Origin of the sequence: Pseudomonas onubensis, from assembly GCF_965653655.1 — a bacterium.
In the GTDB taxonomy this organism is placed as follows: domain Bacteria; phylum Pseudomonadota; class Gammaproteobacteria; order Pseudomonadales; family Pseudomonadaceae; genus Aquipseudomonas.
On record NZ_CBFHAZ010000049.1, the window covers coordinates 1 to 43,745 of the forward strand.

Sequence of the window (43,745 nt, forward strand, 5' to 3'; positions counted from 1 at the left end):
TGTGGGAGCGGGCTTGCTCGCGAATGCGGTGTGTCAGTCAATTCATCTGTAACTGAGCTACCGCATTCGCGAGCAAGCCCGCTCCCACATTTGATATTTGTTGTCTCTTAGTTGGGTTACTTGCCGCCGGTAATCTGCTTCACCAGTTCAGCATGTCCCTTCACATCATCCGCCCGCGAAATCGCCTGGATCACCAGCAGATGGTTGCCCGAACCGCCGAGGAATGTGGAGTTCAGGGTCTTGCCACCGCCTTGGGTAGCCGTGCTGTCCACCTGGCGCAGGCCGAGGCCTTTGAAGGTCAGCTTCTTCTCGTTTTGCTTCTTGAAGTCGGGCAGGGCCGCGCTCTGGTCCTTGACGAAGTCCGCCACGGCACCATCGAGAAACTGCGGGTCATTGTCCTTGATGGTTGCCCCATCGTTGCGCACGGTTTCGGCGACGATCACGACACTTTTTGTGGTCGAGTTCGCGTACAGCGTGCCTTGGGTGTCGGCGGTGCCATCCTCGACCTTGCCAGTCGGCAACGTGTCAGCGACGTAAGCCTTGGGCAGGTTGAAGGTGAACTTGCCGCCCAAGGTCGAGATGGTCTGTGTAGCGGCGGGCTTGCTCGCGGCGAACACGCTACCGGCGCTAAGCGCAAGGGCCAGCAGGACGGCGGTCTTGGTGAAAGTGGCCATGAAGCGCTCCAGGGATGAACGAAGTTGCGGCGTATTCTGTCAGAAATTTCGCTATATCGTTCACCCATAGGCTCACACCTTGTCGGACTCCTCCTCGATCCGGTCCATCTCAAACAGCCGCGCCAGTTCCGTGCGGGCTTCCTGGGCCGATTGCAATACTTTGGCCGCGTCGTCATACACCGCGTGTTGAGCGGCGAGTAACTGGTGGTCGTGGTTTTTGAAGCGATCGATGCGCGCATCGGCCTGGGCCTGGCTCAAGCCGAGGCCGACCAGGGTGCGACGGCTCATTTCCAGGCTGGAGTAGAAGGTCTCGCGCACCGGCGAGGCGTCCAGGTCGACCAGGCGGTGAACGTGCTGGCGGTTACGTGCGCGGGCGATGATTTTCATGTGCGGGTAGAGGCTGCGCACCAGGGCCGCGGTCTTGATATTTATTTCCGGGTCGTCCATGGCGATCACGAAAAACTCGGCCTGGTCGACCTTGGCCGCATGCAGGATTTCCGGGCGCTGCGGGTCGCCGTAGAACACCGGCATGCCGCCGAAGCTGCGGGTCAGCTCGATGGTTTCCACCGAGGTGTCGAGGGCAATGAACGAGATGTTTTGCGCGCGCAGGATCCGCGCGACGATCTGGCCCATACGGCCCATGCCGGCGATCACCACGCGGGGCGCATCGCTTTCGATGGTGCGGTATTCCTCCGGCACCTCCACGGTCTTGGCCTTGTGTTTGAACAGCTTGGGGCACACCAGCAACAGCAGCGGCGTCACCGCCATCGACAAGGTGATGGTCAGCACCAGCACATCGTAAAGGTGCGGTTCGAACAGGCCCTGGTCGCGGCCGATCTTGAACACCACAAAGGCGAACTCACCGCCTGCCGCCAGTACCACACCGAGGCGCAAAGCGCTTTCGCGGTTGAGGTCACCCACCAGCCGGCCCACGGCGTACAGCAGCGGCAGTTTCAGGCCGATCAGCAGCAGGGTCAGCCCGATCACCATCAGCGGCGTGCTGAGCAGCAGGCTGAGGTTGGCGCCCATGCCCACGCTGATAAAAAACAGGCCCAGCAGCAGGCCCTTGAATGGCTCGATCTGGGATTCCAGTTCGTGGCGGTACTCCGAGTCGGCCAGCAGCAGCCCGGCGAGGAACGCACCGAGGGCCATGGACACACCCACCAGTTCCATCAACCAGGCGGTGCCGATCACCACCAGCAGCGCGGTGGCGGTGGACACTTCGCGCAGGCCGGTCTTGGCAACGATGCGAAACACCGGGCGCAGCAGGTAACGCCCGCCGATGATCACCACGGCGATGCTGCCCAGAATCTGCAGCACGTGCTGCACGCCCTGGGCTTCGGTGGTCGGGTGATCGCTGCCGGCCAGCAGCGGCACCATGGCGATCAGCGGGATCGCCGCGATGTCCTGGAACAGCAGGATGGCAAACGCCAGGCGCCCGTGGGGCTGGTTGAGTTCCTTGCGTTCGGCCAGGCTTTGCAGGCCAAACGCCGTGGAGGACAGCGCCAGGCCCAGGCCCAGCACGATCGCGCTGTTCCATGGCTGACCAAACAGCCACAACGCCATCACGCCCATCACCACACCGGTGAGCACCACCTGAGCCAGGCCGACGCCGAACACCGCCTTGCGCATCACCCATAAACGTTTGGGCGACAGCTCCAGGCCGATGATAAACAGCAGCAACACCACACCCAGTTCAGAAAACTGCGCCACGCTCTGCGGGTTGCCAACCAGGCCCAACACCGACGGGCCGATGATCACACCGGCAAACAAATAGCCCAGCACGGCGCCCAATTGCAGGCGCTTGGCCAAAGGCACGGTCAGCACAGCGGCGAGCAGGAACACCACGGCTGCTTGTAACAGGTTGCCTTCATGGGGCATTGAGATCTCCCAGATCTTTAGAGCGAATCGACAGGGCGCTATTAGCGCTTTTTTTACATTTGGAAACTTGTATTTATGTCGCGAAAGTCAATGGATGCTGGCTGTAATCCCATTCTGACAGGGAGTTTACGAAAGTATTAATACCATTTAATTCAATGACTTTTCTGTAGGTCTACTACCGTTTCGACAAATTGGATCAGTTGTCACCACGGTCAGGTATCTCGAATTCGATGCGTGTGGGTCAATCAGGTTGAGCTTCTACGCATACATGGATGAAAGGCTTGGACCACAAGGAGTTGAGCGTGGATAAAAGACTTGCTACTGCCGTTGTACCTCGTATTTCTCCTCTTTTCCTGGCTATCCGCCTTGGTGTCGCGGGGATGTTGATTGGCTTGTCGAGCCAGCCGGCGATGGCGGCCTGTACGCCCGCCAGCCCCACGGCGGGTGCCACGGTGACGTGCACGGGGGTGCCGTCGTTACCGCTGTTTCTGAATACCTTTTCCAGTGCGGTGAATAACCTGACGGTCAACGTCAACCCGGGCGCGCAGCTCAATGCAACGCTGGGCGGCATTGCGTTGAACCTGATCGGTAACAACACGACACTGAACAATTCCGGCACCATCGACCCGGCGCTGCTCGGGCTTGTTTCCGTGCTCAGTGGCGGTGTGGTGGTGGGCAATACCGCGGCCAGTACGATGAATATCACCAACACGGCCACCGGTATCATCCGCGGTACTGGCGCGTTGCTTGGGCTCAACCTGGCTTCGCTGAGTGGTGCGGCGCTGAACGTCACCAATGGCGTCGGGGGCACCACCAACCTCACCAACGCCGGCACCCTGGGGTCCAGTTCGTTGCTGGGGCTTTCGTTGTTTGCCTCTGACACGCCAGTGGTCGCCGTGCAGGGTGGCGGCCAGGTCAACATGACCAACAGCGGTACGCTCACCGGGCGGGTTGCCTTCGAGACGTCAGCTGCGGGTAACACGTTCGTCAACACCGGGACGATTTCCGGCGGCGTGTCGATGGGTGCCAACAGCACTAACACCTTTACTGCGGTGACCGGGTCGAGCGTGTCCTCGGGCGGCGGTATTGGCCTGAGCCTTGGCGGTCTGATAGGTGTGAACCTGACGTTTGCCCCCACCGGCCAGGTGGATGGCGGCGCAAACGGCAGCAACACCCTGATCCTGCAAAACCCCGGCGCCACCGGTAGCAGCGGCACCGGCACGGCGTCCAGCGCCACCTATGTCAACTTCAACAACCTGACCATCAACGGTGGCACCTGGACGCTGCAGGGGCCGTTGGTCAGCGGCAGCACAACGCTCAATGGCGGCATTTCGCAGTTCGATAACAGTGCGACGTTCGGTACCGGGGCAATCACCGCCAATGGCGGGATTATCGAAGCCACGGCCAACAACCTGACGCTGGCTAACTTGCTCACGCTGGGCTCCGGCGGGCTGACGGTGCAGGGCGCCACTACCGGGCTGACCCTGGGCGGCGTGCTCTCGGGCACCGGCGGCTTGACCAAGGCGGGCACCGGTCAACTGATCCTCAATACCGCCAACACCTTCACCGGCCCCACCACGCTGTCCGGCGGTTCGGTTCAGTTGGGCAATGACCTGGCGCTGAGCAGCGGCGCTGTTAACGTCACGGCGGCAACGACCTTGCAGGCGCCCGGTACTGTCAACCTTGCCAACGCGCTCACCCTTACCGGCAACCTGATCACCGATGTGGCCGGTACGCTGAACCTGAACGGCGCCATTACCGGCAACGGTGGGCTTACCCAGAGCGGCGCGGGCAGCCTGACGCTCAATGGCGTCAATACCGGCTTCAGCGGCGCCACCAACCTGGGCACCGGTACCCTGGTGCTGGGCAATAACAATGCCTTGGGCAGCGGCAACCTGAATGTGACGGGCACTGCCAGCCTGAACACCAGCGGCGCCTCGTTACTGAGCAACAACGTGGTCTTGACCGGCGATCTCAGCCTGGTCAACGCCAACCCACTGACCTTGGGCGGTGTGATGTCCGGCGTTGGCGGCCTGACCAAAACCGGCGCGGGCCTGCTGACCCTGGCCGGCAACAACACACGCACCGGCATTACGTCGCTGAATGCCGGCGGCTTGCTGCTCAGCTCCAACACTGCTCTGGGTACGGGCGCGCTGAACACGGCTGCGGGTACTTCGCTGGACACCACGACGGCGGTCACGCTCGCCAACGCGGTCAACCTGACCGGCGCCCTGACCTTGGGCGGCAGCCAGGCACTCGGCCTGGGCGGGGTGATTTCCGGCACGGGCAGTTTGAATAAAAACGGCACCGCCGGTTTGACGCTCAGCGGTGCCAACACCTTTACCGGTGACACCAACCTCAATGCCGGCACCCTCACGCTCGGCAATAACACGGCTCTGGGGATTGGCGGCAGCTTGAACACCGCTGACAACACCACCCTGGATTCCAGCGCAGTCTTGATCGTCAACCACGCGCTGAACCTGACCGGCAACCTGAATATTGCCGGTAGCAATAACCTTGGTCTCACTGGCGTCGTCGGCGGCACCGGCGGCCTCACCAAGAACGGCGCCGCGACGTTGAACCTCAACGGCGCGAACACCTTCCAGGGCGGTACCACGCTCAGTGCCGGCACCTTGAGCGTTGGCAACAGCGGCGCGCTGGGGACTGGTGCATTGACTGTGACCGGCGCTGCAGCGCTGGACAACGGCGGTGGGGTCAACCTGGCCAATGCTATCGACCTGGGCGCCAACCTGGCCCTGGTCGGCACCAACCCACTGACATTGAGCGGCGTGATCAGCGGCACTTCGGCGCTGATAAAAAACGGCGTGGCCAACGTGGTGCTCGGTGCTGCCAACACCTATCAAGGCGGCACGCTGTTGAACGCCGGCGGCCTCACGCTGGGCAACGCTGCGGCACTGGGCACTGGCGCACTGACCGTGGCGGGCGCGGGCAGCCTGGACAGTACTGCGGCGCTGAGCCTTAACAACGCAATTACCCTGAATGCCAACCTGACCGCGGGCGGCGCGAATGCGCTGACCCTCGGTGGGGTCATCAGCGGTGCAGCCGGCCTGATTAAAAACGGTGCGGCCGACCTTGTGCTTAACGGTGCCAATACCTACACCGGCCCCACTGCGCTGAATATCGGGGCGCTGGTGGTCGGGTCTGACACGGCAATCGGCACCGGCGCGTTGAACGCGGCGGCAGGCACCACCTTGCAAAGCGGTGCAGTGGTGAGCCTGGGCAACAACGTCAATCTGGGCGGCAACCTGACCATCGCCGGTGTGAACCCACTGACCCTGGGCGGCACGGTGGCCGGCGTCGGCGGCCTGATCAAAAACGGCACGGGCGACCTGGTACTCAACCACGCGAACACCTACCTGGGCAACACGGCGTTGAATACCGGCAAGCTGGTGGTGGGGGCGAGCGGCGCGCTGGGTGCCGGGGCCTTGAATGCGGCAGGCGGGACCACGCTGGATGCCAACGCGGCTGCCACGTTGAACAACGCAGTCAACCTGGCCGGCAACCTGGGCATCGGCGGCACCGCCGACCTGACGCTGGCCGGTACGATCAATGGCGCTGGCAGCCTGACCAAAAACGGCGCCGCCAACCTGTTACTCAACGGCCCCAACAATTTCCTCGGCGGCACCACGCTCAATGCTGGCACCCTCACGGCTGGCTCCAACTCAGCCCTGGGTCTGGGTAACTTGACCGTTGGCGGCGCGTCGACGCTGGACAGCAGCGGGGCATTCAACCTGGGCAACAACGTTGTGCTCAACGCCGGGTTGACGGCAGGCGGTACCAATAACCTGACCCTGGCGGGTGTGCTCAGTGGGACTGGGCCGCTGACCAAAAATGGCCTGGCCAACCTGACCCTCAACGGCAACAACACCTTCAGCGGCGGCACCACCCTCAATGCCGGGTCCTTGACCCTGGGCAGCACCAATGGCCTGGGCAGCGGTGCCTTGACCGTCGGCGGCGCGGCGACCCTGGACAACAGCGCGTCCTTTGGCCTCGGCAATGCCATTGCGCTAAACGCTGACCTCACAGTCGCCGGCAACAACGACCTGAGCATGAACGGCGTGGTCAGTGGCGCCGGCACCCTGATCAAAAATGGCTTGTCCGACCTGACCCTGGCCGGCAATAACACCTTCACCGGCGCCGTGGACGTGGTCTCCGGCAGCCTGACACTGCTCAACGCCAATGCCTTGGGCAGCACTTCCGGGGTTAACGTAAGTGCAGGTGCCGGGGTCAACCTGGCCGCCGACGTCAGCCTGGCCGGCTTGAGCGGCAGCGGCAGCGTGCAACTGAGTGGCGCCAACACCTTGACCGTCGGCGGGGTCAACACCACCAGTACGTTTGATGGTGACTTGAGTGGTACGGGCGGGCTGATCAAGGTCGGCACCGGCACCCTCAACCTTACCGGCATCAATGGCGTCACCGGCAACACGGCGATCAATGCAGGCACCTTGAACCTCAGTGGTTCCCTGGCCAGTGCCCAGGTCGACGTCAACAACGGCGGCACGCTGACCGGTACCGGTTCGTTATTGGGTGCGTTGAATGTCAACAACGGCGGCCATCTGGCCTTGAGCAGCGGCAATACCTTGTCGGCCGGCGCGCTGAATATGGTCGCCGGTGGCAACCTGGATGTTGCCCTCGGTGCGCCATCCCTCACGTCCTTGCTCAATGTGGGCGGTAACGTGGCGCTCGCCGGCAACCTGAACGTGACCGATGCCGGTGGTTTTGGCGCGGGTACCTATCGCCTGATCAACTACACCGGCGGCCTGACCGGTGGGCTGACGGTAGCCGGTGTTCCCGTGGGTTATGGCCTGGGCGATCTGCTGGTCCAAACCTCGGTCGGCAACCAGGTCAACCTGGTGGTGTCGGCGCCCAATATTCGCTTCTGGGACGGCAGCCAAGCTGTCGCCAACGGTGTGGTGGATGGCGGCACCGGCATCTGGACTGCGGGCGGTACCAACTGGACGTCGGCCGATGGCCTGACCAACTCACCTTGGGCCAGCGGTTTTGCGGTATTCACCGGCGCTGCCGGCACCGTCACCGTGCAAGGCCCGCAAGCCTTTACCGGTCTTCAGTTTGCGACCGATGGCTACAACCTGGTCAGCGGTGTGGGCGGGCAATTGACCGCGATCAATGGTGGCTCCGGCAATGTATCGATGCGTGTTGATCCCGGCGCAACTGCGACCATTGGCGTCAATATCGATGGCGCCGGCACCCTCAACAAGCTCGACACCGGTACCCTGGTGCTTAACGGCACCAACACCTACACCGGCGGCACCTTGCTTAATGGCGGTACGCTCATCGTCGGTAGCAATACCGCACTGGGCGGCGGCCTGTTGACCACAGCGGCCGGGACGACACTGGACAGTAATGCCGCGGTTACGTTGGGCAACGCGGTGCTCTTGAACGGCGACACCACCGTCGCGGGCAGCAACGCACTGACTCTTAATGGCGGGATCAGCGGCGCTGGCGGCCTGGTCAAAAACGGCGCGGCCACTTTGACCCTGGGCGCAAATAACACCTTCCTGGGGCCGGTGGCCCTGAACGCAGGTGGGCTGATCCTGGCCGCCAACAATGCCTTGGGCGCTGGCGTGTTGAATGCCGCAGGCGGCACCACACTGGATGCCAGCACGGCGGTCACTGCCAATAACGCGATCAATCTGGCAGGCAACCTGGGTATCGGCGGCACGGCTGACCTGACCTTGGGCGGTGCAATCAATGGTGCTGGCAGCCTCACAAAAAATGGTGCAGCCAACCTGATCCTCAATGGCGCCAATACCTACCTTGGCGGCATGACGCTGAACGCGGGCACCTTGACCCTGGGTAACAACCTCGCGCTGGGCCTGGGCAACCTGACCGTCGGCGGCGCGTCGACGCTGGATAACAGCAGCGCGCTGAGCATCGGCAATGGTGCTGTGCTGAATGCGGCCTTGACGGTGGCAGGCAACAATGACCTCACCCTCGGCGGCTTGCTCACCGGCACCGGCGCGCTGGTCAAGGACGGCGCGGCCAACCTGACCCTCAATGGCGTCAATGCCTACAGCGGCGGCACCACCCTCAATGCGGGTACCTTGACCCTGGGCACGGCGACAGCGCTCGGGACGGGCGCCCTGACGGTGGGCGGTGCGGCCAACCTTAGCAATGGCACGCCACTGGTGCTGGCCAATGCGGTCAACCTCAACGCCAACCTGACGGTGGGCAGCCTGAATAACAACCTGACGCTGGCCGGTGTGGTGGGAGGGAGCGCCAATCTGATCAAAACCGGCACTGGCGACCTGGCCCTGACCGGTAACAATACCTTCTCCGGCCTGTTCGATGTGCAAGCCGGCAGCCTGACCACCGTGGGCAATGGCGCGCTGGGCGCAGGCGCCGGGGTCAACCTGGGCAGCGGTACGCAATTGAACCTCGGCGGCTCGGCCAGCCTGGGTGAACTCACCGGCAACGGCGTGGCCGTAGTCGGCACCGGCAGCACCTTGAGTGTCGGCAGCAATAACCTCGACAGCACGTTCGGCGGCGTACTCGCCGGGTTGGGCGGTCTCAACAAAATCGGCAGTGGCGCCTTGACCCTCGGCGGCCTCAGCGTGTTGACCGGTGACACCCAGGTCAACGTCGGCAGCCTGCTGGTCAACGGCTCGCTGGCCAGTGTGAACGTGGGCGTCGCCAGCGGTGCCACCCTCGGCGGCACCGGCAGTGTGCTGGGCAGTGTGAACATTGCCGACGGCGGCCACCTGGCGGTCAACTCGGGCAATACCCTGACGCTTGGCTCGCTGGTACTCAATGCCAACTCCAACCTCGATGCCGGGCTCGGCGCGCCGTCTACCGGCGGCACGGCCTTGATTCATGTGGGCGGTAACCTGACCCTGGACGGCACGCTGAATGTCAGCGATATCGGTGGCTTCGGCCCCGGTATCTACCGGTTGATCGACTACACCGGCGGCCTGACCAATAACGGCCTGCAGCTGGGCAGCTTGCCGGTGAATATCCCGGCCACCGACCTGGACCTGCAAACAGCAATCGGCAACCAGATCAACCTGCTGGTCAACGGCAACACCACCGTGCAGTTCTGGGACGGTAGCCAAACCACCGGTAATGGCAGCATCGAGGGCGGCAGCGGTGCCTGGACAAGCGGCGCCACCAACTGGACCGGCGTTAACGGTTCGTTCAACGCCGCCTGGGCGCCAAACAGCTTTGCGGTCTTCCAAGGCGCTGCTGGTACTGTCAGCGTGGACGGCGCCCAAGCGATTACCGGCCTGCAATTCGTCACCGACGGCTACAACGTGGTCGGCGGCACGGCGGGGGCCTTGACCTTGTTCAACGGCACGGGTGGCAACACCGCCGTGCGCGTTGACCCGAATGCCACCGCCACCCTGGACGTCACCCTCAATGGCGGCGGCACCCTGGCCAAGCTGGATGCGGGCACCTTGGTACTCAACGGCGCCAACACCTACACCGGCGGCACCGCTCTCAATGGCGGTACGTTGGTGGTCGGCAATAACAGCGCATTGGGCAGCGGTGCGTTGACCTCGTCCAATGGCACCACGTTGGACAGCAATGCCGCTGTCAGCCTGGCCAATGCTGTGAACGTCAACGGCACGCTGACGGTCGGCGGCAGCAACGCGTTGACCCTGGCCGGCACTGTGGCCGGCACCGGCAGCCTGATCAAAAATGGTATCGCCAGCCTGACCTTGAGCGGCAACAACACCTATGCAGGGCCGACTGCGTTGAATGCTGGCGGGCTGATCCTGGCTTCCAACACGGCGCTGGGTACCGGCGCGTTGAATGCGGCGGCCGGCACCACGCTGGATACCAGCAGTGCAGTCACCGTGGCCAATGCCGTGAACCTGGCGGGCAACCTGGGCATTCTCGGCAGCGCCGACCTGACCCTCAATGGGCTGGTCAGCGGCGCCGGTGGCCTGACTAAAAGCGGGGCGGGCAACCTGACACTCAACGGCAACAATGCCTATCTCGGCGGTACGCAACTGAACGCGGGTGGTTTGGTACTGGGCAATGGTTCGGCACTTGGCACCGGCAATCTTGCTGTCAACGGCGCAGCGACGCTGGATACCAGTGCCGCAGTGGCGCTGGCCAATAACACCACGCTCAATGCTGCGCTGACCGTGGTTGGCAGCAACGACCTGGCGCTTGGCGGTGTGGTCGATGGCACCGGAGCGCTGATCAAGAACGGCACTGCCAACCTGACCCTCAACGGCGCCAATACCTTCAGCGGCGGCACGTCACTCGCGGCCGGTACGCTGACGGTCGGCAATGCCACGGGCTTGGGTACGGGCGCCTTGACCGTCACTGGCGCAAGTACGTTGGACAACAGCGTGCCGCTGGTACTGGCGAACGCCTTCAACCTGAATGCCGACCTCAGTGTGGCCGGTAACAACAACCTGGCCTTGGCCGGCGTGCTGGCGGGCAGTGCGGCGCTGATCAAAAATGGCGCGGCGGACTTGCTGCTCAGTGGTAACAACACCTTCTCCGGCCCACTCAATGTGCTCGGCGGCAGTGTGACCACAGTGGGTAACGGCGCGCTGGGCAACACCTCCGGCGTCAACGTCGGTAGCGGTGCCAGCCTCAATCTGGGCGGCAACGCCAGCGTCAATACCTTGGCCGGCAACGGTGCTGTTCAAGTCGCGGGTGGCAGTACGCTGGCGGTGGGTGGCAGCAACCTCGACAACACTTTCGCAGGCACGCTCAACGGTGCCGGAAACCTGGATAAAAACGGCAGCGGTGTGCTCAACCTGAGCGGCGCCAATGGCATCAGCGGCGCGGCCAACGTCAATGGCGGCGCCTTGAATGTCAGCGGCTCACTGGCCAGCGGCACGGTGGCGGTCAATACCGGCGCGACGCTGACCGGCACTGGTTCGCTGGCGGGCGCGGTGACGGTGGCCGATGGCGGGCATATCGGCCTGACTTCCGGCAGCACGCTGTCGGTGGGCTCGCTGGTGCTGGGCAATAACGCCAACCTGGACGTCGGCCTCGGTGTACCGGTGGTGGGCGGTGGCAGCGGGTTGCTGAATGTCGGCGGCGATCTGACCTTGGGCGGCAAGCTCAATGTCACTGATATCGGTGGCTTTGGCAGTGGCGTCTACAACATCATCAACTACAGCGGGGCACTCACCAATAATGGCCTGGCTCTTGGCAGTTTGCCGGGCAGCGTGATTCCGGGCGATGTGCAAGTGCAGACGGCCATCAACAACAAGGTCAACCTGCTGGTGACTGCGCCCAACACCACCGTGCAGTTCTGGGACGGCGCCAACCTGATCGGCAACGGCGCCATCGACGGCGGCACCGCCACCTGGGGCACGGGCACCACCAACTGGACCAACGTTGACGGCACCCTGAACCAGAACTGGAACAACAGCTTTGCAGTGTTCCAGGGCGTAGCGGGCAACGTGACGGTTGACGGTACGCAATACATCACCGGCATGCAGTTCGTCACCGATGGCTACAACCTGGCTTCCGGTACGGCAGGCGTGCTTAACCTGGTCAACGGCGGCACCGGCAACACGGCGATTCGCGTCGATCCGAACACCACCGCAACCTTGGGCGTCACCCTCGGCGGCGCCGGCACCCTGGCCAAACTCGACACGGGCACCTTGGTGCTTAACGGCACCAACACCTACACCGGCGGCACTGCGCTGAATGGCGGCACGCTGGTAGTTGGCAATAGCAGCGCGCTGGGCAGTGGCGCACTGACGGCGGCCGACGGCACCACCCTGGACAGCAACGCCGCCGTTACACTCGGCAACGCTGCGGTACTTAACGGCGCACTGGCCATCGGCGGCAGCAATGCGCTGACGCTTAACGGTGGTATCAGCGGCAATGGCAGCCTGCTGAAAAAAGGCGCGGCGACCCTGACGCTCAACGGCGCCAACACCTACAGCGGTGGCACCGGCCTGAATGCCGGCCAACTGAGCCTGGGCAATAACGCCGCACTGGGCAGCGGCGCGCTCACCGTCGGCGGCGCTGCGGCGCTGGATGGCGGCACCGACCTGCAACTGGCCAACGCCATCAGCCTGGGCGGCCCGCTGACCCTGGCCGGCAGCCATGACCTGGCCCTCAACGGCGTGGTCAGCGGCACCGGTAGCCTGGTGAAAAACGGCAACGGCGCGCTGCTGTTGACCGGCGCCAACAGCTACAGCGGCGGCACCACGCTCAACGGCGGCACCACCACTGGCAACACCAACAGCTTGCAAGGCGCGATTGCCAACAATGCGGCCCTGACCTTCGAGCAAGGCACCGATGGCACCTACACCGGCAACCTTACCGGCGCAGGCGTGCTGAATAAAACCGGCACCGGCGCGTTGCTGTTGAGCGGCAATAACACCTTCACCGGCAACACCAACGTCAACGCCGGCAGCTTGCTGGTCAACGGCAGCTTGAACAGCGCAGCGGTGCAGGTAGCCAGCGGCGCAACCCTTGGCGGCAGCGGCAGCCTGGGCGGCGCGGTGACGATGGCCGATGGCTCGACCCTCAAGGCCGGGGTGGCAACGCCGCTGTCGGTGGGTTCGCTGGCGTTGTCGTCGGGTACTGCCCTGGACTTCGCCCTCGGCGCACCTGGCGCGTCCACCACGGCGGTGAATGTGGCGGGCAACCTGACCCTCGACGGCACCCTTAATGTGACCGATGCCGGTGGCTTTGGCCTCGGCGTTTATCAACTGTTCCGCTACGGCGGCACCTTGACCGACAACGGCCTGACCCTCGGCTCGCTGCCGGTCGGCCTGGGCAACCTGAGCCTGCAAACGGCGCTGGCCAACCAACTGAACCTGCTGGTGCAAACCACGCCGGGGCAAATCCAGTTCTGGAACGGCGGCACCACCAACCCGGACGGCACCATCACCGGCGGCAGCGGCACCTGGGGCCCAGGCACCAACTGGACCGATCCAACCGGTACCCAGGGCCAGGCGTCAAACAATCAGTTCGCCGTATTCGGCGGGCAGGGCGGTACGGTCACCGTGGTCGGTAATCAAGGCTTTACTGGCCTGCAATTCCTTGACCCTGGTTACACGCTGACAGCAGGCGCTGGTGGCACGTTGTCGCCAACCGGTACCGCAGTGGTGCGTGTCAATTCGGGCGTCACTACCGAAGTGGCTGCGCCAATCGTGGGGGCCGGGGCGATCAACAAACTCGATGCAGGCACCTTGCTGTTGACCGGCGCCAACACCTACGCAGGTGGCACGACCGTCAGTGGCGGTACGCTGGCCGGTAACACGCTGAGCTTGCAGGGTCGCATCCTCAACAATGCGCGGCTGCTGTTTGTCCAACCCACTAACGGCGCCTTCAATGGCGTATTGAGCGGAACCGGCAGCATTACCAAACAAGGCGCAGGCGCGCTGTTGCTGACCGGCAACCAGCCATTCAGCGGCACGGTGGCAGTGGACCAGGGCGTATTGCAAGTCGGCAACGCGGCCAATCCAGGCACGGTGTTCGGTGGGCAGGTGACTGTCGCCAACGGTGCAGGCCTGACCGGTAACGGCAGCGTCGGCGCGTTGGTCAACAACGGCAATGTGACACCTGATGGCGGCAAGCTGACGGTGGCCGGTAACTTCACCAACGCCAGCACCGGTGCGCTGAACCTGCTCATCACCCCGTCGTCAACCGGCTCCCTGGCCGTCGGTGGTACGGCGAACCTGGGCGGTACGCTAAATGTGGTCAACCTGGCGCCGTACGCCGGCCCGACCACCTACACATTGCTGACCGCCAGCGCGGTAAACGGCACCTTCAGCACCACCAACCTGGAGAACCTGGCATTCCTCAATACCGCGTTGAACTACAGCCCAACTCAGGTGGCGCTGGCGGTTAGCCGCAACAACGTCAGCTACGCCAGCGTGGCCGCTACCGGTAACCAACGTGGCGTGGCCGCCGCGTTGGACAGCGGTGCTGCGGTGGGTGGCGCAACGGTGCAGAACGCGCTGCTCAACTCCGATGCCGCCGGGGCGCGCGCCGCCTTCGACAGCCTGTCTGGGGAAATTCACGCCAGCACCGCCAGCGCCATGCTCGAAGATTCGCGTTACGTGCGTGACGCCGTCAACGAGCGCCTGCGCCAGCCCGGCTGCTACCGCGAAGACGACCCACGCAACAGCCTCGCGCCAAGCGAAAACCGCCTGAGCAGCGCCGGTTGCCACGGCGAGATGGTCGGCTGGATGCGCGTACTGGGCACCTGGGGCCACATGGGCGGCGACAGCAACACCGCCAAGCTGGACCGCAACCTCGGCGGCTTCCTGCTCGGCACTGACAAGCAAGTGGATGACGCCTGGCGCGTCGGTGTGGCCGCCGGCTACACCCGCAGCGACCTGGACGCCAAGCGCCGCAGCTCCAGCGCCGACGTCGACAGCTACCACTTGATGGCCTACACCGCGTACCAGCAGGAAGCCTTCGCCGCGCGCATGGGCGTGGCGTACAGCTGGCACGACATCGAAAGCAAACGCGACGTGGCCGTAGGCGGCGTAGGCCAACGCCTCAAAGCCGACTACAAAGCGCGCAGCGCACAAGTGTTCGGTGAAGTGGGCTACACCATTGAAACCGGCAAGGTGGTGGTAGAACCGTTCGCCGGCCTGGCTTACGTCAACTACGACAGCGACACCCTCAAGGAAAAAGGCGGCTCGGCGGCCCTGCGCGGCGATGCCGATCAGGACGTGACCTTCTCGACCCTGGGCGTGCGTATCGGCCAGACCATCACCCTGGGCAACGGCTCGAAAATCACCCCACGGGGCAGCATCGGCTGGCGTCATGCCTTTGGCGACACCAAGCCGGATGCCGACCTGAGCTTTGTCAACGGCGGCGCATCGTTCAGCACCCAAGGTGTGCCGATCGCCAAGGACAGCGCGGTGGTGGAAGCGGGCCTGGACTACCAGATCAGTCAGAATGGCAAGTTGGGCCTGGGCTATTCCGGCCAACTGTCGCGCAACGATAAAGACCATGCGATGACGATCAGCTTCTCCCTCGGTTTCTGATCAAAGCCGAGTACTTTTAACCGCCCGAAAGGGCGGTTTTTTTTGGGAAATATTTCTTAACGCTATTCGATTTTTTGCGCAGGTGGCGGGGTTGTTGCCCTGCGTCTGGTCAGAAGGATGTACAAACAATTTCGCCTGGAACCCGGCTGGCAATACTGCCTTGTCCGAATCTAAAGTATGCCCTTGAGTTTATATTCCTTAGGTGGCATATTCGCATGGACTGGGACGTTGAATACACGGATGAATTCGCACAATGGTGGGATGAGCTGGGCGCAAAGGAGCAAGTCTCTGTGTCTGCCAGCGTTGATCTGCTGGGGCTTTTCGGGCCTGGGCTGGGCTTCCCCCACACCAGTGATATCAAGGGTTCCCGGCATGGCAACCTGCGGGAACTGCGGGTCAAGCATGCCGGCCGGCCCTATCGAGTGTTGTATGCATTTGATCCCAGGCGCTGCGCTGTCCTGCTGATCGGCGGCGATAAAGCCGCCGATTCCAGGTGGTACGAGGTGCATGTGCCCTTGGCCGAAAATGTGTACGACATCCATTTACAAACATTGCGTAGAGAGGCCCGTCACCATGGCTAAAAAATTCGCTGAACTTCAAGCGCGCATGACCCCGCAGTCGCGTGCCGAGGCCGAGCATCTGTTCCGCCAGCACCTCCAGGAGATGCCCCTGCATGAGCTGCGCAAAGCCCAACAGTTGAGCCAGGAAAGCCTGGCCAAGGCGTTGAATATCAACCAAGCGGCGGTTTCCAAGATGGAGCGGCGCACCGACATGTACATCAGCACGTTGCGTGACTACATCCGGGCGATGGGTGGTGAGTTGGAAATCATTGCGACGTTCCCGGATGGCCAGGTCAAGATCGACAACTTCGCTCACTAAGTCACAGTGGACCACCCAGATGAATCAGCTCCTGGCCATGCGCGCCTTCGTCCGTGTTGTCGATACCGGTTCATTCAGCCGCGCATCCGACCAGTTGGCGCTGCCACGCTCCACCGTCAGCAAACTCATCACTGACCTGGAAAAACACCTGGGCACCCAACTGGTGCACCGTACCACCCGCGCCCTGGCGCCCACGCTTGAAGGGCTGGAGTATTACCGCCATGCGCGACGGCTGGTGGCTGAGCTGGATGAAGTGGACAGCGCCGCACGCGGGCAGATCCTCAAGCCCGGCGGGCACCTGCGCGTGGACGCACCGGCCTCGTTTGCCAATTGCCTGTTGATTCCGGCGCTGGTGGACTTTCATCGTGAGTACCCTGATATCACCATCGCCTTGGGCATCAGCGACCGTGCGGTGAATATCGTCGGGGAGGGCGCCGATTGCGTGATTCGTGCCGGCAAGCTGGAAGACATGGCGATGATCGGACGCAAGGTGGCCGACCTTGAATACCTGACCTGTGCGGCACCCAGTTACGTGGCGCGCCGGGGCTTGCCAGGTTCGCCCGAAGACCTTGTAAACAACCACCTCAGGGTCGGCTATTTTTTTGCCGGGTCGGGCAAGCCGGAGCCGCTGATTTTTGAGCAGGGCCAGCAACGTATCGAGGTCAACGACTGCGCCTTTTCGACTAACGAAGGCAACGGCCTCAAGGAAATGCTGCTCGCGGGCCTGGGTGTGGGGCAGCACTTCAAGTCGATCGTGCAGTACTACCTCGACACCGGCCAGTTGGTCGAGGTGCTGCCGGGTTGGTTACGCCCGGCCACGCCTTTGCATATCCTCTACCCACCTAACCGCCATCAGAGTGCGCGGCTAAAGGTGTTTACCGAGTGGGTGATCCGCACGTTCGGGATCAGGGAATAATCGCGGTGACGCGTATCTCCACACGCATGGTTGGCAGCCCCAGGGCTTCGACGCCAACTTGCGTCCAGATCGGCGCATGGTTGGGCATATAGCGCCGGTATTGCTGCACCATTGCTTCGTTGACCTCAGGTGCAAACCCACCCACATGGTAGGAGTTGATGTGAATCACATGCTCCCAACCCGCGCCGGCGGTGGCCAGGGTGCGGTCCAGGTTGTGAAAGGCCTGGGCGATTTCTTCGCTGAGGTCGGCGGGGATCTGGAACTCATCGTCCCAGCCGCCCTGGCCTGATGTTTCTACGCGGTTGCCGATTTTCACTGCTTGGGAATAGTGCAGGCGTTCGCGCATTGTGTCGCCATAGCCGGGGGTGACGAAAAATTCGGGCATGCTCATGGTATTTCCTCGGTTGAGTACAAGACCCGACGAAGGCTAATAGATCGAATACACGAACAAAATCCCAAATTTTTGCCATGACTATCTACCGGTATGCACAATCGGTTTGCGATAAAGCCCGACTGCCAAACCGCTGATAATCACTGTGATAAAGACCAGGTTCGCGCTGCCAACGTGCTCGCCCAGTATCAACATCGAACTGGCAATGCCGAACACCGGAATCAACAGCGACAGCGGCGCTACCGTGGACACTGGGTATGCCTTGAGCAAGGTATTCCAGCCCCAGTAGGCAAAGTGCGTGGCCAGGTAAACCTGAAACAGCAGTGACCATACGGCCGTGCGGTCGAGGTTGACGGGCAGGCTTGCAAACGCCGCATCGCCGTGTACCCACCAGGCCATCAGGAACAGCGGGATTGGCGGAAACAGGCTGGCCCACACCATGAAGGAAAAGATTTCCTTAACCCCGGACGTCTTGATGATGACGTTACCGATGCTCCACGCCAGTGCGCTGAACACAATCATCAGCACGCCGAGCACGGCGTGTTCGCCTTGCTGGTTGGCGATGATTCCGGCTAATCCAATCAAGGCCAAAAAAGCCCCGGCCCACTGTGCGCCGCGAATTTTCTCCTTGAACAACACACAGCCCCAACCCAGGGTGAAAAACACGCTGAGCTGGATAAGCAAAGAGGCAATCCCCGGGCTCACCCCAAGCTGGATGCCGTAGTTGATCACACCCCACATGCCCAGGCCGAAGATCACGCCATAGGCCGCCACATAACCGAATGGCACGGCGGGGCGCTTGATGTAGAACACCCACGGCAAGGCGGCGAGGGCAAAGCGCAGGCCGGTGAGTACAAACGGGTCGATGGCCCGCAGGCCCAGTTTGGTAATGGGGAAATTCAGCCCCCAGGCCAGCGTGACCAAGAGGGCAAGTACCAGGTGTTTCTTATGCATGGACGTTCCTTTGAACCCGTTGCTTCAAAGGCGTGAATGCTAGGGCTCAGGCGAATGGCCCGCTTGCTATGTCAGGTCATACTTTGACAAGATCGGGCCATGATTCCGACCTTTGACGACAACGACCCCGAAGCACTCGTAACCCTGCGTGAATACCCGTCCGGCAGCGTGTTTGCCCGGCATACGCACCCGCGTGGCCAGTTTGCCTATGCCTCCACCGGCGCGTTAAGAATGTTCACCGACCTGGGCAATTGGGTGGTGCCGCCGCAGCGGGCCGTCTGGGTGCCCGGTGGCATTGCCCATGAAATGCACATGCGCGGCGATGTGGTGATGCTCAATACTTACCTTGATGCACAAGCGGCCGAGCGCGCAGGGTTGCAGGGCCACTGCCAGGTGTTCGAGGTGTCGCCACTGCTCAGGCATCTTTTGGAAGCCGCATTGACGTGCGGGGCATCGGCAACGTCCGAGGTGCGGCGGCACTGCGTATTGACGCTGTTGATCGACGAAATCGGCAGGTTGCCGGCTTTGCCCCTGAGTGCGCCATTGCCCGCTGAACCGCGTTTGGCACGGGCTTGCCAGCGTTTTCTGGACGCGCCTGCGCAAACCGTGTCTCTCGATCAAATGGCGCAGTGGTCGAGCATGAGTCGGCGCACCTTTACCCGGCACTTCCAGGAAAGCACCGGCATGACCTTCGTGGCCTGGCGCCAGCAAGTCTGCCTGCTGGAGGCGACTGCGCAGCTCAGCCATGGCGCCTCGATCACCGAGGTCGCGTTTGCATTGGGCTTCAGCAGCCCCAGCGCCTTCACCGCGATGTTTCGCCGGCACCTGGGCGATTCCCCGGCGCGCTACCTGGCCAAGTCCAGGGCCGTGTCGTTGTTCTGAAAAACTCACACGCTGGTCAGGATTCACCTTGCATGCCGCCATGCTTTGTTACTATCGCCGCCCACCGTCACCAGGAGTCACCGGCCCATGCAGCACCAGTGGGATGAAATGCACCGCACCCGCAAGCCCACGTTCCTGTTGTGTGGCGAGCCTCAGGGGGATGTGCTCAATCTCTATGTTCACGGTTACTCGGCCTTCTTCAACCGCCAGCAACTGAGCAATTTCACGCAACAACTGGCAAGCATCGAAGGCTCGACCAACCTGATGCTGTTCTGGCCGGCGGGTCACTTTCTGGAAAACCTTTTTGCTCCCTTTAAAGATGTGATTACCGCAATGCTTGGCGGTGGCGGCCTGGGCGCGGCAACGGTAGGTGTGGGCCGTGCGATTGCCTACTTTCTCGACCATTACAAAAGTGTCGAGGCGCGTGTCGATGAAGTGGCCAAGACGTTGTTGCCTGAACTTGCCCATTACCTGAAGGGTGAGTCGCTGCCGGTGCGGCGCATCAACCTGATCGGGCATTCCCTCGGCGCGCGTATCCTGGTCAAGAGTTTGCTGGCCAGCCCCGAGGTCGCCCGCCAATTGCCGCTCAACAACGTGTTGCTGATGGGCGGCGCCATCAGTACGTCCAGCCCCTGGGATGAAGTGTCGGCAGCCCTCAAGGGCCGCGTGATCAACTGCTACTCCAGCAAGGACTGGGCGCTGGCGATAAAGCCGGACACCGAGCGCTGCATTGGCCGCTATGCGATCGACGTCACGCCCGCGCTCAAGGCCAAGGTCACCAATGTGCACCTGGCCACCTTCGACCACGCCGCCTACTGGCCGCAGCTGAAGACAGTAGTGCAGTACACCGACCTGCTGCAGGAGCGGCGTGGCCTGATCCGCGCCGACCTGCGTAGCAGCGAAGTGCGGTTTGCCGAGGAAGACGTGGAACTGTTCCCGGCCTTGGTGCAGGCCCGCCCCGAGGAGCTTAAGTTTCTGGCTGAGTTGATGGCGCAAAAACGCAGTGCCTCGATCGACGCCGATGTGCGTGAACCGCTGAAACTGGCTATCGAATTGCAACGCATGGGCGGTGACAGCTTTATGAACCTCGCCCGTGGCCATGGCGTGAGTTATCGCCAGATCGCCGAAGATGTCGCACAGCGGCTGGGCATCAAGTTCGATGAGCCACTTGAAGCCGTGGTGCTGGCGGATATCGAGGCACTGGTCGCGGAAAAACTGATTGAGCAGTACAAGGACAAACTCAGCAGCGCCGACCGCCAGGCTTTCGACGCCGAGCTCAATGCCGCCGCGCAAAAAGAGCAGGGCCTGTTCCAACGCATCGACCTTGGCCGTTCGGCCACCACCGCCCTGAGCGGCACGGCGTTGGCGGGGTTCACCGGGTTTATGCTGCGGCGCGGCGCGGCCACGGCAATTCCGGTGGTGGGCCAGGCGCTGGCGGCGGCGATGTTACTGGTCACGGGCGTGCGCGCGTTCTCCGGCCCGGCGTATTCGATTACTACCTTGGCGGTATTGGTGATTGGCATGATTCGCCAACGCATGGAACGCGAAGCGCTGAACCAGGAGATGGACCTGGTGGTGCAAGTCGTCGAAGCGTTCGACTTGCCCCGGGAAACGGTGATGCGCACGGTCGCGTCGGACTGATAAGCTGCGGCTCTGACTTGTGTGTTTGCCTGGGATACCGCGTGAAATTCAGCCTGCCGAAAATCGCCACTGCCCCATTCTGCCCGCCGGAAGTGGCCGGCTCCGTTATCGTTGACCCCAAGGCTTCGTTTTTCAAACGGGCGCTGATGTTTGCCGGCCCCGGCCTGTTGATCTCCATCGGCTACATGGACCCCGGCAACTGGGCTACCGCCATCGAAGCCGGTTCACGTTACGGCTACAGCCTGTTGTTCGTGGTGCTGCTGGCCAGCCTGGCCGGCATGGCGGTGCAGTGCTTATGCTCGCGCCTGGGCATCGCCACCGGCAAGGACCTCGCGCAACTGTGCCGCGAGCGCTACAGCAAACGCTCCGCGCGCACGCAATGGGTGCTGGCCGAAATATCGATCATCGCCACCGACCTGGCTGAAGTGCTCGGCTGCGCCCTGGCGTTTCACCTGTTGCTCGGCGTGTCGCTGACCACCGGTATCGTCATCACCGCCTTCGACACGCTATTGATCCTGGCCCTGCAAAACCGCGGCTTCCGACGTCTTGAGGCGATCATGCTGGCGCTCGTCGCAACCATCGGCGTGTGCTTCTTTATCGAGCTGGTGTTGATCAAACCCTACTGGCCGGACGTGCTCAGCGGTTTTACCCCGTCACTGGCAGCCATCAGCGATGCAGCGCCGTTGTACCTGGCCATCGGCATTCTCGGTGCCACGGTAATGCCGCATAACCTCTACCTGCATACCTCGATTGTGCAAACCCGCCTGATCGGCAAAGACCTCGCCAGCAAACAGGACGCGGTCAAGCTGGCGCGTATCGACACCATCGGCTCCCTGGCCCTGGCTTTGCTGGTCAACGCTGCGATTTTGGTGCTGGCCGCTGCCGCGTTCTACAAGACCGGCCACACCGAGGTGGTCGAAATCCAGGACGCCTATCACCTGCTCGACCCCTTGGTGGGTGGCGCCTTCGCCAGCATCCTGTTCGGCATTGCCTTGCTGGCCTCCGGGCAGAGTTCCACCTTTACCGGCACCATCGCCGGGCAAGTGATCATGGAGGGCTACCTCAACCTGCGCATTCCGTGCTGGCAGCGACGCCTGATCACGCGCGGGCTGGCGCTGATCCCGGCGTTCCTCGGGGTGTGGCTGATGGGCGACGATGCCATTGGCAAACTGTTGATTCTGAGCCAGGTGGTGCTCAGCCTGCAGCTGCCATTCGCGTTGTACCCGCTGATCCGCATGACTGACGACAAGCAACTGATGGGGCCATTCGTTAACCGCTTGCCCACGCGGTTACTCGCGTGGTTTCTGTTTGCGCTGATCAGTGGGGCGAATGCGTGGTTGATTGGGCAGTGGTTGTTTTGACTTAAACGTGTGATCGCTCCAACTCGACCTACACCAGAATTGCCAAGGATGTGTACTGGGCAACCTGCGGATCGGCCGTCAGCAGTTTCATCGGCTCGCTCATGGCTGCCGCAACGATAAGCCGGTCGAACGGGTCTTTATGGTGTTGCTCAAGATCCTTTACCGCAATCGCGTGTTCTGAAGTGATTGGCAATTCGGTGAAACCGCTCTCCAGGCAGTATTCTCGGATTTCATCCAAATCCACCTCGAGCTTTCCCAAGCCTACCTTGATCGCCATTTCCCAGAAGGTTGCAGCGCTGACGTAAATCTCAGCAGCGTCTTCAATCAATTTTTTGGCTTTATTGGATAGCCTGGGGTCATCACTCAGTGTCCACAGCAGAATATGGGTATCCAATAGCACCCTCATAAAGGGTTGACCTCAAACGCATCCAGCAGGTCATCGGGTAAAGGCGCATCAAAGTCTTCGGGGATAATGAGCTTGCCTTTCATTGCGCCAATCCGGCGGCCTTTGGACTGTCCTACGGGGACGAGCTGTGCCATCGCACGCCCATGCTTGGCGATGGTGATCACTTTGCCTGCGGCAGCCTCATCGACCAGTTTTGACAGATTATTTTTTGCTTCACCCAGCGGTACGGTAATCATGTGGCGATCTCCATATTTTGGCCAAATATAGCCAAAATCAGCTGAGCTATCAAAGACGGCATGACGGCCGGCTTTAGCCGCGCGTTCAGAACGCGATTGTTTTTGGTAAACGAAATCCATGGCGCCTCTCCAAAAAAAGATTGAGCCAAAGTCTGCCTGCCATGTGCCGGGTCTGAAATAGTGGCCCGAAAAATCAGAACGAGCCTACTTTTCCCACGAGGAATTTTTACCTTCCAACGCTTTTCCAGTGAGAGGGAGGAACCTCACCGATCCCAATACGGCACCGCCCCAAAACACTCCACAAAATAATCAATCACCGTGCGTACCTTCAGCGACAGGCGCCGGCTGCCCGGCCATAGCGCGGCAATCTGCTGCGGCTCCAGCGTGGTCGCCACGTCGTACTCCGTGAGTACCGCCTGCAAGGTGCCGGCACGCAAGCCTTCGCCGATCAGCCAGGACGGAAACACCACCAGCCCCAGGCCTTGCTCCGCCGCATGGGTGAGCGTGTCGGCGTGGTTGCCGGTGATCGGGCCTTTGACGCTGTAGGGCGTCCAGTCGCCCTGGTCGCGGCGAAAGAACCAGCGCTGCTGGCCGGTGATGCCTTTGTAGGCCAGGCATTGATGGTTGGCCAGTTCTTCGGGGTGGCGTGGCGTGCCATGTCGGGCCAGGTAGGCGGGGCTGGCGGCGAGGCGAAAACGCTGGGGTGCGAAGATGCGCGCTTGCATGCTGGAGTCGTTAAGCACGCCGATGCGAAACAGCAGGTCGGTGCCGTCTTGCAGAGGATCGACATAGGTGTCGGTTTGCTGGATATCCAGTTGCAGCTTGGGGTAGCGGCGGCACAACTCGCCCAGCCACGGTGACAGGTGGCGTTGGCCAAACACCATGGGCGCGTTGATGCGCACCAGCCCGCTGGGTTCGCTCTCTTGCTCCTGCAGGGCTTGGCCGGCGGCCTCCAGCTGTTCCAGCATCAAGCGTGCGTGGCGCCCCAGCAGGCGCCCGGCTTCTGTAGGGCTGACCGCACGTGTGTGGCGGTAGAGCAATTGCTGGCCGAGCGCCTGTTCCATCAATTGGATTTGCCGCGAGATAGAGGAGGGCGCCAGCCCTTCGCGACGCGCCACTTCCGAAAAGCTGCCGTGGTCCAGCACGGCTACAAACAGGCGCAATGCCTTGAAACTCAGTTCATTCAAACCCTGCATCGTGGCTCCAGGCTGTGCGTAATGCGCAAAGGTGTTATCCGCATGCTCCCATTTATCGCACAGCACGGCCACCGGATAATGCGCGCCATGTTTCCTTTCTTGACGCGCAGGTGATGTATGCAGGCAAGTTCCATCGAGGGCGTGGCGCAGGCCAGGCCGAAAAAAAACCTTTTGCGCTTGCTCTTGCTGCCGCTGGTGATTCTGGCGGGCATGGGCCTGTCGGTTGAAGCCGGCTTGCTCGGGCCATTGGGTGTACAGGTCGGGCATTTGTGGGCGACGTTGAGCATCTTTGGCGTCGGTACGGCGATTCTGTTTTTGCTATTGCTGTTCAGCGGCCCGCAAAAAGGCCCGGCACTCACCGACCTGCCGCGCTGGCAGTTGATCGGCGGTTTTTTGGGGACGATGTACGTGGTGGTGCTGACTTTGGCCACGCCGCATATCGGTATCGCCATGACCATGATCGCGATCCTCTCGGGCCAGGTCGGCAAGAGCGTGCTGATCGACCATTTCGGCTGGTTCGGCACCGCGCGCAAGCGTGTCAATGGCGAACGCTGGATAGCTTTGGCGTTGATTGTGGCGGCACTTGTTCTGATTGCACGAGGTTAAGGTGATGAATCTGATTCTGTTATTGGTACTGGTGATTGCCGCCGGTGCGGTGCTGAGTGTGCAAGCCGCGATCAATGGGCGCCTGGGCCAGACGGTTGGCGTGTTGCGCAGCAGTTTGCTGACCTTTTCGGTGGGCGCAATCAGCACGGCGTTGTTGATTTTCTTCTTCGAACCCGCACAGGCCGTGAGTTTGCTGGATGTGCCCAAATGGCAACTGACCGGCGCCTTGTTCGGCGTGGTGTACATGATGGTCATGGTCGGCGCGGTGCCCGTGGTGGGGACGGCGGTGGCCACGGTGGCGGTAATCGTCGGGCAGTTGGGCATGGGCATGCTGATCGATAACTTCGGCTGGCTGGGCAACCCGGCCATCGAGCTGTCGGGCAGCCGCGTGGTGGCGATGCTGCTGTTGGCGTTGGCGCTGGTGTTCATGTACCGCAGCAACAGCCGACCGGCCGATTAACGGCGGTGAACCTTGAAACCTTGCCGGTAGTCACTGCTTAAGGTGCAGCGCCCGTTGCACCTGGACGACCATGCAAAAGGAGTCTGAACATGGCTGATAAAACCTGTGCCTGCCCACACTGCAAATGCGTACTGGGCACCAACGCGGTGATGAAAGACGGCAAGGGCTACTGCTGCCAAGGCTGCGCCGAGCACCATGCGCATGGCGAACCGTGTGCCTCGTCGACCGGTTGCGAGTGCGCTAAGTCTGCCCACGGCTAAAAATCCGCTCGGCTTATCGGGTGGCGGTCATTACCATGGCCGCTCACCCTTGATTGATGTGCTCTTCATGGCCCTGGCCGCGCCTCCCGACCTCACTGATCATGCCGTCCCCGTGCAACCGCTGGCGCGGACCTACCCGCGTGGATTGTATGTGGAGCCACACAGCCACGACTGGGGCCAGTTGCTCTACGCAATGAGCGGGGTGATGTGGGTTGAAACACCGCGCGAAGCTTTAGTGGTGCCGCCGCAGCGCGCCGTGTGGTTGCCACCGGGTGTGGAGCACGGGATTCGTGTGGTCTCAGACTTGCAGATGCGCAATATCTACCTGCGCCCGGCGTTGGCGGCGACGCTGGACAGTCAGGTGCAAGTGATTGAAGTCGGCGGCCTGCTGCGTGAGCTGATCGTCACGCTGGTCGATCAAGGCGATAACGGTGACACAGCCTATTACGACGCCGTGGTCGGCCTGGCGCTGTTGGAGCTGCAACGCGCGCGCCGCTCGCAGATCCGCATCGCCATGCCACTGGGGGCGGACCGGCGGTTGATCAATGCCTGCCAGGCGGTGATGGCGGCGCCCTCGCTGGAAATCCCCTTTGAGCAACATGCCGAGGCGGCGGGTGCCAGTGTGCGCACGCTGGCGCGGTTGTTTCAGAACCACCTCGGTATGGGCTTTGCCGAGTGGCGCCGTCAGGTGCAACTGGCCACGGCGGTGGCGGAGTTGATCCAGGGCCAGTCGGTGAGCGGCATTGCCCGCTCTTTGGGCTATTCGCCGAGCAGCTTCAGCGACATGTTCCGCCGTGAACTCGGTGTGGCGCCGTCGCAATACGTCGGTTGAGGCTTTGGCCGAAATCCTGAAGCACTTGGCCGATGCTTCGGGAATGGGCTCACTACACTGGGCGCATCAACCTACCCGGCGTAAACCCTATGAACTATCCCCTATGAACTATCTCATTTCCCTCGCCATCGGCCTGTTTGTCGGCGTGATCTATGGTGCCCTGGACTTTCGCTCGCCCGCGCCGCCCGCCATTGCCCTCGTGGGCTTGATGGGTATGTTGATCGGCGAGAAGCTGTGGCCCATGGGGCGTGCGCTGGTCAGCGGTTGGTTGTCCTGATTCCTTTTTACCCTTCGATGGATATTGGCCATGAACGCACTGCAATTTTCCGCCACCGGCGACCTCGCCGCCCTCAGTCTCGTTGAAGTTGCCAAGCCGCTGCCGGCCGCCGGTGAAGTGTTGGTCCAGGTTAAAGCGGCGGGTTTGAACCCCAGCGACGTTAAAAACGTTCTTGGGCGGTTTCCCTACACGACATTGCCGCGTATTCCCGGCCGGGATTTTGCCGGTGTGGTGGTGCAAGGCCCGCAGGAACTGGTTGGCCAGGCGGTGTGGGGCACCGGCCGTGACCTCGGTTTTTTTGCCGACGGCTCCCACGCGCAATACCTCACGGTGTCGGCGAAAGGCGTAGCGCATAAACCGACACATTTGAGTTTTGCCCAGGCTGCCAGTCTTGGCGTGCCGTACACCACCGCTTGGGATGCGCTGGAGCGCAGCGGTGTCGGCAAAGGCACGCGGCTGCTGGTGATTGGCGCCAACGGTGCTGTAGGCAGCGCGGCGTTGGCGCTGGCGAAAATTCGCGGTGCGCAGGTGCTGGCGGCAGTGCGCAAAGCGGATCAGGTCGAGGCGTTGCAGGCGCAGGGCTTCGACGCGATTGCCCTGGGCCAACCGGACGCATTGGGAGGGCAGGTGAATGCGGTGTTCAAGGGCGGCGCTGATGTGATCTTCGACACTACCGGTTTCTGGCTGCCCGCGGCTGTCGCAGGGTTATCCGCGTTCGGCCGCATCGCAATCATCGCGGCGCCGGTCGATGGGCATGTGCAACTGCCGGCACTGGCGTTGTATCGCAAGGGCGGCTCGGTGGTGGGCATCAATTCATTGCTCTACAACTGCGAGCAGTGCGCGGTGATGCTGGAGCAGTTCGGGCGGTTTTTTGATGAGGGTTCGCTGCCGTTGCCGACAGGCTTGCGTGAAGTGGCGTTGGCGGATGGGGTGCAGTGTTACGAGGAAGTGAACAAGGGCAGTGCGGACAAGATCATCTTCCTGCCTTAACTCGGTTAAAAACTGTGGGAGCGGGCTTGCTCGCGAATGCGGTGTGTCAGTCGCCAGATGTATTGGCTGATCCACTGCTTTTGCGAGCAAGCCCGCTCCCACATTTGGATCTCCACAAGGTTTCAGGCATCTGGGTTGATCGGACGTTTCCCACACAGGTTTCAGGTTGTCGCTCGGAAGCCGGCTGACTAACCTCACTGCCGTCGCTGTCAATTCAGCGGCCGGATTTGACCGTCCGACTTGTTAACGAATCGCTACGCCCTGTACCAATCTCAGGCGCTTTTTTTATGCCTGAGGTATTGTGTCGCGGCAGTTGTGCGCGGGATACCTTTGGGTATGCCGGGTTCGTTGACAACCGGTCGGTCAACCCGCGTACAGCTGCCACCTTACCCTTGCTTGACCGCGAGCGTTGGCAGCTTCACTTGTCGACGGAGTTCCACCATGATCAAAGACAGCCCCAATCCCCCAGTCCATCAAGACTACGACACCAGCACCCTGCACGAAGTCGCCTACCGCGCGATCAATCACTATCTCAACCCCGGCAAACCCATTCCTGAACCCAGCGAAGGCATCTTCACCGTGCGCGCAGACTTGGGTACGGAAACCTTGCTGGTCAATGCTTCCCAGGATCTGGCTTCCATCAGTGATATCGCCAACCACCTGGCGTTTGAAATCGAGGGTTCGCAACGCAATGTCGCGCTGGGTATCTGTCGGATGCTGGAGGGTGTGCAACTGCTAGTCGACAAGGCGCTGAATGTAGCCCACCCCGTGACCTAAGATCGTTCCCACGCTCTGCGTGGGAATGCATCCTGTGACGCTCCGCGTCACCTTGCGCCATCTACGACGGGACGCAGAGCGTCCGGGGCGGCATTCCCACGCGGAGCGTGGGAACGATCTATCGGCACTAGGCTTCTGGAACACCTTTTTCCCACGCCGACCAGTTCATAAGATCGTTCCCACGCTCTGCGTGGGAATGCATCCTGTGACGCTCCGCGTCACCTTACGCCATCTACGACGGGACGCAGAGCGTCCGGGGCGGCATTCCCACGCGGAGCGTGGGAACGATCTATCGGCACTAGGCTTCAGGGACGCCTTCTTCCCATGCAGACCAGTTCTTCAGGATCGCCTGTACCAGCGGATTGCCCGTGCGGTACAGGTTCTCCAGTGCCGGTACAAACCCGCCCTGGTCCGCGTACTTCAGCAAGTTAAGATCGTTCCCACGCTCTGCGTGGGAATGCATCCTGTGACGCTCCGCGTCACCTTGCGCCATCTACGACGGGACGCAGAGCGTCCGGGGCGGCATTCCCACGCGGAGCGTGGGAACGATCTATCTGCACTAGGCTTCAGGGACGCCTTTTTCCCACGCCGACCAGTTCTTCAGGATCGCCTGTACCAGCGGATTGCCCGTGCGGTACAGGTTCTCCAGTGCCGGTACAAACCCGCCCTGGTCCGCATACTTCAGCAAGTTGTCCACTTCGCTGTAGCCCGGATACGGCCGGTCGAAATCGGAGCCGGCGCGCACCACGGCCAAGCGCTGAATATCCACCAAACCTTCTCGGCTGGCGCGCAGCAAGGCTTCATAGGTGGAGTTGTCTTCCTGCTGGGTGGTGCAGTACTCGCCTTTATTGTCGGTGAGCAACTTGGTCCAGACCTCGGCGCGTTCGCTCAGGCGTGTGCCGGAGAACCAGGTGTTGCCCGCCAGTGTGTCGCAACGCGTGACTTGCGGCGGCTGGTTGGCCGGCGCGGCCGGGTAGTGTTTACGCCAGGCGCTGGACTCCTTGCTTTCGCTCAGCTCAACCTTTTGCGACAGGGCAAACGCCTTGGCCTGCAACTTGGGGTTCAGCTCGAATACTTCGGTCTTGTAGTCCAACGGTGGTTTCTCGTTGGGGCCTTTGGTGTTGATGCCGATGTAACCGGTTGGCCAGTCTTTAGGTGCATCGCGCGAATCCAGCTCCCACTGGGTGCCGAACTCCACCAGGTAATGCGCCCAGGCGGCGGTGCCGATGGTTCCGTGTTTAGGGCTGATGCCGGCGATCCCGGCAATCAGGAAGTAGCTCTGGCGCAGGTCAAACTTGGGCGACAATGCCAGGGCCAGCGTGGACGCGGCGGCGTTGGTCTGGCCCATGCCGGTCACCAGCAGGCACACGTCCTGGGTGTTGCAGCGAATCACCGGGTATTCGGCCGACAGGCCTGGCACGCGGACTTCCTGCTTGAGTTCCAGGCGGTCGATCCAGGTTTGCGCCTCGGGGGCGAACATGGTGATCAGCATCACTTTGGGCTTGATCGGCGCTGGAGTATCCGCCAGTACCACGTGGGGCAAAAAGGCCAAGCCGATGGCCATCGAAAGACGGGTAAACATTTTCATCCATAGCTCCTTGATCAGAATTGGTAACCGACACCGGCGTAGTAGCCCCAGCCATCCGAGCGGGCGCGGAAGTTGCCTTCACCGAAGTTCAGCTCGCTGCCATCCTCCCAATTGCCGCCGTTGTGGAAGTAACGGCCGACCAGGGTGAAGCGCAAGTGGGTGAACGAGTACAGCAGCACGTTGGTCGCCACCAGTGAGTTGGCGGTGCGCGCCGGGTTGTCCTTGTGCAAGTCCGAGCCGAAATCGTAGTTGGTAAAGCCGATATAAGTCAGCGAGGCACCGTTATCGAAGCTGCTGATGGGCACGATGTACTTCATTTGCGCACGGTAGCCGTCCCACGAATATTCATTGTTCGCGCCGTAGTTTTCCCACTGGTAACGCCCATAGAAGTTGGCCGACAGGTTGACCCGCGAATGGGTGTCGATGTCGGTGCCCAGGCCGCTGTACAGGGTGTTGGCGCGGTTGGACTTGTTGCTGCCGTGGTCGTAGATCCAGTCAAAGGCTACATACCATTCCTTGAACGGGCCGATGGCCAGACTGCGGCCGGCCAGGTAGTCGATGGAGATACGCGGCTCATGCTCCATAAATACCGGCGAGCCATGGTCCCACGCGCCTTTGTCATTACTGTTACCGATGCCGAGGATTTTCGGCACGTCGATGTAGCCATACAGCTCGAACGGGCCTTTGCGGCCGAAGTACTCGTACTCCAGGTACACATCGTCCTGCGGCTTGGGGCCGAAGCTGATGTCTTTGCTGCCGATCAGGGTCAGGTCCTGGTTGAACCATTCCGACATATACACGCCTTTTTTTGTCGGGCTGGCGTCGGGGCTTTTGGTTTCAGGGCTGAGGGTTTCGCCCTGTGCTGAGTCATCCACGGGTTTTTGCTGCGCCAAAATGGGGGCGCTGAGTACTCCCGTAACGGCGGCCAGTAGCAAGGAAACACCAAAACAAGCGGGACGCCTTGAGGTGAGGTGCATTGAAAATCCCTATTCTTACGCGGTTTGAACCCGTTTCTGCGGGTAGTGATGAACTTGGTGGCCAAGTTCGTTCCGCAAACGTTTGCACGTGGCGTACCAACTTTGCTCAAAGGCTTGAGCAGTATGGAAAAAACAGGGATTAGTCGACCTTTCGGTCAAAATTGGCTGGGTGTCAATTTCTCGATGCGGTTTAATAAATGCATCGCGGTTTCGCGCCGATACTCGCTCGGCGTCTGGTGCATCTCGATGCGAAAGTGCCGGTTGAAGTTGGACAAATTGGCGTAGCCCACTTCAAAGCAAATGTCTGCCACCGACATGTCGCTTTGCAGCAACAGGCGGCAGGCGCGTTGCACGCGGAACTTGCGCATCAGGTCGATAAAACCGTGGCCGGTGTTGCGTTTGAAGAAGCGCGAGAAGCCCGGTTCGCTCATCTGCAATTGCTGGGCGATGACCGAGAGGCGCAAGTCGCCGGTCAGCTCGCGCATCAGGTAATCGAAGGCTTTGTTGATGCGTTCGGCGCTGCGTGCATCCAGGGTGGGCGCATAGCAGGGGCTGGCCAACGCCTTTACCTGCGCTTGCGGTGCATTTTTAAGCGTGTCGAGCAGTCGCAGGAACAGGATCAACCGCTGCAGGCCGTGGGCGTTGCCGATGGCTTCCATCAACTCGGCTGCCTGCATGGTGGTCTCGCCAGTAAATTCCAGGCCGCGTCGGGCCTGTTCGAACAGCGGCTGCAAATCGCCGAGTTCCGGCAGGGTTTTGCGCAGGGCGAGCAGGGCGGCGCCGTCGAATTGCAGCACCACGTCGCGGCCATGCAGGTATTCGCCGGGAGCCAGGTCGCCGATCCAGTCATGGGGCAGGTCCGGGCCGATCAACGCCACATGCCCGGCGCTGAACGCACCAATGTAGTCGCCCGCCACCAACTTGCCGCTGCCTTGGCGGATCAGGTGAATCTCAAACTCGGGGTGATGGTTCCAGCGTGCCAGGTCATACGGGTAGTCATGTTCGAACCAACGAAAACAGTGGTCCGGCTCGGGCAGGATCACTTCGAGTTCGGCGGGGCGGTGTTCGAATAATTGGGCGCGGCTGACGGGCATGCTGATGCCTCTTGTAGGGGCGATGGCTTCAAAATACGCGCACTGGCAATCAGTGCGCTACCCCCGGTTTCGCCCGGCGCTGATACTTTTTTGACTTTCAAGCGCGAGTTAAAAAAGTACCAGCCGTGCATTCGCCATTCGTTTGTGAGGGCCTGGCCAAGCTGCTGTAATCGGTGCTCAACAACAAAAACAACAGGTGGATACCGCCATGCTCAAGCTCCCACACGCGCTGTTCCTGCTAACTGGCCTGGCGCTGGCCATGCCCAGCTACGCCGCTGACACCGTGACCATCGCCACGGTCAATAACAGTGACATGATCCGCATGCAGCGCTTGTCCAAAGTGTTCGAGCAGCAGCACCCGGACATCAAGCTCAATTGGGTGGTGCTCGAAGAAAACGTGCTGCGCCAACGCCTCACCACCGATATCGCCACCCAGGGCGGGCAGTTCGATGTGCTGACCATCGGCACCTACGAGACGCCATTGTGGGGCGCCAAACACTGGCTGGAGCCGCTGACCGAACTGCCTGCCAACTATGACGCCGAGGATATTTTCCCTTCCGTGCGCCAGGGTTTGTCGGTGAACGACACCCTGTATGCGCTGCCGTTTTATGGCGAAAGCACCGTTACCTACTACCGCACCGACTTGTTCAAGCAAGCGGGGCTGAGCATGCCTGCGCACCCGACCTGGACTCAGCTCGGTGCGTTCGCGGCCAAACTCACGGTAAAAGACAAAGACCAATACGGCATGTGCCTGCGTGGCAAAGCCGGTTGGGGCGAGAACATCGCCTTGTTGAGCACTATGGCCAATGCGTTTGGCGCACGCTGGTTCGACCCACAGTGGAAGCCGCAACTGACCAGCCCCGAGTGGACAGCCGCGGCCAACTACTACGTCAACACCCTGAAAAACTACGGCCCGCCGGGCGTGTCCAGTAACGGCTTCAACGAAACCCTGGCGCTGTTCAATAGCGGCAAGTGCGCAATCTGGGTGGATGCCAGCGTCGCCGGCTCATTCACCACCGACAAAACCCAGAGCAAAGTGGCCGACAGCGTTGGGTTTGCCGCCGCGCCGACCGAAGTCACCGACAAAGGCTCCTCCTGGCTGTACGCCTGGTCCCTGGCGATCCCGGCCACGTCCAAGCACAAAGACGCCGCCAAGGCCTTTATTGCCTGGGCCACCTCCAAGGACTACATCCAGCTGGTCGCTGATAAAGAAGGCATCACCAACGTACCGCCGGGTACCCGCCAGTCCACCTACAGCGAGGCTTACCTGAAGGCCGCGCCGTTTGCCCAGGTAACGCTGGAGATGATGAAGCACGCCGACCCTGCGCACCCGTCGGCCCAGCCGGTGCCGTATGTGGGTATCCAGTACGTGACCATCCCGGAATTCCAGGCCATCGGCACCTCGGTGGGCAAGTTGTTCTCGGCGGCGCTCACCGGCGGCATGACAGTTGACCAGGCCTTGCTTGAAGCTCAGTCCACCACCGAACGCGAAATGAAACGCGCTGGTTATCCTAAATAACAGGACTTCTTTATGAACCGACTTGAAGGTAAAAGCGCGCTGATCACCGGATCGGCGCGCGGTATCGGCCGCGCCTTTGCCCAGGCTTACATCGCTGAAGGCGCCACGGTTGCCATTGCTGATATCAACCTGCAACGCGCCCAGGCCACAGCGGCCGAGCTGGGCCCACAGGCTTACGCGGTCGCGATGGACGTCACCGACCAAGCCTCTATCGACGCTGCGATTAGCGCCGTGGTGGCCCAGGCCGGCAAGCTCGATATCCTGATCAACAACGCCGCGCTGTTCGACTTGGCGCCCATCGTCGACATCAGCCGTGACAGCTTTGAGCGGCTGTTCTCGATCAACGTCGCCGGCACGCTGTTCACCTTGCAGGCGGCGGCCCGCCAGATGATCAGCCAGGGCCACGGCGGCAAGATCATCAACATGGCCAGCCAGGCCGGGCGGCGCGGCGAGCCGCTGGTGGCGGTGTATTGCGCAACCAAGGCGGCGGTGATCAGCCTTACGCAGTCGGCGGGTTTGAACCTGATCAAGCAGGGCATCAACGTCAATGCCATCGCCCCGGGCGTGGTCGACGGCGAGCATTGGGATGGCGTGGATGCGTTGTTTGCCAAGCATGAAGGGCTGGCGCCTGGCGAGAAGAAACAGCGGGTTGGGGCCGAAGTGCCGTTCGGGCGGATGGGTACAGCTGAGGATTTGACCGGCATGGCGATTTTTCTGGCCTCCAAAGACGCCGACTATGTGGTGGCACAGACCTACAACGTCGATGGCGGCAACTGGATGAATTGAGCCAAGCACTGAGCAAAATGTGGGAGCGGGCTTGCTCGCGAAAGCGGCGTGTCAGTCAATGCATTCAGCAACTGACACACCGCATTCGCGAGCAAGCCCGCTCCCACATTGGATCTCCATAAGGCTTGAATGCGGGGTCAGTTGGCAATGCGGTGATCAAAAAAGTAAACAAAGTGTTTGTGGAGGTAGCAGTCCCTCATGTCTACTTTTACCTGCACCTCACAGGAGTGCCGCCATGCCCCTTCCGAAAACCGCCTTAGCCTCATTCGACGTCGACCCTCAAAAGAGTTTCACGCCGTTGTGCCCCAATGAACTGCCGGTGGCCGGCGGCGACCAGATCGGTGCCGAACTCAACTATATGGCCAGTCTTGCCGCCTACCGTGTCGGCAGCAAAGACGCACATACCCCGCACGCCCCGTGGGTGGTCACGCAACCCGGCGACATGCTCAAACCCACCGGCCTTGAGCATGCCGACCTCACCTGGCTCAGTCATTGCGTGCCGGGCACTGAGGGCTTCACCTTGCTCGACGAATTACCCACCCCGTATGACTACGACTACTTCATCTGGAAGGGCGTCGAACCCGACCTGCATCCCTATGGCGCCTGCTACCACGACCTGCACGACAAGCTGTCCACCGGGGTTATCGAGTACCTCAAGGCCCAGAGCGTGCGCCGCGTGATCGTGGGCGGCCTGGCCCTGGATTTCTGCGTCAAGACCACCGCCTTGCAATTGCTCAGGGCTGGCCTGGAAGTGGTGCTGCATTTGCCGGCGTGCCGGGGCATCAGCGAGGAGGGCGGTGCAGCGGCGGTCACGGATTTGCTCAATGCCGGTGCAGCCATCAGCCGTAGCCGCGAAGAACTGGCCGCGATGGCCACGCGTTAAGGCGCATAGAAAACACCGAATATCTGCTTTTCTGTGGGAGCCAGCTCACACAGTCGACCGAACCAGTGGCCCGCGGCTAGAGCAGATAACTTTGCGCACTGGAATATGAGACGTGTCCTATACCCTCGCTGGGCATGACTCATTTACCCTCATCGCTTTTGCACGTGCGGCCTTGATGGCCAGGGGGCGCTGTAGCGTGAGGGAGTCAACTGCAAACCGTCTTACCCGGTTCCTGCCTGAATTTATGCTGGTGGTGGTTGTGAGCCTGCTGTCAGGCGCAACGGCTGCCTTCCTGGCGAGCACCACCTATTTGCGCTGCCTTGGCCCTGCGATGCAAACCGCCTGTTCCGTTGCTCTTGTGCTGGGCTTGATGATTTTTTCTGGCGTCGGCCATTCGATGCTGGCACGCGGGCGCGTTTGTTCCACGGGGTGGCAGGCGGGCTATTTTGTCCTGTGCCTGGCGGTGGTGACACCGACTATTCAATACCGGCCCCACGCGCTGGGCTACGTATTGGGGGTTGCGTTTCCACTTTTGGGAATACTGTTATTAAACACTTACCGCTATCAAACGATGCGGTTGAAACTGGCAGACATTCGCTGCCAGTAACTCCCGCGCAGTCACGCGGGAGCAGGCCACGCCTACCCGCTAACGCTCGATCGAGCGACTCCAGCGCGCATTCCACTCTGGCCGCGCCTGGTTCACCTGGTCCCAATCAATCGAAATCGCCGTCTGCAAATACCCTTGCATCGCCTCCACCCGTGCGCGGGTTTTGTCGGTGGTCGGCGTGGTCGGGTTCGACGGGATCTGGTCGCCTTCTTCCAGCGCCGGCGCCTGGGCCTCTGCCGTCAGCAAGAAGGCCGCGAGTTTCTGCGCCAGTTCCGGCTGGTCGTTACGCGCAATTACACACTCGGCCACGTTGAGCACCACTGCACCTTCCTTGGGCTGTGCATATTCCATTGGAATGCCGAGCAATTGCTGGGTGGTGACCTGGGTGGGGGTGAGCGGGAAGATCGCCGCTTCGTCGGTCTGCACCATCTCGGAGATCTTCGCGGAACTGGCGATGTATTCCAGCACGTTGGGGCCGATGGTCTTTGGCCAGGCCTTGAAGCCTGGCTCCACGTTGGTTTCGGAGCCGCCCTGGATGCGGTTGAACATCAAGAAACCGTGCAGGCCGAAGGTGGAGGAGGCCAGCGACTGGAACACCACTTTGTCCTTGAAACGCGGGTCGGCCAGGTCCATCCATGAGGTGGGCGCGGCCCAGCCTTTTTCCTTGAACATTTTGGCGTTGTAGCCCAGGCCCGTCACACCGAGCGTCACGGCGACGGCTTCATCCTTGATCTTCGCCTTGGCCGGGATCTGGTCCAGGGTCGGGTTGGGTGTGAGTTTGTCGCACAGGCCCATGGAAATGGCGCGGTACATGATGCCGTCGTCGAGGAACATCACGTGCATCTGCGGGTTGTCTTTGTTGGCCTGGACCTTGGCGAGGATGTCCGACGAGGTGCCGGGCACGATCACCACCTTGACGTTATTGGCCTTCTCGAACGCGGGCAGCACCTTGTCGGCGTACACCCGTTCCATGGTGCCGCCGTTCATGCCCAGGTACAGCGTCGGTGCGGCATGGGCGGTGGCGGTGAGCAAGACGAGGGGCAAGCAGGACAGCGCGATACGTGGGTTCATGGATGTTTTTCCTCTCAGGCTTGGAAACGACGAATGGAAAACGCTTCGATGGGTTGGCGGCTGGCGCCTGTGCAGACGATCTCTGCCAGGGCTTCACCGACGGCGGGGCCGAGCTGGAACCCGGCGCCGGCAAAGCCGAAACCGTGGAGCAGGCCAGGTTGGGTGCTGCTGGGGCCGATCACCGGTTCATGATCGGGTAAGTAACCTTCGGTGCCGCTCCAGGTACGAATCGCCTGGGCACCCTTGAGAAACGGGTACAGCTCGCCGGCATTGCGCAGAATCTCCAATACCGCCGCTTGCCCGGGGCGCGCTGTCAGCGGGCCAAGGGCAAAACCACGGCCGCCGCCGAGGATGCAGTTGCCACGCGCGATTTGGCGCGCATAAATACCGCCGCCTTCAACGCCGGTGCTCACGTTCATCACCACCGGCAGCGGCTCGGTCACCAGCATCGCCGGGTGTGCCGAGGTAATCGGCACCGGCTCGCCAAATTGCGCGGCGAGCGTGCCGGCCCAGGCGCCGGCGCAGTTCAGCAACCACGGCGCTTGCAGGTGCAGGCCATTGGCGCAGCGCACCTGGAAGCACTGGCCGTCATGTTCGATCTGAGTCACTTCGGCCTGCTCGTGCACCGCCGCGCCAAGGCGCTGCGCCGCACGGGCGAAAGCGGGCGACACCAGGCGCGGGTTGGCATGCCCGTCTTCGGGGCACAGCGAGGCGCCCACCGCGATGTCACCCACCCACGGGAAGCGCGCACGCAATTCGGCGTAATCCAGCAGTTGCAAGCCCAGGCCAAAACCACGGATCTGTTCGGCATAGGCTTGCAGCGCGGCGAAATCCGCATGGCTGCGCGCCAGTTTCAAATGCCCGGAGCGCACGTACTCGCCGTTGATGCCGATCAACCCCGGCAGGTCGGCCCACAGCTCATGGGCGCGTTGTGAGAGGGGCAGTTGATGCAAGGGGCGGCCTTGGCGGCGCACACCGCCGTAATTCACGCCGCTGGAGTGCGAGCCGCAAAAGTCCCTTTCCACCAAGGCCACACGCTGGCCTTTTTGCGCGAGCATCAGGGCCGCCGATGCGCCGACGATGCCGCCGCCCAACACGATCACGTCGATCATGGCTGCACCTGCACGCCAAACGGCAGCGGCTTGATCGGCGCCTGACCGCGCAGGCGGCCAACCTCGTGTATAGCGCGACCGCTGCGCTCGGCCACAATCTCTGCTGCCGCCAGCCCGCACATGCGGCCCTGGCAGCGGCCCATGCCGACGCGGCAATGGGCTTTGACCCGGTTGATTTCCCAGTGGCCTTCATCGACGACGGCGCGCACGTCGCCGACGCTGACTTCTTCGCAGCGGCACAGGATTAACTCATCCGGCGCCTGTGCAGCCCATTGCTCAGGGAAAGGGAACGCGGTTTCCAGGCCATGGCGAAAGCGCTGGATACCCGCCAGTTGCTGCTCAAGCAGCGCTGGGCGAAGCGGATCGATGGCAGTGCCTGAATCTTCCAGGACCGCCAACGCCGCACGTTCACCGGCCATTTGCGCAGCGTCGGCGCCCATGATCCCGGCACCGTCGCCGGCCAGGTACACGCCGCTTACGCTGCTGCGCCCGGCACTGTCGCGCTGTGGCAGCCAGGCGCGGTTCAAACTGTTCCAGGCAAATTCACAGCCGAGCAAATCCGCCAGTTGCGTCTCGCTGCGCAGCGCATGGGCGAACGCCACGGCATCGCATTCCAGCACCTGCTTGCCCCAGCGAATGCCACGCACCCGTTGCTCGCCGTCGATCTGCTGGAGCGTCGTGCCCTGATACACGCGAACCCCATGGGCAGTGAGCCAGGCACGGTAATAAATGCCTTTGGCCAGGGTCGCCGGTTGCCCCAGCAGCGCCGGCAAAGCACGGCACTGGGCACTGAACGGCGCGCTATCGAGCACCGCCACCACCTTGGCCCCGGCCTTGGCGTATTGGTAGGCGACCAGATACAGCAACGGCCCACTGCCACACAACGCCACGCGCTCACCAATGGCACAGCCCTGATACTTCAACGCGATTTGTGCCGCGCCCAGGCTGTAGACACCGGGCAAGGTCCAGCCCGGCACTGGCAGAATGCGGTCGGTGGCGCCGGTGGCGACGATAATCCGGGCGTATTCCACGCTTTCGGCGTGGCCGTTATTCAACATGTCCAGGCGACCGTCCTCGGCATTCCACACCAGGGTTTCGGGCCGGTAGTCGATCAGCGGCGCCAATTCATCCAGTGTGCGGTGTACGGCCGTAGCCTTGCCCGCCTCAAAGCCATACAGTTGCTTGGCCGAGCGCTGAAAATTAGCCGGTTGGCGCCGGTAAATCTGCCCGCCGCCGCGCAGGCTTTCATCCACCAGGCACGGCTTGATGCCATGGTTCAGCAAGGTACGCGCCGCGCTGATGCCCGCCGGGCCTGCGCCCACAATCACGATCGGTTTCATGCCTGACGCCCCGGATCGCGGCTGATCGCCTGGCCCTCTTGCAGCAGCGTCGAACACGCCCGCACACGGCGCCCATCCTCCAGCCGCACCCAGCAGTCCTGGCACGCGCCCATCAGGCAGAAACCGGCGCGGCGTTCGGCGCTGAAATCGCTGCCGCGCAGGTGCTCGGCGCAGGTCAATATGGCGGTGAGCAAGGTGTCGCCCAGCAAACCGCTGGCTGGTTTACCGTCGAGGGTGAAGGCCAGGGCAGGGCGCCGGGTTTCGACCAAGCGTTTGAACAAGGCCATCAATGTTTCCCCACCAGTACGCGGTCCAGGCCATACACCCGGTCGAGCAGGATCATGGTGGCTGCGGTGAGTGCAATCACCAGCGCCGAGACCGCCGCCATCATCGGGTCGATGGATTCGGTGGCGTACACGTACATGCGCACCGGCAGGGTTTGCGTGGCCGGCGAGCTGACAAAAATAGACAGCGTCACTTCATCGAAACTGTTGATGAACGCCAGCAACCAGCCGCCGGCCACGCCCGGCAGAATCATCGGTAAGGTGATTTGGCGGAACAGCGTAAAACGCCCGGCACCCAGCGACTCGGCGGCTTGCTCGGCACTGCGATCAATACCGATAGCCGCCGCCAACACCAGGCGCAGCACATACGGCGTGATGATCACCACGTGCGCAAGCATCAGCCAAGTGAAGCTGCCATTCACGCCCATCAGCGCAAACAGACGCAGCATCGCCACGCCCAGCACCAGGTGCGGGATGATGATGGGCGACAGGAACAACGCACTGAAAAAGTTGCGACCAGGGAACTGATAGCGGCTGATCGCCAAGGCGGCGGGCACTGCAATCAGGGTTGCCAGGGTGGCGGCGGTAAATGCCAGGATCAGGCTGTTGTAAAACGCCTGGATAAAGTCGGCACGCTCGAACACTGCCCGAAACCAGCGCAGCGAGAAGCCCGAGGTGGGCAGGCTCAAGGTGTTTTCCGGGGTGAAGGCCACCAGGCACACCACCACCAGCGGCGCCATCATGAACAGCACCACCAAACCATGGAAACCGAGTGCCAAAGGACCGTTTCTGGACATGCGCTTAAACCCCCAGGGACTTTTTGTAGCGGCCTTCGACCATGCGGTTCCAGCTCAGCATGATCAGCAAATTGACCAACAGCAGCACCACCGCAATGGTCGCGCCCATGGGCCAGTTGAGTTCCGAGAGGTATTGGTCGTAGACCACGGTGGCGACCATTTTCAGGCGGCGTCCGCCGAGCAGGCCGGGGATCGCAAACGAACTGGCAGCCAGGCCGAACACGATCAAGGTGCCGGACAGCACGCCCGGCATCACTTGTGGCAATACGATCTTGCGCATCACCGTGGCCTGGCTTGCGCCCAGCGACAACGCCGCCTGCTCCGCCGACGGGTCGAGCTTTTGCAGCGAGGTCCACACCGGGATGATCATGAACGGCAGCATCACGTGCACCAGTGCAATCACCACGGCGAACGGCGTGTACAGCAGTTTCACCGGGCGCCCGCCGAGGAACTGAATGACTTGGTTGACCAGCCCGTCGGCGCCGAGCAACAAGCTCCAGCCGAAGGCGCGCACCACCACCGAGATCAGCAGCGGCGTGAGGATCACAATCAAAAAAATCGAGCGCCACGGCGTGCCCATACGGCTGAGGATGTAGGCTTCGGGTACGCCGATCACCACGCACAGCAGGGTCACCAAGGCGCTGATCCAGAAGGTGCGCCAGAAGATCTCGTAGAAGTACGCATCGCTGAACAGCGACAGGTAATGCGCGAAGGTCCACTCATCAGCCTTCACGCCCACCTGGTAGTCGAACACGTTGAACGACAGCACCAGGGTCATGAACAGCGGCAGGATCAGCAGGCCGCTGAACAGCAGCAGGGCCGGCAACGACAACAGATAACCACGGCTCATGCGCGCACCTCATCCGCCGCCAGTACGCGCAGCAATTCGGCGTGCCAGTCCAGGCCCACCGCCGCGCCGCAACCGAGCGGCGCGCTGCCGTCGTTGCTGCGTACCACGGTGATTTCGCCCAGAGGCGTCTGGATGCGGTAGAGCCATTGGCTGCCGAAAAAATAGCTGTCGAGGACCTTGCCTTGCAGGCGGCCTGAGCCGGCATCCACCAGCTGGATTTTTTCCGGGCGCAGGCTCAGTACCAGTTCGCCGTCGCCGCCGATATGCCGCACTTGCGCAGTGCCGAATTCGTCATAGTCACCCGCCAGCAGATTGGCCTTGCCGACAAAGTCCGAGATAAACCGCGTACGTGGGTGTTCGTAAAGTTTGTAGGGCGCGTCGATCTGGGTCACGCGCCCGGCCTGCATCACCACCACGCGGTCGCTGATCGACAGCGCTTCGGCCTGATCGTGGGTGACCATCAAGGTAGTGATGCCCACGGCGCACTGGATGCGGCGGATTTCAAACTGCATTTCTTCGCGCAGGTTGGCATCGAGGTTGGACAGTGGCTCATCCAGCAGCAGCACGGGCGGCTCGATCACCAGCGCACGCGCCAGGGCCACACGTTGGCGCTGGCCGCCGGACAACTCGCGCGGGTAGCGCTCGGCGTGTGGGGCCAGGCGCACCAGTTCCAACACGGTTTTAACTTTGCTGGCGATCTCGGCGGCCGGCACTTTGCGCATCTTCAGGCCGAAGGCGACGTTGTCGCGCACGCTCATGTGCGGGAACAGTGCGTAGCTCTGGAACACCACGCCCAAGCCACGGCTGGCGGGTTTGGCGTGGGTGATGTCGCGGCCGTCGAGCAGGATCTGCCCGCCGCTCACGTCGACAAAGCCGGCGATCATTTGCAGGGTGGTGGTCTTGCCGCAGCCTGATGGGCCGAGCAGGGAAACGAACTCGCCTTTTTCCACTGCAAGGTCGGTGGCGACCACAGCATCGACGGCGCCGTAGCGTTTGCTCAAGGCGTTGAGTTGGAGAAAAGCCATGTCTGCGTTCCACCTTTTTTGAGTCGCGTCGAAACGCGCTTTTTTGTTTTGGGCAGATGCGAAAAGAGTGTTGCGGGTGCGTTGGCGCTCGATCTCAAGTCGGCTGCCAGTTGTTGTTCATTTCGCCCCTGTGGACGCAGATTAGGACGAAGACTAGGATGGGCGGAAGATGGAATTTCACTGAACGGACTATTATTTTCAGTTTTATTCATTCAGCAGAATTACTATCGAGATTACGTGTTATGGATTCCACTGAGCGGAATGTAAACGCTAAGGAAGTCGGCGCGGGCAGCGTCTCGCGTCTGTTTGCGTTATTGCGCACGTTGGGCGAAGTGCCCGAAGGCGGCGAACGCGTAACCCAGCTCGCGCAGCAAGTCGGTCTGTCGCAACCCACTACGCACCGCCTGCTGCGCAGCCTGATGGACGAAGGCATGGTTGAGCAGGATGCGCGCAGCAAGCGCTACCGCCTGAGCCTGGAGTTCTTCGCCCTGGCGGCCAACGCCGGCAAGACCGGCAACCTGCGCGCCCTGGTGCGCCCGAGCATGTTGCGCCTGAGTGCGTCATTGGGGGATTCGCTGTTTCTGCTGGCGCGCAGCGGCTTTGATGCGATCTGCCTGGACCGCAGCGAAGGGCCGTATCCGATTCGCACCTTCACGGGCGATATTGGCGGGCGTGTGGCGCTCGGCGTGGGGCAGGGCAGCCTGGCGATTCTGGCGTTCTTGCCGGAGGAGGAGCGTGAGACGGTGATTCGCTACAACCTGCCGCGCCTCAAGGATTTTCACCTGTATGACGAAGTGCTGTTGCGCTCCGAGGTCGAGAATGTACGGCGCCTGGGTTATGCCGCGCGTAATACCGGCGTGCTCGAAGGCATGGCCGGATTGGCGGTGCCGATCCTGAATCGGGATGGACACGCGGTGGCGGCCCTGAGTGTGGCGACCATCAGCGACCGCCTGGGGCCGAGCCGGTTGCCGATGGTGGTGGAGTTGCTCAAGCGCGAAGCGGCGGCGATCGGGCCACGGATTAATCCGTTTGATCCGACGTTGCGGCGGCCGTCGCAGACCTTTGGTGGCTAGCTGATCTCAACCCAATGAAAAGCAGCTCTTCAGTGCATGCAAATCCACAGTCGACCTCATATTCAAAACTGTATGAGGTCAACTGTGGGAGCGGGCTTGCTCGCGAATGCGGTGGGTCAGTGACAGATGAATTAACTGACACACCG

The 43,745-nt window shown here is 61.7% G+C and carries 36 protein-coding genes and 1 pseudogene; 19 read left to right on the plus strand and 18 right to left on the minus strand.

Going from position 1 to position 43,745, the window contains the following annotated elements:
- Positions 1–116: 116 nt before the first annotated feature.
- Together ACTD9P_RS16875 and ACTD9P_RS16880 are read right to left on the minus strand one after the other, a co-directional pair.
- A complete protein-coding gene (locus tag ACTD9P_RS16875; RefSeq protein WP_438868581.1) occupies positions 117–674 on the minus strand; it encodes a DcrB/PsbP domain-containing protein in 558 nt (185 codons plus the stop codon).
- Between the two features lie 72 nt (positions 675–746).
- Entirely contained in the window at positions 747–2,555 is a 1,809-nt protein-coding gene (locus tag ACTD9P_RS16880) for a monovalent cation:proton antiporter-2 (CPA2) family protein (RefSeq protein ID WP_438868582.1), read from the minus strand.
- A 302-nt stretch (positions 2,556–2,857) separates the two neighbouring features.
- On the opposite strand from ACTD9P_RS16880, the gene ACTD9P_RS16885 reads away from it, so the two are divergent.
- The 4 genes from ACTD9P_RS16885 (at position 2,858) to ACTD9P_RS16900 (ending at position 17,324) form a co-directional block, all read left to right on the plus strand.
- Positions 2,858–15,529, plus strand: coding sequence for an autotransporter-associated beta strand repeat-containing protein (locus tag ACTD9P_RS16885; RefSeq protein ID WP_438868583.1), 12,672 nt, complete (start codon positions 2,858–2,860; stop codon positions 15,527–15,529).
- 215 nt (positions 15,530–15,744) lie between these two features.
- The gene (locus ACTD9P_RS16890; RefSeq protein ID WP_438868584.1) at positions 15,745–16,110 is read left to right on the plus strand and encodes a type II toxin-antitoxin system RelE/ParE family toxin; all 366 of its coding nucleotides are present in this window, start codon (positions 15,745–15,747) and stop codon (positions 16,108–16,110) included.
- The gene (locus ACTD9P_RS16895) at positions 16,103–16,408 is read left to right on the plus strand and encodes an XRE family transcriptional regulator (protein WP_438868585.1); all 306 of its coding nucleotides are present in this window, start codon (positions 16,103–16,105) and stop codon (positions 16,406–16,408) included. Before ACTD9P_RS16890 ends, ACTD9P_RS16895 begins: the two co-directional genes overlap by 8 nt.
- A gap of 19 nt (positions 16,409–16,427) precedes the next feature.
- Positions 16,428–17,324, plus strand: coding sequence for a LysR family transcriptional regulator (locus ACTD9P_RS16900; RefSeq protein WP_438868586.1), 897 nt, complete (start codon positions 16,428–16,430; stop codon positions 17,322–17,324).
- Here ACTD9P_RS16900 and ACTD9P_RS16905 read toward each other — a convergent pair.
- Together ACTD9P_RS16905 and ACTD9P_RS16910 are read right to left on the minus strand one after the other, a co-directional pair.
- A complete protein-coding gene (locus ACTD9P_RS16905) occupies positions 17,314–17,715 on the minus strand; it encodes a RidA family protein (RefSeq protein WP_438868587.1) in 402 nt (133 codons plus the stop codon). The two genes, ACTD9P_RS16900 and ACTD9P_RS16905, sit on opposite strands and share 11 nt — an antisense overlap.
- An 81-nt stretch (positions 17,716–17,796) precedes the next feature.
- Positions 17,797–18,669 (minus strand): EamA family transporter, encoded by an 873-nt coding sequence (locus tag ACTD9P_RS16910; RefSeq protein WP_438868588.1) that lies wholly within the window; start codon positions 18,667–18,669, stop codon positions 17,797–17,799.
- 99 nt (positions 18,670–18,768) lie between these two features.
- Between ACTD9P_RS16910 and ACTD9P_RS16915 the strand changes: the two genes are divergently transcribed.
- From ACTD9P_RS16915 to ACTD9P_RS16925, 3 genes are all read left to right on the plus strand, one after another.
- The gene (locus tag ACTD9P_RS16915; protein ID WP_438868589.1) at positions 18,769–19,551 is read left to right on the plus strand and encodes an AraC family transcriptional regulator; all 783 of its coding nucleotides are present in this window, start codon (positions 18,769–18,771) and stop codon (positions 19,549–19,551) included.
- Between the two features lie 87 nt (positions 19,552–19,638).
- Positions 19,639–21,192: a DUF726 domain-containing protein gene (locus ACTD9P_RS16920; protein WP_438868590.1), complete on the plus strand. Its 1,554-nt coding sequence runs from the start codon at positions 19,639–19,641 to the stop codon at positions 21,190–21,192.
- A gap of 41 nt (positions 21,193–21,233) precedes the next feature.
- Positions 21,234–22,553 (plus strand): Nramp family divalent metal transporter, encoded by a 1,320-nt coding sequence (locus ACTD9P_RS16925; protein ID WP_017139624.1) that lies wholly within the window; start codon positions 21,234–21,236, stop codon positions 22,551–22,553.
- Between the two features lie 28 nt (positions 22,554–22,581).
- On the opposite strand, the gene ACTD9P_RS16930 is transcribed toward ACTD9P_RS16925, so the two are convergent.
- The 3 genes from ACTD9P_RS16930 to ACTD9P_RS16940 all read right to left on the minus strand — a co-directional run bounded on the left by ACTD9P_RS16930 (position 22,582) and on the right by ACTD9P_RS16940 (position 24,391).
- The gene (locus ACTD9P_RS16930; RefSeq protein ID WP_438868591.1) at positions 22,582–22,959 is read right to left on the minus strand and encodes a type II toxin-antitoxin system VapC family toxin; all 378 of its coding nucleotides are present in this window, start codon (positions 22,957–22,959) and stop codon (positions 22,582–22,584) included.
- Positions 22,956–23,315, minus strand: a complete 360-nt coding sequence (locus tag ACTD9P_RS16935; RefSeq protein WP_438868592.1) for a type II toxin-antitoxin system Phd/YefM family antitoxin — start codon at positions 23,313–23,315, stop codon at positions 22,956–22,958. Before ACTD9P_RS16935 ends, ACTD9P_RS16930 begins: the two co-directional genes overlap by 4 nt.
- A 143-nt stretch (positions 23,316–23,458) precedes the next feature.
- Entirely contained in the window at positions 23,459–24,391 is a 933-nt protein-coding gene (locus ACTD9P_RS16940; RefSeq protein WP_200433697.1) for a LysR family transcriptional regulator, read from the minus strand.
- Positions 24,392–24,508: 117 nt separating this feature from the next.
- Here ACTD9P_RS16940 and ACTD9P_RS16945 point away from each other — a divergent pair, with 117 nt between their 5' ends.
- From ACTD9P_RS16945 to ACTD9P_RS16975, 7 genes are all read left to right on the plus strand, one after another.
- Entirely contained in the window at positions 24,509–24,997 is a 489-nt protein-coding gene (locus tag ACTD9P_RS16945; RefSeq protein ID WP_438868593.1) for a DMT family transporter, read from the plus strand.
- Positions 24,998–25,001: 4 nt separating this feature from the next.
- Complete coding sequence (locus ACTD9P_RS16950; RefSeq protein WP_438868594.1) at positions 25,002–25,457, plus strand: DMT family transporter; 456 nt, start codon at positions 25,002–25,004, stop codon at positions 25,455–25,457.
- Positions 25,458–25,546: 89 nt separating this feature from the next.
- Entirely contained in the window at positions 25,547–25,717 is a 171-nt protein-coding gene (locus tag ACTD9P_RS16955) for a metallothionein (RefSeq protein WP_017139618.1), read from the plus strand.
- 67 nt (positions 25,718–25,784) lie between these two features.
- A complete protein-coding gene (locus ACTD9P_RS16960; RefSeq protein ID WP_438868610.1) occupies positions 25,785–26,549 on the plus strand; it encodes an AraC family transcriptional regulator in 765 nt (254 codons plus the stop codon).
- A 103-nt stretch (positions 26,550–26,652) separates the two neighbouring features.
- Positions 26,653–26,826 (plus strand): DUF1427 family protein, encoded by a 174-nt coding sequence (locus ACTD9P_RS16965; RefSeq protein WP_438868595.1) that lies wholly within the window; start codon positions 26,653–26,655, stop codon positions 26,824–26,826.
- 30 nt (positions 26,827–26,856) lie between these two features.
- The gene (locus ACTD9P_RS16970; protein ID WP_438868596.1) at positions 26,857–27,816 is read left to right on the plus strand and encodes a quinone oxidoreductase family protein; all 960 of its coding nucleotides are present in this window, start codon (positions 26,857–26,859) and stop codon (positions 27,814–27,816) included.
- A gap of 441 nt (positions 27,817–28,257) precedes the next feature.
- A complete protein-coding gene (locus tag ACTD9P_RS16975) occupies positions 28,258–28,593 on the plus strand; it encodes a DUF6124 family protein (protein ID WP_438868597.1) in 336 nt (111 codons plus the stop codon).
- A 298-nt stretch (positions 28,594–28,891) separates the two neighbouring features.
- Here ACTD9P_RS16975 and ACTD9P_RS16980 read toward each other — a convergent pair.
- The 4 genes and pseudogenes from ACTD9P_RS16980 to ACTD9P_RS16995 form a co-directional block, all read right to left on the minus strand.
- Positions 28,892–29,023, minus strand: a pseudogene (locus ACTD9P_RS16980) (purine nucleoside permease); the annotation flags it as partial.
- Between the two features lie 129 nt (positions 29,024–29,152).
- Positions 29,153–30,181: a purine-nucleoside phosphorylase gene (locus ACTD9P_RS16985; protein ID WP_138815112.1), complete on the minus strand. Its 1,029-nt coding sequence runs from the start codon at positions 30,179–30,181 to the stop codon at positions 29,153–29,155.
- Positions 30,182–30,195: 14 nt separating this feature from the next.
- Positions 30,196–31,158: a nucleoside-specific channel-forming protein Tsx gene (locus tag ACTD9P_RS16990; protein ID WP_438868598.1), complete on the minus strand. Its 963-nt coding sequence runs from the start codon at positions 31,156–31,158 to the stop codon at positions 30,196–30,198.
- Between the two features lie 155 nt (positions 31,159–31,313).
- Positions 31,314–32,252: a helix-turn-helix domain-containing protein gene (locus ACTD9P_RS16995; protein WP_438868599.1), complete on the minus strand. Its 939-nt coding sequence runs from the start codon at positions 32,250–32,252 to the stop codon at positions 31,314–31,316.
- 208 nt (positions 32,253–32,460) lie between these two features.
- Here ACTD9P_RS16995 and ACTD9P_RS17000 point away from each other — a divergent pair, with 208 nt between their 5' ends.
- From ACTD9P_RS17000 to ACTD9P_RS17015, 4 genes are all read left to right on the plus strand, one after another.
- Positions 32,461–33,771 carry an ABC transporter substrate-binding protein gene (locus ACTD9P_RS17000; RefSeq protein ID WP_438868600.1) on the plus strand — a complete coding sequence of 437 codons (1,311 nt, stop codon included), beginning with the start codon at positions 32,461–32,463 and terminating at the stop codon, positions 33,769–33,771.
- Positions 33,772–33,783: 12 nt separating this feature from the next.
- Complete coding sequence (locus tag ACTD9P_RS17005; protein ID WP_438868601.1) at positions 33,784–34,557, plus strand: L-iditol 2-dehydrogenase; 774 nt, start codon at positions 33,784–33,786, stop codon at positions 34,555–34,557.
- A gap of 235 nt (positions 34,558–34,792) precedes the next feature.
- Positions 34,793–35,440 (plus strand): nicotinamidase, encoded by a 648-nt coding sequence (locus tag ACTD9P_RS17010; RefSeq protein ID WP_438868602.1) that lies wholly within the window; start codon positions 34,793–34,795, stop codon positions 35,438–35,440.
- A 112-nt stretch (positions 35,441–35,552) separates the two neighbouring features.
- Complete coding sequence (locus tag ACTD9P_RS17015; RefSeq protein WP_438868603.1) at positions 35,553–36,047, plus strand: hypothetical protein; 495 nt, start codon at positions 35,553–35,555, stop codon at positions 36,045–36,047.
- Between the two features lie 39 nt (positions 36,048–36,086).
- Here ACTD9P_RS17015 and ACTD9P_RS17020 read toward each other — a convergent pair whose 3' ends face one another.
- Genes ACTD9P_RS17020 through ACTD9P_RS17050 form a run of 7 tightly spaced genes read right to left on the minus strand, consistent with a single transcriptional unit; the run spans position 36,087 to position 42,526 of the window.
- A complete protein-coding gene (locus tag ACTD9P_RS17020; protein ID WP_438868604.1) occupies positions 36,087–37,118 on the minus strand; it encodes an ABC transporter substrate-binding protein in 1,032 nt (343 codons plus the stop codon).
- 14 nt (positions 37,119–37,132) lie between these two features.
- The gene (locus tag ACTD9P_RS17025) at positions 37,133–38,230 is read right to left on the minus strand and encodes an NAD(P)/FAD-dependent oxidoreductase (RefSeq protein WP_438868605.1); all 1,098 of its coding nucleotides are present in this window, start codon (positions 38,228–38,230) and stop codon (positions 37,133–37,135) included.
- Positions 38,227–39,570, minus strand: a complete 1,344-nt coding sequence (locus ACTD9P_RS17030; RefSeq protein ID WP_438868606.1) for an FAD/NAD(P)-dependent oxidoreductase — start codon at positions 39,568–39,570, stop codon at positions 38,227–38,229. Before ACTD9P_RS17030 ends, ACTD9P_RS17025 begins: the two co-directional genes overlap by 4 nt.
- On the minus strand, positions 39,567–39,857 hold the full coding sequence (locus ACTD9P_RS17035) for a (2Fe-2S)-binding protein (RefSeq protein WP_438868607.1): 291 nt from the start codon (positions 39,855–39,857) through the stop codon (positions 39,567–39,569). Before ACTD9P_RS17035 ends, ACTD9P_RS17030 begins: the two co-directional genes overlap by 4 nt.
- Positions 39,857–40,651 carry an ABC transporter permease gene (locus tag ACTD9P_RS17040; RefSeq protein ID WP_065932095.1) on the minus strand — a complete coding sequence of 265 codons (795 nt, stop codon included), beginning with the start codon at positions 40,649–40,651 and terminating at the stop codon, positions 39,857–39,859. Before ACTD9P_RS17040 ends, ACTD9P_RS17035 begins: the two co-directional genes overlap by 1 nt.
- A 4-nt stretch (positions 40,652–40,655) precedes the next feature.
- Positions 40,656–41,501: an ABC transporter permease gene (locus ACTD9P_RS17045; protein WP_138815124.1), complete on the minus strand. Its 846-nt coding sequence runs from the start codon at positions 41,499–41,501 to the stop codon at positions 40,656–40,658.
- Positions 41,498–42,526 (minus strand): ABC transporter ATP-binding protein, encoded by a 1,029-nt coding sequence (locus ACTD9P_RS17050; RefSeq protein ID WP_438868608.1) that lies wholly within the window; start codon positions 42,524–42,526, stop codon positions 41,498–41,500. The genes ACTD9P_RS17045 and ACTD9P_RS17050 overlap by 4 nt, the downstream gene beginning before the upstream one ends.
- A gap of 242 nt (positions 42,527–42,768) precedes the next feature.
- Here ACTD9P_RS17050 and ACTD9P_RS17055 point away from each other — a divergent pair, with 242 nt between their 5' ends.
- On the plus strand, positions 42,769–43,599 hold the full coding sequence (locus tag ACTD9P_RS17055; protein ID WP_438868609.1) for an IclR family transcriptional regulator: 831 nt from the start codon (positions 42,769–42,771) through the stop codon (positions 43,597–43,599).
- Positions 43,600–43,745 lie beyond the last annotated feature (146 nt).

Bases quoted from the DNA above. Each gene is read 5' to 3' on its own strand.
- ACTD9P_RS16875 (WP_438868581.1), bottom strand. From the start codon at position 674: ATGGCCACTTTCACCAAGACCGCCGTCCTGCTGGCCCTTGCGCTTAGC.
- ACTD9P_RS16880 (WP_438868582.1), bottom strand. From the start codon at position 2,555: ATGCCCCATGAAGGCAACCTGTTACAAGCAGCCGTGGTGTTCCTGCTC.
- ACTD9P_RS16890 (WP_438868584.1), top strand. From the start codon at position 15,745: ATGGACTGGGACGTTGAATACACGGATGAATTCGCACAATGGTGGGAT.
- ACTD9P_RS16895 (WP_438868585.1), top strand. From the start codon at position 16,103: ATGGCTAAAAAATTCGCTGAACTTCAAGCGCGCATGACCCCGCAGTCG.
- ACTD9P_RS16900 (WP_438868586.1), top strand. From the start codon at position 16,428: ATGAATCAGCTCCTGGCCATGCGCGCCTTCGTCCGTGTTGTCGATACC.
- ACTD9P_RS16905 (WP_438868587.1), bottom strand. From the start codon at position 17,715: ATGAGCATGCCCGAATTTTTCGTCACCCCCGGCTATGGCGACACAATG.
- ACTD9P_RS16910 (WP_438868588.1), bottom strand. From the start codon at position 18,669: ATGCATAAGAAACACCTGGTACTTGCCCTCTTGGTCACGCTGGCCTGG.
- ACTD9P_RS16915 (WP_438868589.1), top strand. From the start codon at position 18,769: ATGATTCCGACCTTTGACGACAACGACCCCGAAGCACTCGTAACCCTG.
- ACTD9P_RS16920 (WP_438868590.1), top strand. From the start codon at position 19,639: ATGCAGCACCAGTGGGATGAAATGCACCGCACCCGCAAGCCCACGTTC.
- ACTD9P_RS16930 (WP_438868591.1), bottom strand. From the start codon at position 22,959: ATGAGGGTGCTATTGGATACCCATATTCTGCTGTGGACACTGAGTGAT.
- ACTD9P_RS16935 (WP_438868592.1), bottom strand. From the start codon at position 23,315: ATGGATTTCGTTTACCAAAAACAATCGCGTTCTGAACGCGCGGCTAAA.
- ACTD9P_RS16940 (WP_200433697.1), bottom strand. From the start codon at position 24,391: ATGCAGGGTTTGAATGAACTGAGTTTCAAGGCATTGCGCCTGTTTGTA.
- ACTD9P_RS16945 (WP_438868593.1), top strand. From the start codon at position 24,509: ATGCAGGCAAGTTCCATCGAGGGCGTGGCGCAGGCCAGGCCGAAAAAA.
- ACTD9P_RS16950 (WP_438868594.1), top strand. From the start codon at position 25,002: ATGAATCTGATTCTGTTATTGGTACTGGTGATTGCCGCCGGTGCGGTG.
- ACTD9P_RS16955 (WP_017139618.1), top strand. From the start codon at position 25,547: ATGGCTGATAAAACCTGTGCCTGCCCACACTGCAAATGCGTACTGGGC.
- ACTD9P_RS16960 (WP_438868610.1), top strand. From the start codon at position 25,785: ATGGCCCTGGCCGCGCCTCCCGACCTCACTGATCATGCCGTCCCCGTG.
- ACTD9P_RS16965 (WP_438868595.1), top strand. From the start codon at position 26,653: ATGAACTATCTCATTTCCCTCGCCATCGGCCTGTTTGTCGGCGTGATC.
- ACTD9P_RS16970 (WP_438868596.1), top strand. From the start codon at position 26,857: ATGAACGCACTGCAATTTTCCGCCACCGGCGACCTCGCCGCCCTCAGT.
- ACTD9P_RS16975 (WP_438868597.1), top strand. From the start codon at position 28,258: ATGATCAAAGACAGCCCCAATCCCCCAGTCCATCAAGACTACGACACC.
- ACTD9P_RS16985 (WP_138815112.1), bottom strand. From the start codon at position 30,181: ATGAAAATGTTTACCCGTCTTTCGATGGCCATCGGCTTGGCCTTTTTG.
- ACTD9P_RS16990 (WP_438868598.1), bottom strand. From the start codon at position 31,158: ATGCACCTCACCTCAAGGCGTCCCGCTTGTTTTGGTGTTTCCTTGCTA.
- ACTD9P_RS16995 (WP_438868599.1), bottom strand. From the start codon at position 32,252: ATGCCCGTCAGCCGCGCCCAATTATTCGAACACCGCCCCGCCGAACTC.
- ACTD9P_RS17000 (WP_438868600.1), top strand. From the start codon at position 32,461: ATGCTCAAGCTCCCACACGCGCTGTTCCTGCTAACTGGCCTGGCGCTG.
- ACTD9P_RS17005 (WP_438868601.1), top strand. From the start codon at position 33,784: ATGAACCGACTTGAAGGTAAAAGCGCGCTGATCACCGGATCGGCGCGC.
- ACTD9P_RS17010 (WP_438868602.1), top strand. From the start codon at position 34,793: ATGCCCCTTCCGAAAACCGCCTTAGCCTCATTCGACGTCGACCCTCAA.
- ACTD9P_RS17020 (WP_438868604.1), bottom strand. From the start codon at position 37,118: ATGAACCCACGTATCGCGCTGTCCTGCTTGCCCCTCGTCTTGCTCACC.
- ACTD9P_RS17025 (WP_438868605.1), bottom strand. From the start codon at position 38,230: ATGATCGACGTGATCGTGTTGGGCGGCGGCATCGTCGGCGCATCGGCG.
- ACTD9P_RS17030 (WP_438868606.1), bottom strand. From the start codon at position 39,570: ATGAAACCGATCGTGATTGTGGGCGCAGGCCCGGCGGGCATCAGCGCG.
- ACTD9P_RS17035 (WP_438868607.1), bottom strand. From the start codon at position 39,857: ATGGCCTTGTTCAAACGCTTGGTCGAAACCCGGCGCCCTGCCCTGGCC.
- ACTD9P_RS17040 (WP_065932095.1), bottom strand. From the start codon at position 40,651: ATGTCCAGAAACGGTCCTTTGGCACTCGGTTTCCATGGTTTGGTGGTG.
- ACTD9P_RS17045 (WP_138815124.1), bottom strand. From the start codon at position 41,501: ATGAGCCGTGGTTATCTGTTGTCGTTGCCGGCCCTGCTGCTGTTCAGC.
- ACTD9P_RS17050 (WP_438868608.1), bottom strand. From the start codon at position 42,526: ATGGCTTTTCTCCAACTCAACGCCTTGAGCAAACGCTACGGCGCCGTC.
- ACTD9P_RS17055 (WP_438868609.1), top strand. From the start codon at position 42,769: ATGGATTCCACTGAGCGGAATGTAAACGCTAAGGAAGTCGGCGCGGGC.